The sequence below is a fragment of the Serratia ureilytica genome, assembly GCF_017309605.1.
In the GTDB taxonomy this organism is placed as follows: Bacteria; Pseudomonadota; Gammaproteobacteria; order Enterobacterales; family Enterobacteriaceae; genus Serratia; species Serratia ureilytica.
The window spans coordinates 2,626,711-2,682,922 of sequence record NZ_CP071320.1; the positions used below are offsets into that span (position 1 = coordinate 2,626,711).

Here is a 56,212-nt window from a genome sequence, read left to right on the forward strand (position 1 = left end):
CGGCTTGGGGCGATCGGCAACATCTTGATGTCATTCTGGTTGGAGCGCGTCTGGTAAAAGCCGTGCTGGCGAATTTGCAGCCGGTAGAGGTTGACGACCAGCGCGCCGAAACAGACCACCACCAGCGCCAGCGCCACGGCCGCCCGGCGGATAAACAGCATCTCTTCCGCGGAGTGGTCGCGAATTTTTTCTTTTAACAGGGCCATGCGGAGCCGATACCTTTTGCGTCACATTTCCCCGCAAAATCAGGGAACTGAAAAGCCGGCAAGCATAGCGTTATCGGGCGCGACGCCCCATGAAAAGGTTGCTAATGAAATGGCATAACTGTTTCAGCATATTGGAATGTTACCGGCGGCGATTTTTTCACCGCGCGCCCCATTGAGCCGCCGTTCCTCTCAATGCTACAATGTGATCCTTATCACACTATTACCGTTATTCTCCTCCGCATTTTCCTGTCGGCGCCCTGCCGGATGCGGCTTTTTGTTACATAGGATCGAGTTCGATGAGTACCATTGCCACCGGTTTAATCATGATGCGCTGGGAGTTGCTGAGCGCCGTGATGATGTTCTTCGCCAGCCAGTTAAACGTCGTTTGCCGTAAAACCAGCCGCAATGGCATGGCGTTCATGTTCAGCAGCCTGGGCCTGTTTACCGCCTGCTGGTTCGTGATGGGCCTGATGGGCATTCACTTCACCCTCGAAGCCTTCACCCAATTCTGGTCATCGGCCTGGGATCGCTACGTGGACGTGGTCAGCACCATGCCGGTCGATTGGCCGATGCCGTAATCTCGCCGCAGGGGGCAACTCAGGCCGCCCCTGCAATCAGTCCGCTTCCGCAGACGGCGCCGCCGCCAGCCGCGCCATCAGCGCCCCCGCTTCGAGCAACAGCGCCTGCTCCCGCTCGGACAGACAGCTTTCCATCGCCGCCAGCAACCACGCCTCACGTCGGACGCGGCTTTGCTGCAGCAAACCCAGCCCGGCGGACGTCAGCCGCACCCGCACCCGGCGTTTGTCTTCGGCATCCGGCGTGCGCACCAGCAGCCCCTCGGCTTCCAGCTCGCGCAACGCGGCCGCCAGGTTTGAGGAGCGCATACGCTCCGACTCCGCCAGCAACGACGGCGTCGCCTCGCCGCCATGGCGATCGATAGCCCCCAACAGCATCAGCTGGGCCCAGGATTTTTCGTCGCTGCGCGACTCGCGCCGCATGCGGCGCACCAGCGACATTAACTGCGTGCGCAGCAGCGTCACGTCTTCAGGATGATCTTTTTTCATTGGCATCAATAGATAACGATAGATTCAATCGTACTTTCACACCGGGGGCAGGAACGGTCAACCGAAATTGGCGCGAGAGAAACCCCAGGCCGCTATTTGCGCGCGCCGGGACTGGCCAGCAACGCGCCATCCATCAGGAAAGCGAACAGCAAACCGATACCGCCGCCGAGCAGCACATTAAACGCCCTTTCCGCCGCGATTTCCGGCGCTTTTCCGGCGATAATCAATGCACAGGCGATGCAGGCGCAACGCACGCCAAAGCCTAAGGCATAACGATGAAAAGAGACCAATGTCAGCATCGTGGCCACGGTAAGCAGTTCGTAGCCCATATCGCTATGCGGTATGAGATACCCCAGCAAAATGCCGGCGGGAACCCCCATCAACGCACCTGACGCCCGCTGACGAAGCTTATTGCGCGTGGTCGCCATATCGCCGGTGATCACGCTGACGGCCGACCAGATCACCCATTGACCATAATCGAGCTGCCGCCATTCGACGAGCGCGGCAGACAGCCCGACGGCAAAAATCACGGCCAACAACGCTTCACCGCAGGCGACCCGGGCGCCAAATCCTTCGCTGCGGTGCAGTTTAAGGTAATGACGCCATGCATTTTCAAACGGCAGATAAGCCCGTTGCCGGTGCTCTATCAGCGCGAGCGCCAACACCGGCAAAGCGGCCACCCAGAGATAGGGAAACAGTGCCCAGGCGCGTTGGATCATTGGCGCGTGCGTGCCGCCTTCTGCAATCTCGCACGCCAGATAAAGGGCCGGGATAAAGATAAAATTACCCAAGGATCGCAATTTGCCGCCGCAGGCGGATATCCCCACCGCCGCCGCCGCCGCAAAAACGCATGCCAAAATGAAGGTCGCCGGCGCCCGCATGGCGTACAGCAACGTCATGAAAACCGACAGCAGCGCAGCCGCATGCAGCATGACGCCGAGCGGCGCCAACTCAACCCTTTCGAACACGATAAACAGCGATATGGTAACCACCGAAGCCTTCAGCCAGTCGACGTTTCCGGTCGCCAGAGTCAGCGCCAGCAGCGGCGCCAACATCCACGCGCCCCGCAGCAGCAGCCGCAGGTTGATTTCGGCACGCAGCTGCATCAACGTTCGCCCAGCTGTTCCAGCGTGACGATATCGGCGATCGTCGCGAGCGTTTCCATGGAGATCCGGTGTTCTTGCGCGGTGGCTGCGGCGCAGGCCTCTTCCAGCACCCACACCTGATAATCACGATCGTGCGCGTCACGCGCCGTCGCCTGTACCGCCCAGGTGCTGCTGACCCCGCAAATTACCAGCCGCTCGATGCGGCGGGCGCGCAGTATCGCGTCCAGATTGGTGCCATAAAAAGCGCTGACGCGCGGTTTTACGATCGTTAATTCGCCCAGCTCTGACGCCAAATCGGGATGAAAAGCCGTCCCGGGTTGATCCAATGCGATAGCGCCAAATTGATGTGCCTGGCCGAACATCCGGGATTGTTTGGGCTGATCGATATAACCGGCGGCGAACCCGACTTTGACCAAAATACGCAGCCAATCCTTGCGCCGCGCGAGCGCTAATGCGCTGTTTGCCCGCACGATGACGTCGCGCTCAATGACCTGCTGCGCAGAACGCGCGATTTTTCCCTCAGGATGGGTGATATCAACGATGTAATCCAAAGCGATCAATGCGGTATTCATAGAGAGCTTCTCCTTGCCGCCGACACGACGATATGGGTAGAAGATGGGGCCGCCGAGCGGCCAGGAGGAGTAGCTTAAAATAAATACCTATGATAATATAGCTATTAATTTATAGCAAAATGTAACGACACGGCTGGCTTTACGTCTGCTCACGCAATTCTTCCGCGCCAGCCCATTCGCAGTGTTATTATTAACGTGCTTAATATCCCCTCCAAATTCAACGTGGTACGACAAATCAATGGAAGCGTGGAAAGTCAATCTGATCTCGGTCTGGCTCGGGTGTTTCTTCACCGGGCTGGCGATGAGCCAAATCCTCCCTTTTCTGCCGCTGTACGTCGAACAACTTGGCGTCAGCGATCATCAATCCCTCAGCCTGTGGTCCGGGCTGGTATTCAGCGGCACCTTTTTGGTCTCGGCGGTGGTGTCGCCGCTGTGGGGCAGCCTGGCCGACCGCAAAGGCCGTAAGCTGATGCTGCTGCGCGCTTCGCTGGGCATGGCGATCGTCATCGCGCTGCAGGGGCTGGCCACTAACGTGTGGCAGCTGTTCGCGCTGCGCGCCCTGATGGGGCTGACGTCCGGCTATATTCCCAACGCCATGGCGCTGGTCGCCTCGCAGGCGCCGCGCGATAAAAGCGGCTGGGCGCTGGGCACGCTCTCGACCGGGCAGATCTCCGGCGTGATCGCCGGGCCGCTGCTGGGCGGGTTGATGGCCGACCATCTGGGGCTGCGGGTGGTGTTTTTCGTCACTTCCGGGCTGATGTTCGTCAGCTTCCTGGTGACGCTGTTCCTGATTAAAGAGCGGCGCATCACGGTGAAAAAAGCGGATCAGCTGAGCGGCAAGGCGGTATTCCGGTCGCTGCCCTATCCGGCGCTGATCGTCACCCTGTTCGTTTGCACCCTGATGATCCAGCTGGCCAACTCCTCCATCAGCCCGATCCTGACGCTGTTCATTCGCGAACTGTCGGGCAACGTCAGCAATATCGCCTTCGTCAGCGGCATGATCGCCGCCGTGCCCGGCATCGCGGCGCTGATCTCCGCGCCGCGCCTCGGGCGGCTCGGCGATCGCATCGGCACCGCGCGCATTCTGATCGCCGCGCTGCTGTTCACCACCGGCCTGTTCGCCGTGATGGCCTGGGTGAATACGCCGCTGCAGCTGGGCATTCTGCGCTTTCTGCTGGGCTTCGCCGATGGCGCGCTGATGCCGGCGGTGCAGGCGCTGCTGCTGAAGTATTCCTCCGATCAGGTGACCGGGCGCATCTTCGGCTATAACCAGTCATTTATGTATCTGGGCAACGTGGTCGGCCCGCTGCTGGGTTCGGGCATTTCGGCGATGATGGGGTTCCGTTGGGTGTTCGCCGTGACGGCGGTATTGGTGCTGTTCAATGCGCTGCAGCTGCGCCATCAGTTCAAAAAAGTGCAGCCTAAACGCGCGGGATAGCGGGGAATGCGAGGGAAGCGCCTCAAGCAGTGGCGGGACAATGACGCCCATCAACCGTGCCGCCACTGCCAAAGGCGGCCGTAGCCTACTCGACGCGATGAACGTTTGGTATTTATGTAAGTAAATAAAGTGTTGCAGGCGCGTAGAGGGCCGCCGCAGCGGCCCTTTTGCATCAGAACATGGTGTTGTCGTTGGCCGATTTTTCCGGCACATCCTGATTGACGTCCCAATGCTCGGTGATTTTCCCCTGATCGTTCACCCGATAAATATCCACGCTGGCAGTGCCGCGATCCTGCGGGTTATTTTGATATTTGACGTGAACGTAGACCAGATCGCCGTTGACCGCGCTGCGGTATATTTTAGCGCTGTACTGCGGGTTGTCTTTGAAGGTCTGGCTGAAGAAATCGAGGAACGGCTTGATGCCGTCGCCGACGAACGGGTTATGCTGCTTGTAGTTTTCCACAATCAGCTTCCGCGCCACGCCGATGTCATGGCGGTTGAAGAAGCCCGCGTACAGATCTTCCACCACCTTCAGCTTTTGCTGAGCATGATGATAACCGCCCTTGCCGGCCGATTTGTAAGACGCCGCCTGATCCGTTGACAGCGCCGGGTAACTCGCCAGCAGGCCGCCGACGATCGCACAGGTGATCAATGCCTTTTTCATAACTGCTCCTTAGTTTCCTGAGTGACCTACAATTTTCAGCTGCCCTTTCAGATGGGTGAAGCTGCCGTCCTTGGCGGCGATGTTGGTGTACACCTCGCCGCGCTCGAAGTCCTCGATATGCGTCACGTTGTCGCCGGACTGCGGCTCATGCCAGTAGACCATGTAGACCTTCGGCCGAATTTCCACCGCGGTGTACTGCACGGTATCGGTGATGCCCTGCGACGCCTCGCCGATGCCGGTGAAGGTCATGGTCTTGTCATCGGTAAAATCCAGCTTGAAGGCGAAATCGCCAAAGGTCACCTGCACCACTTTACCAACCGCAATAAACTGCCCGTGTTTTTCCGTCATCGTCGCCGCCTTACTGTTTGTCAGGGAGGTTTGCGCCGCCGTAGCGGCAGGCAATGCCAGGGGGAAAGTCAGGGCTATCGCCAGCGCGATACCCGTTCGCTTCACTGTTTTCATCGTTCCTTCTCCTTTCCGTGGTTGAAAACGAGAATCATTATTATTTCTTAACGGTTAGCGGAAATATAAGAATAATCTCTATTCCCATCAGGCACCTGACGACGCCAAAAGAGGGTAAAAAATCGCCGTGAAATGGCGTGGCAATAGCGCGTTCTGACCCTTGGTTTTTACGCAATGAACGGGATTACTGTTTTCAGGATGAGGGATAGCTCGGGGATTCGGTAGGTCTATAGCGCAGATAGCTTTAAGCTAATGCGAATTTGTTCTTAAGCCGCCCGCCGCAGGGAAACGGTGGCGGGCGGCGCGGCGTTTAACGCAGCCAGGGCGTATAGGTGACGCCAACCAGCAATCCTTCCGGGCTGAGCAACCGGGTAACGCTTTGCCCCCACGGCTCTTCACGGTTGGCGACCAGCAGCCGATAACCGCGATCGATTAGCCCTTGGGTGGCTATCGCCATGTCGGCCACGTCAAATTCGATCCACGCCTGCGGCGCCGCGAGATCCGCCGGCCAGCGCTCGTCGCCAAAACAGGACTGCGCCGCCTGCGCCAGCGGCCACAGGGCGAAGTGTTTCACCCCGTCCAGCGCGCCCTGCTCGGCCAGCAGATAGCTCTCGTTGCCCGGCATCGGCTTGAGCGGCAACCCCAGCGCCTCGACATAAAACGCCTTGCTCGCGTCGCTCTCACGCGTGATGGGCCCGAATCCGGCGACAAACAACACGCCCAGGCCCGCAAATTGTTGATCCATGCTTGCACTCCCTTCCGGTTAGCGCCCCTGCCGCACCTGCAGCGGAGCAAATCCATAGGCCGCCTTGAAGCGGTTGCTGAAATGGCTGGCGGAGCTGAAGCCGCACGCCAGCGCGATCTCGGTGATCGGCTGTTGGCTATGCCGCAACAGCTGTTCCGCCCGTTGCAGCCGCGCGCGCATCACGAACTGGTGCGGCGCCAGGCCGGTGGCGTGCTTGAACATGCGGGCGAAGTGGTACTCGCTCAATCCGGCCTGCGCCGCCAGATCGGCCAGCAGCAGCGGCCGATCGAGATGGCTTGCGATATATTCCCGCACCCGCCTGGCTACCGCGGGGGCCAGGCCGCCGCGCGCCTGCGGCAGCGTCCACTGCAGCTGGCTGTAGCGTTGGATCAGGTGCGACATCAGCAGGTTCGACGCGCTGCTGAGCGCCAGCAGATTGGCGCTGTCACGCCAGTCGCAGTTAAGCAAAAACTGGCGATACAGCAGCGTAATTTGCGGATCTTCGCCAAAGCTACGCGGCTCTACGTTGATCGCCGCCGGGCTGCGATCCCAGGTTTGCTCCGCCAGCCGGCGCAAATGCCCGTCGGTGCAATACAGATGCACGAACGACAGATCGCTGCGCACATCCCAGGTAGATGCATACTGGCGCGGCATGATGCAGAACCGATCCGGCCCGCCGCCGTTGCGCCAGCCGCCCGGCACCTGCTGGTAGCACTCATAGCCGTCGGCGACGTACAGGCTCAGGGTATGGTGGTCGGCGCTCTCCTGCGTGACGCGATCGTTGCAGTTGGACCAGGCCGCCAGCTCCACGCCGGTGCCCAGCAGCACGCGGCCGTGCAACCGCGCTTTATGCTCACGCAGTGTTTCAAACGCCTGATAGTTGGACATCGCCGGCCCCGTTGTTCGACATGCCGACAGTGTAAAGAGTGGCGCCTCGGCATGCCAGCGGCCGCCCCGCGCTTTTGGCAAAAAAAGCGCAAGAATATGCAACTGGGCGCAAGGCGCTGCAAGCGCGGCCGCACGCCAAAGCGGATACTGCGCCATCGGCTTTTTCGGAGTGAATAGAATGAATGCGCTGTTGTACCTCGCCGTGGTGCTGATTTGGGGCACTACCTGGATTGCGATCACCCTGCAACAGGAAGGCCCGGTGGCTATTCCCGTCTCGATCGCTTACCGCTTCGCCATTTCCGCCGCGGTGATGTTTGCCGTGCTGTTGCTAACGCGCCGCCTGCGCCGCATCGCCCCCCGCGATCATCTGTTCTGCGTGCTACAGGGCTGCTGCGTGTTCGGCTTCAACTTCTTCTGCTTTTACCACGCGGCGGCTTATATCAGCAGCGGGCTGGAATCGGTGATCTTCTCGATGGCGGTGCTGTTCAATGCCCTCAACAGCCTGCTGTTTTTCCGCCAGCGCCCCAGCCCCAACCTGCTGCCGGCGGCGCTGCTGGGGTTGACCGGCATCGTGGCGCTGTTCTGGCAAGACCTGGCCGCCACCCGCCTGGCGCCGGAGCTGCTCAAAGGCATCGGTCTGAGCGCGCTCGGCACCTACGGCTTCTCGCTGGGCAATATGATCAGCGCGCGTCATCAGCGCCGCGGGCTGGATATCTTTTCCACCAACACCTACGCCATGACCTACGGCGCGATGCTGATGGCGCTGATCGCCTTGGCGCAGGGCACATCGTTCCAGATCGAATTCAGCAGCCGCTATATCGGCTCCCTGCTGTACCTGGCTGTCTTCGGATCGGTGATCGCCTTCGCCGCCTACTTCAGCCTGCTCGGCCGCATCGGCGCCGGCGCGGCGGCTTACAGCACCCTGCTGTTCCCGCTGGTGGCGCTGACCATCTCGACGATCTACGAAGGCTACCAGTGGCACTTCAACGCCGTGCTGGGGCTGTGCCTGATTCTGCTGGGCAACCTGGTGATGTTCGCCAAGCCGGGGCTGAGGTGGCGACGGGCAGGTATGCCAAAACAAAATTCAACCCTTTGAAGCCATTGGCGAATATCGTTATCATCAGGTTTTGTTGATAACGGATGATGGCCAATGCTCAGAAGCGATGATGTGACACCCCGCGCCTACAAACAGGTGGACGTTTTCACCGCCACGCCGCTGCTCGGCAATCCTGTGGCGGTGGTGCTGGAAGCCGAAGGGCTGAACGACGCGCAGATGCTGGCATTGGCCCGTTGGACCAACCTTTCGGAAACCACCTTTGTGCTTAAACCGACGCACCCGGCGGCGGATTATAAGGTGCGCATCTTCACTACCGAAAAGGAGCTGCCCTTCGCCGGCCACCCGACGCTGGGCACCGCACACGCCCTGCTGGAAGCCGGATTGGCGCCTAAACGCCCCGGAACGGTGATGCAGGAATGCGGCGTCGGCCTGGTGGCGATCAATATCCTGCCGGAAGGCGCATTGGCGTTCGCCGCGCCCGAAGTCAGTTTTCGCGCGATGGCGGTTGAGGAAACAGAACGGCTGATGGCCGCTTTACAGCCGGCGGTGATTGAAGCCGATACCCTGCCGGTTATTGTCGACATGGGCATCCGCTGGCTGATGATGCGCCTGCCGGATGCGCAATCTTGCCTGGCGGTGATGCCGGATCAGGCCATGATCGAACGGTTGCAAACCGCCTGTGATGTGGATGGCGTAGTGATTTATGGCGCCTGTTCTGCGGCCGAACCGGCAGATTACGAAATGCGCGCATTTATGGTGGAATGCGGCGCCTTGATCGAAGATCCGGTAACGGGCAGCGCCAACGCCTGCCTGGCGCGCTTGCTGAAGGCCAACCGCTTCCCCGACGGCGACCGAACCGCGCAGGGCTACCTGGTGCGCCAGGGCACCCAACTGAAGCGAGATGGCCGCGTGAGCGTGCGCTTTATTGACGGCGAGCCCTGGATCGGCGGGCAGTGCTGCACCCTGATTAACGGCACATTGGGTATTTAGTATGCCTCCTACCGTTTCGAACTTTTTCTGCGGCACAAAATGCCGCCATTATTCATACAATATTTTAAAACTACCTGTAACATCGAAAACATGATCATAGGTACTTAACGCAACCCTTGCTTTTCCTGAACTGTATTCCTCCAGCAGGTCAAAGCTTGACTCTGAATACTTCTCATAAGGATAGTCATCGACTTTATAGATAGACATCCTTTCTATATCACTAAAAAAGAACTCTATTTTCACATCAGCCTCATTCAAAACCTCTAACTCGCATGCTGATGACGAAAGCAACGCTTTAATTTTAAATGTGAAAGGAGAAAGACTCACTTCATGTTCAGAGATAATCAAGGCATCTCGCCCTTGAATGAACCCATACTTAGTCTTTATTGCTTGCACCTTCATCTTTAGCTCACTCTCTACTTAAATGATAACTAAGAAAGACATTGCGCTGTATATTCCAGACAAGCTAGTCGTCATATCGGTTAATTTCAATACCGCACTTTTCAGAAGCATTTTATCCCCTGGGAGTTGGTCTCTTCTGCTACTCAATCCCAGCGGATCCACCCACATCCGCGGGTTCGTAGTAGCTGAACTGTAGTGCAGACCGCTTTCGTCGTCCTGATATTGCCCGGCGTAGCACAGCGGCTTCTGGTATTGCGCGCCCTGCCGCTTCGCCGCGTTGGTTACTTCCAGCGGCGCGCTATTCAGATCGGTTTGATACCAGTAAATATCCGCCGAGCGGCTGTCACCCGCCTGCTCCAACGCCGCCAGCGGGCTCGCCGCATCGTTATTCAAAAGTCCATCAGTGCATAAAGCCGAGCATTTAAAATTAGTATGTCAAAATCAGATCAATAATCTTTATAACTAAGTTCTAAGCAACGATACAAACTCTTTAAATGCTTCTATTACAGTTTCCTCGTCTGATAATTCTCTTCGTTCATTAATTATATAGTTCCCGGTTTCAACATCAATGATCTCCAACATACAAGATGCATCATCCCACACCGTAAAACGCGCAATCTTCGTATCGTCATCTATATCAACAACCAGACTATCTGTAAAATCATTAGCATTGTACTTAACTTCATAATGGCTATTGGATAAGATACAATCACTTATTTTTTTGAGCATGTTGAAGTTCCCGTTGTGCTGTTGTGCTTTGCACAACCTTACCTGTGGAAACCTTTTTTTCATATTCTGCCGGTCCCATCCAGCGACCAACAGTAACCTCAGTCAACCCATACGGGTCCATCCACATCAGCGGGTTCGGCGCATACTGATACAGGTTCAACCCGCCGCGCAGCCCTATCGGATCCTGCGTGGTGAAACGCCCCACCTCGGGTTCGTAGTAACGGAACAGGTTGTAGTGCAGGCCGCTTTCGTCGTCCTGATATTGCCCGGCGTAGCGCAGCGGTTGCTGATATTTCGCGCCCTGCCGCTTCGCCGTGCCGGCTATCGTCTGGCCCTGCAACTTGCCAGCTTAGCTCATCATTTCATAGAAATAAACTTTCATCTATGCCACTCACTTTCGTTTAAAGCCTCACCAACTTTTTTCATTTTTTATAGATATGTTATTGTTAGTTATATCAAAAAAGATATAGAAACCCAGCGTAGATTGAAAATAAACACATTTGCCAGCCTCTATAACGTTAACAAAAGGATTAGATGTTGTTGAGTACATGGACCATTTTAATCTATTAGTTCCATCTGTACGTGCAATAAACCCTTCATTGCCCATTTCACCCTCACCACAAAACAAGAAATCACCGTCAGGAAGTTGCACTTTGTTATTCACTTGAATCTCTGACCACACCTCGTCATACTGTTCAATCAATGCATTCAAGGTTGTCTCATTACCTAATAAGACTTTATACTCTTTATTAAAGGTGCCTTTGAATTTATAATTCATCTCGAATTCAATATCTATTTCCCTTACAACACCTACATCATTAATGATTACATCTAATCCGACTAGTTGATTGTTTTCCCACTTAATCTGCATTTCTTTAGCTATCATTTGCAACTCCCCATTTTTTTGTTCTTGCTAACAATTGTTGGCTTCTTAGGTGTTCCAGTTGCTGGTAACTGGACCCTAGGAACATCAGAATTCTTAGGTTTAGAGTTCAGTTTTTTATTGAGATTACTCCCATACGTACCTCCAGTTGCTGGTGGTGGTAACGGATCAGATAAATTGACCCTCTTAATTGGTACAGATTCTACATTAGCCATTTGCGCTGCATATAACCTGCGGTTGTCTAGAGAGACTAATTGCCCATCTACTTCGGCAACATTTAATGGTCCACTTCGATTCCAATCCCAATTATTATTAGACATATCAGTATATATCCAGTTACGTTATCAGATATATATGCTTGAGAATAATTTAACGACGAAGGATTAACCCATTCAATACTCAACCCCAGCGGATCCACCCACATCAGCGGGTTCGGCGCATACTGATAAAGGTTCAGCCCGCCTTCCAACCCTATCGGATCCTGCGTGGTGAAACGCCCCACCTCGGGTTCGTAGTAGCGGAACAGGTTGTAGTGCAGGCCGCTTTCGTCGTCCTGATATTGTCCGGCGTAGCGCAGCGGCTGCTGATATTGCGCACCCTGCCGCTTCGCCGCGCCGGCCACCGTCTGGCCCTGCAGCTTGCCGAAGGTGTCGTATTGCCCGGACCAGCACAGGTTGCCCGCCGCGTCGGTCACTTCCAGCGGCGCGCTGTTCAGATCGGTGTGATACCAGTAAATATCCGCCGAGCGGCTGTCGCCCGCCTGCTCCAGCGCCGCCAGCGGGCTCCACGGGCTGGCCGGATCGTAGATCCAGCTGCGGCGGCTGCCGTCGTCGCGCTGCTCCTGCAGCAACCGGTAGCCCTGCCACAGGAAACGGGTCGTCTGTTCGGTTTTGCCCTTGTAGCGCACCGCCTTGCGGCTGCGGCGGCCCAGCGCGTCGTAATGGTACTGCGCCTCGAACTCGCCCTGCGGGCCGCGGCCGTGCGCCTGCACCAGCCGGTTGTCGGCGTCGTAGCGGTAGTGCTGTTCGTAAAGGCCGTTGCGCCGGCTGATCAGGTTGCCCCAGGCGTCATAACGGTAAAACAGTTTTTGCCAGTGCGTCAGACGGTTGTCGGCGATCGGCGCCAGCGGCAGGTGCGCGTCGATGTCGTTCTGCGGGCTGCGCTCGCCCAGTAGGTTATCCGCCAGATCGTACACCAGCCGCGCGCCCGGTTTGCCCTGATTGGGTTCGCGGTGTTGCAGCAGGCGGCCTTTGATGCAACTAATAATCTAATGCTTTTACTCTTCCTTTTTTATTTTTAAAGAACCGAATATCTCCTTTTCAAGCATCTACCTTACATCTCATATTCAATGTTTCTCAAATTTGTTGTGAAACTCTAACAATCTTTATCACCATTGACTATCTTATTAATTTCAGGTCGCCACACCTCCCCCCATTTTTTCTCCAAATTCACAGAATAGTTTTCAATTGAATAATAGTCATCTTTATCATTGTGGGATGTGAAACACTGATCAACACCATTAACAACCCATGACAGCAAATTTAAAACATCCTCATCTCGATTGTTTACCTTAACAAACAACTCTGATTTTTCTATTAAATCAATTAATAGTCGCTCATCAAAAAAAGCATCCTCAAATAGAGAGTAACAAAATGTACCTTCAATCAAATCATCTTTGTTTTTTAAAATATCACATTTTAAATTATCATTCACTTTAACACCCCGGACCTTTTCTTTTTGCAGCTTTAATTGACTTTTTCTCATTGTAAGAACCATCCAAATTAAACACTCCTTTGGATTTATCCAACGATGAGAAGGTTTCATAGTGATCTTTATGGAGATTATCCAAATAGAAGTAATCACCTTTTTTAAAGGTCACATCCCCAACTTTAACTTTACTAGTTATCTTATAAATCTCAGCACCTTGGAACTTTTTCCCGGTTGTCGTAGCAGCATCGCCTACGATCTCAAGGAAGCTCAGCCCAAATGGATCTATCCAAGTTAAAGGATTTGGCCCATAAGCATATAAATTCAGCCCACCTTCCAACCCTATCGGATCCTGCGTGGTGAAACGCCCCACCTCGGGTTCGTAGTAGCGGAACAGGTTGTAGTGCAGGCCGCTTTCGTCATCCTGGTATTGCCCGGCGTAGCGCAGCGGCTGCTGATATTGCGCGCCCTGCCGCTTCGCCGCGCCGGCCACCGTCTGGCCCTGCAGCTTGCCGAAGGTGTCGTATTGCCCGGACCAGCACAGGTTGCCCGCCGCGTCGGTCACTTCCAGCGGCGCGCTGTTCAGATCGGTGTGATACCAGTAAATATCCGCCGAGCGGCTGTCGCCCGCCTGCTCCAGCGCCGCCAGCGGGCTCCACGGGCTGGCCGGATCGTAGCTCCAGCTGCGGCGGCTGCCGTCGTCGCGCTGCTCCTGCAGCAACCGGTAGCCCTGCCACAGGAAACGGATCGTCTGTTCGGTTTTGCCCTTGTAGCGCACCGCCTTGCGGCTGCGGCGGCCCAGCGCGTCGTAATGATACTGCGCCTCGAATTCGCCCTGCGGGCCGCGACCGTGCGCCTGCACCAGCCGGTTGTCGGCGTCGTAGCGGTAGTGCTGTTCATACAGGCCGTTGCGCCGGCTGATCAGGTTGCCCCAGGCGTCGTAACGGTAAAACAGTTTTTGCCAGTGCGTCAGGCGGTTGTCGGCGATCGGCGCCAGCGGCAGGTGCGCGTCGATGTCGTTCTGCGGGCTGCGCTCACCCAGTAGGTTATCCGCCAGATCGTACACCAGCCGCGCGCCCGGTTTGCCCTGATTGGGTTCGCGGTGTTGCAGCAGGCGGCCCTCGGCATCGTAACCGTAGTGCACTTCGCCGCGCAGCGCGTCGCTCACCCCGGCCAGCTCGCCGCGGCCGGTGTAGCGATAAGCGCGCCACAGCACGCCGTCTTCCGGCCGGGTCAGTTTGTCGTGGCCGAAGGCGCTGCTCTGCCAACTGCGGCGGCCTATGGCGTCGTAACGCCGCTGCTGCTGCAGCGCGCCCTGGCTGCGGCCGGTTTCCCGGTGCAGGCGATCGCGGGTGAACTCGCTCACCACCTGCTGGTTGAATTTGATGGCGCTGGCGTGGCCGGAACCGTAATACAGCCACTGCAGGCGATCGCCCTGCGGCAGCGTCAGCGCCTGCAGGTTGGCCAGCGCATCCCATTGGTATTGCAGTTCGCCATTCACACCCTGCTCGCCGAGCAGCCGCCCGGCGGCGTCATAGCGCATCTGCACGCTGTCCGGCTCGATGCCCAGCGCCGCGCCGCTCGCCGTCGGCAGGCGGTTCAGCTCGCGCAGCCGCCCCATGGCGTCGAAACGGTAATGCCATTCCGCGCTGGCGTTGCCGCGCCAGACCAGCTGCCCGGCCTCGTCGAAGCGGAAGCGCTGTTCGCGCTGCGTCAGCTCGCCCGCGCTGCCCGGCAAGCCGACCTCACGGTGCTCCTCCAGCAGCCCGGCCGCGCCGTAGCGATAATAGTGGCGGGTGTCGTCCGGGCGCTCTTCGGCCAGCACGCGGCCCACCGCATCGTAGCTGAAGCGGTAGTCGCCGCCGTTGCCGTTCTCCAGCCGCGTCAGCCAGCCCTGCGTGCTGTAGTGATAGCGCCGGGTGCGGTTGATGCGATCGGTGATGCTGACCGGCAACCCCAGGGCGTTGTACTGCCAGCGGGTCAGGCTGCCCAGCGCGTCCTGATGTTCGGCCAGCTGGCCGTGCGCGTTCCAGTTAAAACGCTCTTCGCCGCCGTCCGGGTGGATCAGGGTGTGCAGGCGCCCGCCGTTATCCCACCGGTAGCGCGTCTGGTGGCCTTCGGCATCGGTCTGTGCCGTCAGTTGCCCCAGCGCATCGTAGGTATAAGCCGTGACGCTGCCGGAACAGTCGGTGTAGCGCGTCAGCTGGCCGCGGGCGTCCCACTCCAGCTTCACTTCCCCGCCCAGCGCGTCGATCACACTAGCCGGCAGGCTCTCTTCGTCATCCGGATAGCGGTAGAGCGTGGTATTGCCCAGCGCATCGACATAACGCGTCGGGCGCCCCAGCGTGTCCCAGTGCTGCGCCTCGCTGCTGCCGTCCGGGTACGCGACGGCGAACAGCCGGCCGCTGTTGCGCGAATATTGATAGCGCGTCACGCGGCCGAGCGGGTCGGTCTCCGACAACAGGCGGCCGTAAGGGTCCCATTCGCTCTGGCGCTGCGCGCCGCCGGGCAGCAGCACGCTGCACAGCTCGCCGCGTTGGTAGATAAAACCGTAGCGGCGCTGGTCGAAATCGGTGTACTGCGCCACGTTGTCGTCGTCATCCAGCCGCCACTCCGCGCGCTTGCCGTCGCCGCGCACCGCGCTGCGGCGCCCGCCGGCGAAGTCATAGCCGAACTCAAGGGATTCTCCGGCGCTGTTGCGATAGGCCGTCACGCGCGGCACGCCGTCGATCTCTTGCCATTGGTATTCGTTCAGCAGCCCGGCGGCGTCCTGGTGGCTGATCATCAGGCCGTCGCGCCAGCCAAAGCGGCGCGTTACCTCACCGGCGCGGTTGCTCACCGTCGTCAGTTGGCCCTGCTCATCGTAACCGTAGCGCGCCAGCGTCCGTTCGCCTTCGGCGGTTTGCAGCGCCACTTCGCGCAGGCGGCCCTGCGCATAGCGGCACATCAGGCGCTGCCCGGCGCTGTCCACCAGTTCGCTCAGCAGCCCCTCGTCGTCGTAAAACAGCGAGGTGGCGTTGCCGATGGCGTCGGTGATCATGCTGAGCCGGCTCGGCTGCTCGCCCGCCAGCGGCGGGTAGTGGAAAATCTGTTCGCCGACGTCAAACAGCTGCCAGCTGCCGTCGTCGTTGTGCATCAGCCAGCATTTTTCGGCTTCGCAATAGGTTTTGTGGCCGCGCGGCACCCTGGGGAAAGCGACGAAGTCGCCGGAAGGCGCGCGCCACACCAGGCCGTCCTGATACGGCTGCAGGCTGCTCTCCCAGAACAGGTTCCAGCCGCGGCCCAGCACGCCGTCGCCGGGGTTACCGCTGCGCCAATAGCGCTGCCAGGCGACCGGCAGGCGCGATGGCAGCACGAAATCGAGATCGTCTTCGCCGTCGAGGAATTTCTGGCCGCTGACGATATCCACCGGCCGGGCGATAATGCCGACGGCGGCGGTCGCGGTCATCAGGGTGCCGGCTCGGCAGGCGATGCGCGCCAGTTTGTTGATGCCGGGCAGTTTGCCCAGCAGTTTGCCGAGCGCCCCCAGCTTGCCGGCGGCGCCGCCCACGCCGCCCACCAGGCCGGCGAACAGCAGCGTCAGATCGGAGACCTTATACAGCCAATCCGGCACTTCGGGCTTGATCGGCAAGGTGGTGACGGTGCCGCCGCCGATAAACACGTTGGGCGAACCTTCCATCACCTGCGCGTCGCAGTTGGTTTTGTCCCCCACGCGCGAGGCGGGCTGGCCGTTGATGCTGACCTTGTCGGAGCCCTGCGCCATCTGCATGCTCGGGCCGTCGTCGCTGCAGGCCACCTGGCTGTTGGTGGCGAGCGCGGCGGGTTTGCCGTTGATGAAGACGTTGGGGGAACCGGTGACGATAGTGCCTTTGGGGGTCAGGCTACCGGCACCGGCGTCGGCAATGCCGTCGCGCGCCGCGGTGGCCGCCTCCCCGGTGAGATACCCCACCGCCAGGCTGGCGCCGATGAGCAGCACGCCGACGCCGATACAGGAAGCCGCCAGGCCGGCGACGAACAGCGCACCCGCCGCCACCGCGCCTGCGGCGGCGATCAGGCCGCCGACAATCGTGCCGGCAATCATGCCGGCCAGGGCATGGGAATGCCCGATAATATCGCCGACGCGAGCCGCTTCGGTCATCGTAAGTTCCTTTTACGCAAAGAGTTCATCGTTAGGCCGCCCGGTAGCTGCTCAGCACCTGCAACAGCAGCGCGTCGTCTTGCGGCGTCAGCTTGCGCGCCATCGCCAGGGTGAACACCAGCACCCGGCCTTCCGCCAGCGCGAACACCGCCTGGTTTTGCCAGATGCGTTTGCCGTCGCGCAGGTAGCTGGCGCGCACCCATTCACCGGCGGCCAGCCCGTCACCCAGCGTCGCCGGCTCGCGGCTTTTGAACGCCCAGCCTTTCAGCCCCTGCGCCAGCGCATCAAGCTGGCGAGTGACGTAGCTTTCCAGATTCTCCGCCGGCTGCAGCGCATCGCGGGAAATATTGACTGAGGGGGAAACATCATCGCCGGCCAACAGCACGTTGACGGTGCGATCGGCATAGCCTTCCGGCAAAGCGACGCTGCCTTCGCTGAAAGCGCAGCGGGATAAAGCGGACATGCGAGGATCCTTTTGCATAAATAATGCTTAAGCATCGCATAACTTAGCCTTGAAATAAAACCATCAGATACTGCGAATGTTGCACGGCGTGACCCCGTTCACTGTGAAAAAGACCGTTGTCGGAATCTTGCCGGGAATCAAACCTTAATATTACAGAATTATCTGAAACCACTGGCGCGCCAGCGCGCCGATTGTGGCTATACTCGGCTATCGCCCTTTTCAGGAGATCAGGATGCTGAGATTAACCCGCCGCGCGCTGTTGTGCGCCACGTTGGCCGCGTTCACCGCCGGCGCTACCGAAACGCCGAAATTCGGCCCGGAGCTGCAGGGCTTTCACTACCCCTACCCGTTGCAACAATTCAGCTTCACCTCGCAGGGGCAGTCGTTAAAAATGGGCTATATGGACGTGCCGCCGGAAGGCGCCGCCAACGGCCGCACCGCGCTGCTGCTGCACGGTAAAAACTTCTGCGCCGCCACCTGGCAGGACACCATCAAGGCGCTGAGCAAGGCCGGTTACCGCGTCATCGCGCCCGATCAAATCGGCTTTTGCTCCTCCACCAAGCCGGCGCATTACCAGTACAGCTTCCAACAGCTGGCGCAAAATACCCACGGCCTGCTGCAGAATCTGAACATCAGCAAGGCCATCGTCATCGGCCACTCCACCGGCGGCATGCTGGCCACGCGCTATAGCCTGATGTATCCGCAGGCGGTGGAACGGCTGGTGATGGTCAACCCGATCGGTCTTGAGGACTGGAAGGCGAAAGGCGTACCGTGGCGCAGCGTCGATCGGTGGTTCGAGCGCGAGCTGAACACCACCGCCGAGGGCATCCGCAACTATGAGCAGCGCACCTACTACGGCGGCCGCTGGAAGCCGGAGTACGATCGCTGGGTGGATATGCTGGCCGGGCTGAACAACGGGCCGGGCCACCGCCTGGTGGCGTGGAACTCGGCGCTGATCTACGACATGATCTTCACCCAGCCGGTGTATTACGAGTTCAAGGATCTGCAAACGCCCACCACGCTGATGATCGGCACCGCCGACACCACCGCCATCGGCAGCGATATCGCCCCGCCGGCAGTCAAGGCCAAGATCGGGCACTACGCGGTGCTGGGCAAGCAGGCGGCGAAACTGATCCCGCACGCCACGCTGATCGAATTCGCCGGGCTGGGCCATGCGCCGCAAATGGAGGAGCCGGCGCGCTTCCATCAGGCGTTGCTCAAGGCGCTGCAACCCTGAGCGGCCGGTTGGCGCAGCCGGCGCGCGGCGGCTAAACTTTCAGCTGGCACTCAATTGCAGGAGACAGCCATGCGACAGATTATTGCCAGCGCGTTCGTCAGCCTCGACGGCGTGATGCAGGCGCCCGGCGGGCAGGACGAAGACCGCAGCGGCGGCTTTCGCTTCGGCGGTTGGACCGCCCCCTACTGGGATGACGCCGTCGCGGAAACGATGGGCGAACTTTTCTCTGCGCCTTTCGATCTGCTGCTCGGGCGGCGCACCTACGATATCTTCGCCGGCTACTGGCCGCATATCACCGACGAGGCCGACCCGTTTTCCGCCGACATCGCCCGCGTGTTCAATCAGGCGGCCAAGTACGTCGCCACCCACCACGGCGAGACGCTGACGTGGGAGAACAGCCAGTGGCTGGGGCAAGACATCCTCGCCCGGCTGCGCGAGCTGAAGCGCACCCAGGGGCCGGTGCTGCTGGTGCAGGGCAGCAGCACGCTGATGCAACAGCTGCTGGCCAACGATCTGGTGGATGAACTGCGCTTGCTCACCTACCCGGTGCTGCTCGGCGGCGGCAAGCGGCTGTTCGATGACAACGCGGCGCCGGCGGCCTTCACGCTGACCCACTCGGTGGTCTCGCCCGGCGGCGTCATTGTGGCTCACTACCGCCGCGCCGGCGCGGTGAAAACCGGCTCTTTCGTGGCGGAAAGCGCCGCGGCGGCCCAGTCGTAAAAAAAGGGCCGGTCGGCCCTTTTCTCTTCCCCTTCCTCACCTCAGGCAAACAAAATATCGCTCTGCTCCACCTGCCCGACCACGTGGATCTTGAAGTCGGCGGCATAGCTGTTGCTCTGGGTGTTCATCAACAGATCGGTGGTGCCGTTGAAGGCGTCGAAGTTGAGCTGGATCTCGCCTTTCTGGCCGCTGAAGGCGCTGCCGCTGTCGATAAAGCGCAGCTCGCTCAGGCTATTGTTGAAGCGCAGGCCGGAGAGATCGATCTTGTCGATGCCGTGCTCAAAGTCTTCAATCACGTCGAACGCCGCCACCGTCGACTCTTTGGCGTTGAGATAGACGAAATAGTCGGTGAAGTTGTTGGCGTCTTTGCCGCCCCACAGATGGTCCGCCCCCCGCCCGCCGTACAGGATGTCGGAACCGGCGTTGCCCGCCAGCAGGTTGTCCTGATCGTTGCCGATGAGCAGATCGCGCCCGCTGCCGCCGATGGCGTTCTCGATGATCGCCCCGCGCGCGATGGCGACGTTCTGCGTGCCGCCGCCGACGCTGGAGAACGCGCCGTCGTTCAGGTTGATCATCTGCTGCTGGCTGTAGCCGGAGAAGTCCAGCGTGTCGTTGCCGCCGGCGTCCCACACCGCGAAGTTGACCGGTTTGCCGTTGTCCGCCGTGGCGGTCAGGAAATCACGGCCGGTGTTGGAGTTGAAGCCGTACACCGTGTCGCCGGTGCGGGTGTTCATGTTGGCGCCGTACAGCTTCTGGATCGCGGCGATGTCATCCACCATCGGCCCATAGCCATACACCCCTTTGGTGTCGGCGCCGGTGTAACCGGCGTTGAAATAGCTCATGATCGAGTATTGCAGCGAATCCTGATAATAAGCCGCGTCATTCTGATAACTCGGGTTGCCCAGCGACGCGTCATAAGATCCCGGGTGCGCCAGCCCCAGGGCATGCCCCAGCTCGTGGGTGAAGGTCTGGCTGCTGAAGTCGCCGCTAACCGGCGCCTTATGGGTGGCGAAATTTTTGTTGAACCACACCGTGCCCGCAAAGGCGTTATCGCTGCCCGATTTGGAACTCGGCGGGTAATAGGCGTAAGCGTTGATGGCATTCGGGCCGCTGCCGGCTGCGGTGCTGCCGTCGGCGCGCTGCGTGAAGTAGGCGAAGGTGATATCCGCGCGGTGGTTGATATCGGTGGACGCCGCCTCGGTGAAGGTTACGTTCGCCACGTCGGCCCACGCCTGCATCGATTTCAGCGCCTGAGCCTGCGCCGCCTGGGTCAACGGCTGCAGCCCCTTGTCGCCGTCACCGGTCTGGCCGATGCGGTTCAGCGCGCTTTGCGTCAGGAAGGAATAGGTCAGCGCGACCGGCTGGTGATACACCTGGTCGCCGTTGTGCGTCAGGCCCGGCCGCGTCAACTGATCGGCGGCGCGATCGAAGCTGAAGTTATCACGGATTTTACCCAAATTATTAATCGCCGCCCCGCCGCGCTGGTTACTGTACAGGTTAGCGTTGTCCAGCGTGAACAGCGCGCCGTAGCCCAATCCGTCATAGGGGCTGCCGGGCTGGTGATAGTAAAACTGATAGTTATGATCGTTGGGGGATGTGGCGGCCAGGCTGGTGAACTCATCATCATCTTGCAAAATGTCGTTGTGGCGACTGCTCATTGCATTCTCCTTTTACACACTAGGAATCCACTCGATTTGTAAGACTATTCATCAGTCGTTCTTATCTAAGCCGAGGCTTAGGATTGACCAGTATAGTGACTCACTCCGGCGGCGCGAGCCCGCCCAGCCTGGCTTCACCGCGCCGGGCGTTAAGAAGGAGATAACCATAACAATTTGTATTCTCACTATATTAATGAGAAAAATAAGCGCAATAACAGGTTAATCACTCGTCTTTTCGCGCCTTTTAGCGACGGTTAGATCAGAATAATCGAGGATTAAAAAACCTAATCCTTGCCTCATCATCCCGCCGGGAACGTGCTAAGGTGTGAACGGACAGCCGAAAGGAGTGACCCGATGCCAACCCATTTCCTTATGCGCGCCTTGCGTCGCGCCAGCCTGACAGGAGTCGTTATGAGCGTATTGTGCAGCAGTGCCCTGGGCAGTTCACTGCCGTTGCTGGAACCCGCCGCGCTGAAGGGCGACTGGCAGCTCGCCGCCATCGGCGACGGTAAAGCCGTCTGCGAGGTGCAGCTGAGCGACGAAACGATAGCCAACACCAACGCTTTCCGCTTCAGCGCCTCCGCCGAGTGCCTGCAGCCGCTGGCGCTGCACGCGCTGCCAGTCGCCTGGCGGCCGACGCCGGACGGCATGACGCTGACCGACGCTGAAGGGAGCATGGTGGCGTTTCTGGCCCTGACCGCGCCGAAGCGCTATGAGCTGATCGACCGCAACGGCCCTTCACGCTTTGTGCTGATCCCGCGCTAATCCTTCAGGCAAACAGCAGGCCGAGCAGCGCGCCGCCCGCCAGCACCCACAGCGGATGGAGGCGCTTGCTCATGCTCAATCCCGTCGCCAGCGCCACGATCGCCGCCAGCCGCCAATGGGGCGCGGAAGCCTCGGCGATCAAAAGGCCGCTGGCCACCACCAGCCCCACGGTCAGCGGCACCAGCCCGGCCTGCACGATGCGGCGCCACGGACGATCCTTAAAGCGCCGCCAGGCGCCCATCACCAATAGCGTAACGATGGAAGACGGCCCGAACTTGGCGATCGAAGAAACCAGCAGCCCCGCCCAGCCGGCCACGTGCCAACCGACCAGCGGCACGATCATCATGTTCGGCCCCGGCGCGGCCTGCGCCATGGCGAACAGCGCGCTGAACTCCTGGGCGCTCATCCACTGATGCACCTCTACCACCTGCCGCTGCATCTCCGGCAGAATGGTCATGCCGCCGCCGAACGCCAATAAAGAGAGCTCGGTGAAGATCAGCGCCAGCGCAATCAACACCCCGCTCATGACGGCCACCGCCACATCAGCAGAATGCTCAGCGGCGCCAGCACCAGCATGGTCGGCAGCAGCGGCAGGCGCAGCCAGGCGATGGCGATCAGCGCCAGCGCGACGATCGCCAGCGCCGGCCATTTGCCGCGCAGCGGCAGCAGCATCTTGATCCCGGTCGAGAGCAGCAGCCCGGCGGCCGCGGCGGCCAGCCCAGCGAACACATGCTGCACATGGGGATCGTTTTGGAAGCGGGCGTACACCACGCCCAGCCCCACCACGATCGCCGTCGGCGCGCTGATGAGGCCCAGCAAGGCGCACAGCGCGCCGCGCAGCCCGCGAAATTCCATCCCCACCGCTACCGACAGGTTGATCACATTGCCGCCGGGCAAAAACTGGCACAGGCCGAGCAGCTCGGTGAACTGTTCCGCGTTCAGCCAGCGCCGGCGTTCCACCAACATGCTGCGCGCCATCGGCAGCACGCCGCCGAAGCCAATCAGCCCCAGCCACAGAAAGCCCAAAAACAGCGCCGCGTTGCCCGGCGCTGCCACCGGGTGCGGTTTTAACGTATTGATATCTGACATGACATTGCAGTTCCACATCGCTTGTTTTGATGTCTGGTATCATGCGCGCCGCCGTGCCATGATGTCTAATGCATTCCGGAACAACGAAAGATACCTTTGAGGTATGGCAATGATTGAACTGCGTCGCCTGCGGGCGTTCGTCACCGTGGTGGAAGAAGGCAACATCACCCGCGCCGCCGAGCGGCTGTTTATCCAGCAGCCGCCGCTGACCCGCCTGTTGCAGGGGTTGGAAGACGAATTGGGCGTGAAGTTGTTACAGCGATTGCCGCGCGGCGTGCGCGTCACCGAAGCGGGCGACGTGCTGTTCGAAGAAGCCCGCGCCCTGCTGGCGCGCGCCGAACGCCTGCGTGAAGCGGTGCAGCGCGCCGCCCGCGGCGAGCAGGGCCACATCGCCATCGGTTTCACCAGTTCCGCCGCGCTGCACCCGTTCGTGCCCAACCTGCTGCGCCGCTACCGCGACATCCTGCCGGGCATCACCACTCAACTGGAAGAAGCCGGCAGCGGCGAACTGATGGAGGCGTTGCTGGAACAGCGCCTCGACGCCGCCTTCGTGCGCTCGCCGGCCAACGGCATTCCCGGCCTGAGCGTCGAGCCAGTGCTCAGCGAGCCGATGATCGTCGCCCTGCCGCTGGGCCATCGGCTGGCGCAAGAAACGCAGCAACCGCTGCCGTTGGCCGAACTGGCCCACGAGGCGTTTATTCTCTATCGCCGCCCGGCCGGCCAGGGGCTGTACGACGCTATCCTGGCCGCCTGCCACCGCGCCGGCTTCAGCCCGCGCATCGTGCAGGAAGCGCCGCGCCTGCCGGCCACCCTCAGCCTGGTCGGCGCCGGATTAGGGGTGTCAATCGTGCCCGGTTCCATGCGGCGGCTGGGCGGCGACGGCATCGTCTACCGCACTCTCGCCGCAGAAGCGCAGCTCAGCGCCCCGCTTTACCTGGCGCTGCGCCGCAGCCCGGCCTCGCCGATCGTCGAGCGCTTTCGTCAGCTGGTGCTGGAAACCGTGGGGGCGCCGGACGCTGACGTCACAACAACAGCCCGAACGGCCAATAAAAAATGACGTTCGTTTATTATTTATTTAAACCGGCCAGCGACTAAAATTAATTCCAATTAATGACTATTCAACTTCCGAGTAATTAATCAAACCCGCTCTCACTTAGTAACAAACGCAAACAAATAAGCGCCTACCCAATAAATTCCAGCCGCTAGGATTTAAGGGTCACAGCCTGTTCCCGCCGATGACAAAAAATCATTTCAATGGCGATCGTGCCTTCCCTGTCGCCTGCCTCTGCAGGCGCACGGTTTTATATTGGAGAAAATGCTATGCTATCGCGTCGTGATATATTGAAAGTCTCCGCCGTCAGCGCGGCCGCCGCCGGCATGATCGGCGGCATCGCCAAAAATGCCGCTGCCGACGACCATCGCAATATCGTGCCCCCCAGCAGCTATCAGCCGCCTGCCGATGCGCAGCATCTCTATAAATACAAATTTACCGACAGCAAAAAGCGCAGCCTGCCCAACGGCTGGGCGCGCGAAGCCACCGTCGAGCAATTCCCGATCTCCGAAGGCGTGGCGGGCGTCGACATGACGCTGGAGCCGGGCGGCGTGCGCGAACTGCACTGGCACGCCATCGCCGCCGAATGGGCGTTTATGCTCGAAGGCCATGCGCGCATCACCATCCTCGATCCCGAGGGAAAATGTGAGGTGGCGGACTTCGGCCCCGGCGACGTCTGGTATTTCCCGAAAGGCTATGGCCATTCCATTCAGGCGCTGGCGGACGGCGCGCATTTTATTCTGGCGTTTGATAACGGCCACTTCTCCGAATTCGGCACCTTCAGCATTACCGATTGGGTGGCGCATATGCCGAAAGAAGTATTGGAAAAAAGCGTCGACATGCCGGCGGCGGTATTTTCCAAGGCCAAACAGGGCGAGGCTTATATTGTCGGCGGCGCCGTTCCGCCCACATTGCCATTGCCGAAAAGCGACGGCGGATTAAATAACGCCCCGCTGACCCACCGCTATGAATTAATGAAGCAAAAGCCGTTCTTTGAAAATGACGCCGGCAGCGTCCATTTGGTGTCGTCGAAAGAATTTCCCATTTCCACCACCATGACCGGCATCATCGAGATCGTGAAACCCGGCGCAATCCGGGAATTGCACTGGCACCCCAATGCCAACGAATGGCAATACTATATTGCCGGCAAAGGCCGCATGACGGTGTTCAGTTCGCACGGCCACGCGCAGACGGAAGAGTACGCCCCTTCGGACGTCGGTTACGTGCCGCAGGGCTTCGGCCATTACATCGAGAACATCGGCGATGAGGATTTGAAGGTACTGATCGTGATGGACAACGGCATTTATCAGGATATTTCGTTGTCCGACTGGCTGGCGAAAACCCCGGCCTACCTGCTGGCGGACAACTTCAATAATCAGGTTGAGGACTGGCAGGATAGACCGAAAGACAAACGGGTGATGTCGCGCCGCAGCCGCTGACGCCGCGGCGAGGGAGAATCTCCCTCGCCGCTTTCTTTACTGCTTGCGCTGCTCCGCCACCTGTTTGGCGGTGACCTTGCCCTGCTTGTCGCCGAAATGGCCAACCACAAAGTTGGCGACCGCCGCCACTTCCTCGTCGGAATACGCGCTGCCGAACGCCGGCATCATCTCATGCCGCTCGCCGACGCTGATGCTCGTCCCCTTCAGGATGGCCTGCACCACGCTGCGCCCCTGCGGATCGTTCACCGCCGTGCTGCCGACCAGCGACGCGTACTCGCTCTGGCGGCCCGGCCCGTTCCACTGGTGGCAGCCGCTGCAGTCGTTGGCGAACACCCGGCGCCCGAGCGAGCTGTCTTGCCCGCCCGGCAGGATCGGCGTGGAAGCCCCCGCACCCTTCGGCTGCAGGTTCACCGCCGCGGCGTTGTCGCCGGCGATCGGCTCGATATCGCGCAGGTATTTCACCAGCGCCAGATTATCTTCCGGCGTCAGGAACTGCAGGCTGTTTTCCACCGCTTCCGCCATCGGGCCGGCGGCGCTGCTGCGCCCCGGCGCATGACCGGTGGCCAGATATTGCGACAGCTGCTGGTCGCTCCAGCCGCCGATGCCGGTCTGTTTGTCCGGCGTGATGTTGGCGGCGAACCAGCCCTGCACCACTTCACCGCTCAGGTGCTTGCTCTGGTTAAGGCCGAACCCCAGATTGCGCGGCGTATGGCACTCGCCGCAGTGGCCGAGCGCCGTCGCCAGATAGGCGCCGCGATTCCACTGTTCATCCTTGTTGAGATCCGGCGCGAAGCGCTGCTCCTGGAAGAACGCCAGGTTCCAGAATTTCATGCCCCAACGCTGATTGAACGGGAACGACAGATCGTTTTGCGGGTTGGCCTGTTTCACCGGCGGCAGGCTGAACAGATAATCCTTGATCGCCAGCACGTCGTCGCGGCTCAGCCCGGTGTACGAGGTGTACGGCATCGCCGGGTACAGGTTGCCCTGCGGGCCGATGCCCTCACGCACCGCGCGCACGAACTGATCGTCGCTCCAGTTGCCGATGCCGGTTTCCTTGTCGGCGGTGATGTTGGTGCCGTAAATGGTGCCGAACGGCAGTTTAAAGGCGAAGCCGCCCGCATAAGGCGCGCCGCCCGGCGCGGTATGGCACGCCACACAGTCGGCGGCGCGCGCCAGGTACTCGCCGCGCGCCAGTTTATCGGTCATGCCGGCCGGCGCCCCGGCGATCGGCGCCGCAGGCTCCGCGCCGGCAGGCCGCAGCAGGGTATACAGCGCGTATCCTCCCGCCAACACCACCACGGCGATAATCAGCCATAACAGCCCTTTCAAGGCGTTGCTCATCACGTCTCTCCCTAACCCAACGCCTTGGCGGCCTGGTGGATGGCGGCGCGAATGCGCACATAGGTGGCGCAGCGGCAGACGTTGCCGCCCATCGCCGCGTCAATGTCCGCATCGCTCGGGTTTTTGCTCTGGGCCAGCAGCGCGCTGGCGCTCATGATCTGGCCGGACTGGCAGTAACCGCACTGCACCACGTCCAGGTTGAGCCAGGCTTCCTGCACCGCCTTGCCTTCCGGCGTGGCGCCGACGGCTTCGATGGTGGTGATTTTCTTGCCGGCGGCGGCGGAGACCGGCGTCATGCACGAACGCACCGGCACGCCGTCCAGATGCACGGTGCAAGCGCCGCACATGGCGATGCCGCAGCCGAACTTGGTGCCGGTCAGGCCGGCTTCGTCACGCAAAAACCACAGCAGCGGCATGTGCGGATCGCCCTCGAAGGTCAGCGGCTGCTCGTTTACGGTTAAATTAATCATCAGGTTCTCTCCTTGTCAGACGCCGGATTCGCAGTGGGATTATGCAGCGGCAGGCTCAGCGAGGCGCGCGGCCGCCCGAGCAGCGCCAGCGCGTTGCCGACCGCCGGAGCGATGGTCGGCACCCCCAGTTCGCCCACGCCGGTCGGTTTCTCGGTCGAAGGCACGATGATCACCTCAACCTCCGGCATCTCATTGATGCGCAGCGGGCGGAAATTATTGAAGTTGGACTGTTCGACCACGCCGTCTTTCAGCGTGATATTGCCGTACAGCGCCAGGTTCAGGCCGTAGCCGATACCGCCTTCGATCTGCGCGCGGATCACGTCGGGGTTCACCGCCACGCCGCAGTCCACCGCGCACCACACCTTGTGCACTTTCGGGATGCCGCCTTCGCCGATCGATACCTCGGCTACCTGCGCCACATAGGTATCGAACGCCTTGGCGACGCCCACGCCGCGCGCGCGTCCGTCCACCACCTTGGCGCCCTGCCAATCAGCGGCTTTGGCCACCGCCCGCAGTACGCCCGCCGCGCGCGGCGCGTCGCCCATCAGCGCCAGCCGCCCTTCCACCGGATCCTGGCCGGTTTCCTGCAACAGCTGATCGATAAAGCTCTCCACCGCGTGGCCGGTGTGGGTGCTGGCGACCGACCGCAGCGAGGTGGTCGGCACCTTGCCGGGCACGATATGTGCATCGCAGCGGAAAGCTTCGAAGGTATAAGGCACCTCGCTGGCGCCCTCGACCATCATCTGATCGAGGCCGTTGACCACCAGCGCATCCATCGCGCTGTGGCGCGTCCAGGAGTGGCCGACTACGGTATCGGTCCAGCCCACCACCTTGCCGCCGCGAATGGCGCCGCGCAGGCGATGCAGGATCATTGGGCGATACCAGCCGTTGCGGATGTCGTCCTCGCGCGTCCACACCACTTTCACGCCGTGGCCGGGGCCGATGCCCTTGGCCGCCGCCGCCATGTCGGCCGCCAGATCCGGCCCCAGCGTCGGGTTGCCTAAATCGATGCGACGGCCGAAGCTGCCGCCCGCCAGAATGGTTTCAATCTGTACCTTGTCCGGCGGCAACTCGAACAGATCGCACAGCTGCTTATGGTCGAGCGTCTGAATTTGGCAGCCGTAGCGCGCCTTGACGCTCTCGCCGTCCCAGAACAGATAGCCGTCCAGCGGCTCCATCGGCGCGTGCGCGACGTAGGGGAAGGTGTATTCGGCCTCGATCACCTTGTCGGCCTTGTCGAACACCTCGTCCGGCTTGCCGAGACTCTTCGCCACCACGCCGGTTTTCTGCGCCACCTGGCGGAACTCGGCGTAGATTTCCTCGGTGTTGCGCCGTTCGGCCTGCGCGTCGTCCCAGGTGACCCTCAGCCGATCCCGCCCCTGGATCGCCGCCCAGGTATTGTTGGCGTAAACCGCTACGCCGGTGGCGATTTGCTTCACCGCCACCACGCCCGGCACCGCCAACGCGCGTTCGGCGTCAAACGTCGCCACCTTGCCGCCGAAGCGCGGCGGTTTCTTGATGGTGACAGTCAACATGCCCGGCTCGTGGATATCCTGCGAGAATTGCGCGCTGCCGTTGGTCTTCGCCAATGAATCGACGCGGTGCAGGCCGCGCGTTTTGCCGATCAGGGTAAAATTGGTCGGATCCTTCAGCGTCAGGCTGGCGGGATCGGGCGGCGGCAGCGTAGCGGCCAGCTCGGCGAACTCGCCGAAGCCCGCTTCGCGCCCGCTGGCGGCATGACGGATCTTGCCCGCCTGCACGGTGATTTCCTGCGCGGAGGTTTTCCAGCTCTGCGCGGCGGCCTGCACCAGCAGCGCGCGCGCCATGGCGCCCATACGCCGCATCTGTTCATAGGCGTTGGCCACCGAGCTGGAACCGCCGGTGCCCTGGAATCCGAACGCCAGGTTCTTGTAGACGGCGGTGTCCACCGGCGCGGCCACGACCCGCACCTGCGCCCAGTCGGCGTCGAGTTCTTCGGCGACCAGCGTCGCCATGCCGGTATAGACCCCCTGGCCTACTTCGGTGTGTTTACTGATGACGGTGACGATGCCGTCGGCGCCGATCTGGACGAAGGCGTTGGCGTCAAACGCCGTCGCGCCGGCGGCGGCCGGGGCGTTCGAGCGCGCCAGCGCACCGGTGGACGGCAGATAGGCGCCGATCACCAACGCCCCGGCGCCGACGATAAACCGCCGCCGCGAAAGCGGAACTTGGGATATGCTCATTGCTCATGACTCCAAAAAAACCGAAGGCGTCACTGCCCTCGGCGAAACAGCGCTAATTATGGGAATGGCTTGCCGCGCCGGTCAGGTGACATAGCACAACAGAGCAATAATTAGCGTAGCCTATTATCCAGTAGGCTTAATGTTGAAGAGGGATTTTCTATTGGAGAATCGTGCGGTGCGGGCGGGAACCCGCACCGGGGGTCAGCTCTGCGTCGTCGCCAGATAGGAGAAGACGCTGAGCAGGCGGATTGGCGCCGCCATGTTGTCGCTGTCGAAGGCCACGGTGAGCGCATCCTGGCGCTCCACGCCGGGCACCAGGCTGAACAGATCCGCCAGCACCGGTTTGGCCGCCATCAGCGTCAGCCGGTAAGGCGGCATGAAGCGGCGCTCCACCGGCAGTCTGGCGCCCTGGCGCACCTGTTGCATCGCGCGCTCGCGGATCTCGGCGCGTGCCCGCTGTGGGCTGAGCGATTCGGCGGCGGTTTGCGAGAGGGCGCGTTTCACGCAAACATAGCCGGATTGCGGATAACGTTCAGCGATCCAGCGTTGCAGCTCGTCGTCACCGCTCACCAGCCACAGCGGCACGTTTAACTCCGCCGCCGCCGCCGCATACAGATCGCTTTCGCCTACCGCCTCGCCGTTCAGGCTGACGCGATAAAAGGCCCGGCCGTTGATGGTATGCGCCAGCACGCCGCGCTCGCCGGCGGCGCTGTGATAACCGATAAACATCAGGCCGTCGTAACGTTGATGCTGCAGCCCTTCCACCATCGACAGCCCGCGCGGTTTGCCCTGCACCAGGCGCGCCCGCACATCGATGCGTTCGGCGCGCAGATTCTGCATCATCGCGTGGCTGTCGGCCACCGTCACCTCGGTGGCGCCGCCGGCAAAAGCGCCGTCGATGGCGGCGTTGACCTCCTGCTCCATCAGCTCGCGCGCCGCCGCATAGTCGGCGTGGGCCGGGTTGCACTGCTCCGGCCGCATCACGCCGGCGATCCCCTCGATATCCGCAGAGATAAAGACTTTCACATCAGGCTCCTGTATTTAATTTGCCGCCAGCCGATCGAGCAGCGGGCCCAGCGCCACGCGCGCATGCTGCTCGAAGCCGCTGACGCCTTCGGCGCTGAGCAACGCATCCAGCACCGCGTATTCGGTGGCGTCCGCCGCCGCCGCGAACAGCGGCTCCAGCCGTTCGTCCGGCAGCGTCGCCCCCAGTAACCGAGTGGAGAACGCCAGCGCGATGTCGCCGGAGCCGTGCCCCCAATGGCTGCCCACCCGCCCCAGGCCCGCGCCCGCGCGGCGGGCGATGCGGTTCAGCTGGCGGCTGTCCAGCGCCCGATCGCAGGCGATGATGATGATGACCGAACCGGCGTCCACCTGCGGCGGCGGATCCGCCAACAGCTTGCCCAGCGCCTGGCCGACGCGCACGCCGCTCAGCGTCAGCGAGTCGAGAGTGCCGAAGTTGGCCAACACCAGCACGCCGAGCGTGGTGCCGAGCCCCGGGCAATAGCGCGAGGCGGTGCCGATGCCCCCTTTCAAGCCGAAACTGCTCATGCCGCGCCCGGCGCCGACGCTACCGCGCGCAAAGCGGGTGGAATGGTTATCCAGCGCGCTGAAGACGTGTTCCTCACGCACCGCCATCGCCTGAATATCGTTGAGGTAGCCGTCGTTGCACTCCAGCACCAGCGGGTTGATGGTGGCGCTGCCGCGGCCGATCTGCGGGTAGCGCCGGCAGCTGCGCCGCACCATGGCGTTGAACAGCGTGCCGACCGCGAAGGTGTTGCTCAGCAGGATCGGCGTTTGCAGCACCCCCAGTTCGTTCAGCTGCACCAGCCCCAGCGGCTTGGCGAAGCCGTTGAGCACCGCGCTGCCGCACGGCAGCGGCTGGTTGAACAGATCGCCCGGCGGCACGATGGCAGTGACGCCGGTCTGACATTCGCCGTCGGCCAGCGTGTGATGCCCGACGCTGACGCCCGGCACGTCGCACAGGGTGTCGGTCGGGCCGGCCGGATAACGCGCGCCCGGCAGGCGGCGGTGGCGCCGCCAATAGCTCAGCAGATTATCGAGGCTTTGTTGTTCAAATGCCTGGCTGTCTGTCATGGTTCCCTCATCCGCCGTTAGCCCATCAGAAAACCAGAATATCGCGCAATGCGCCGCGCCGTAAATTGAAAGCGTAAGCGAGCAGTAAAAATAGCCTTGCCCCATCGCCACTTATTGGGTTTTTAGGGAGAAAAGCAATGTAAGTGGCTTGTGGCGCAGGTGATATCCCCCCCTTATCCAATATGGATAACCCGATCTGCCGACGCAATGGTCGTTTCACGGTGGGCAATGATCAGCTTAGTGATATTGAGTCTCTTAATTGCCTGATTCACGGCAGCTTCGCTCTCCTTATCCAGCGCACTGGTGGCCTCATCCAGGAACAAAATAGCCGGTTTCTTGTAGATTGCCCGGGCTATGAATAGCCGTTGTTTTTGCCCGCCGGACAACCCTTCCCCCAACTCGCCGATCGGGGTTTCATACCCCATCGGCATGCGCATGATCACCTCATGCAGATAGCTGGCACGGGCACAGGCTTCCATCCAGGCATCATCCATCTTGTCCGCGAACCCGCAAATATTTTCGCGGATTGAGCCGGAGAACAGTTTGTCGTCCTGCATCACGCAGGCAATCATTTTGTGGTAGTTGTTGATGCCGAGCTGCCGGATATCGACGCCGTTCACCTCAACCCGCCCTGCAGCCGGGGTAAACAGTCCGCACAACACCTTCATCAGCGTGGTTTTTCCGGCGCCGGACGGGCCCACGATGGCCACGCTTTCGCCCGGCGCAACGCTGATGTCCAGGCCATCAAAGATAGCCGGTGACTGGCTGTCGTAACGATAGCTCAGGGCATGGGTCGTCAATCCCAAAGGTTGCAGGCCCGCCGTGTAAGGCTGATCGGGTTTACGCTCCTCCCGCGGATGCAGGGCGATATCGGCAATGCGCTCGTTATGCAGGCTCATCATGCGCAGCTGCAGCAAAAATTCCGTCAGCGACCCGATGCGGTCGGAGAACTGCCCCCGAAAGGCGCCGAACGCCACGAACATACCGAGGGTCATCTGGTTATCGATCACCAGGCTGGTTCCCAACCACAGAATGACGATCTGGTCACACGCCGCTATAAAGGTGTTGATCCCGCCAAACAGCATGTCCATTCGGGTGACGCGGATCCCCGTGTTGATGGTGTCGATTTCAAGGTTTAGCCAGTGAGCGATGCGGCGTTCTGCCATGCCCTGCATCTTGACGGTAGCGATACCGTACAGCGTTTCCATAAAATACGAGCCGGCCCGAGCCTCTCTCACCAGCGCCTCCTCAGACAGCTGACGGTAATAGCCGTAGGTCAGCAGTCGCATCAACACATAAAGCGCAGTGAAAGTGAGCACTACCCAGGTCAGCCAGCCGCCATACAGCGCCATCATCACCAGCACACCGATCACCATGATGCCGTCCATGATGGCGCCGACGATGCTGGTGGTGAAAGTGCTGCGCAGCGTATCCAGTGAACCGAAGCGTGACTGAATGTCCCCCAGCTTACGACGTTCAAAGTAACCGAGCGGCAGGCGCAGCAGATGGGTGAACAACCCGGACTGCCACTGAACGTTGATAAGCGTCGCCATGACCAATCCTGACCATGCCCGCACCATGCCGATGGCGGCCCGCAACAAGATAAACAGCATCAATCCGGCGCAGATGAGCGACAGTAACCCGCGATCTCCGGCAGGAATAGCATGATCCATCACCAGCTGCGTGCCGATGGGCATCACCAGGTTGATGGTTTCGAATACCAGAGACAGGCAAAAAATTTTGCCGAGCGCCCCCTTGAGGCCATGCACGCTGCCGATCAGCGTGCGAAGATGAATGCGATGGCGGACGCTGTCGGCGGTGAATTCGCTGCCAGGCCAGGCCTCAAGCGCTACGCCGGTGAAACTGTGCGACAGTTCCGTCAGGCTGACGGCCCGGCGCCCGCGCGCCGGATCATGCAGCACTGCGCGGTGGCCTTTGACGCTGACCAGCACCACAAAATGGTTGAATTCCCAGTGCAAAATGCAGGGCAGTTTTAGCGCGCCGAGTTCGTCCAGATCCAGAGACAGGGGACGGGTACTCAACCCCAATTGCTCGGCGATACCGGTCAGTCCAACCAGCGTTGCACCGCGGGTTGACAGGTTGAACTGCCGGCGCAGCGCGATCATGTCGATATTTTTGCCGTAATAACCGCAGATCATCGCCAGACAGGCCAGCCCGCATTCCGACGACTCGGTCTGGTGCACCATCGAAACCCGGTGGCGCAACCGCAGATCCAGTTGGCTGACCCGTTGTTTGAATGAGGTCCTACTCATTGACTGGCCCCGTCGCGCTGTGTTTCATGTCGTAGAACGGCGACAGCATCCATTGATAAATCTTCCTTTTTTCCAGAAACAGGGTGCTTTGCGCTTTCATGCCGTTTTCCAGGCTCAGACGTTTACCGTCATAGGCAATGGCCTGTTTCTCCGGCATGACGATCACCTTGTAGTACGGCACGGCGGCGGTCAGCGCCGCTTTGGGCGCTCCCTGATAGGTCAGCATTTCCTGCGGCGAGGCCGGGGCTTTGGAGATGACGGCCACCGTACCGGCAAACTGGCCAAATTTCTCCGCCGGAAAAGCGTCATAGCGCACATTGACCTTATCGCCGGCGACGATGTAGGGGATAGCGTCGTTGGGCACCCACAGTACCAGGGCATAGCGATCGATGTTTTGCGGGATAATCTGCAGCAGACTGTCGCCGACGTTGACCATTTGGCCAACCGTGACGCTCAGCGAATCGATACGGCCGCCGGCCAGCGCGCGAACGATAATATCGCCAGTGGCATCTATGTTTTGCCGCTCCTTTTGCAGCTCGTAGCGCTGCAGCTCCATCTGGTAAATCTGGTTGTCGAATTCGGCAGCCTGGATATGGATCTGGCTTTCCAGCGCGGTGATCTGCAGCGCATTCTGTTCGTTCTGGCCGGACAGGCCCAGCAGGTTGTTCTGCTGCTGGTAATACAGCGCCACCTGGTTGGTGAGCTGATCCTTATTGATCAGCCCTTTGGTCTGATAGTGCCGGTAGTTCTCCATGTTTTCCTTCATGATGCGAATCCCTTCCTGGGCGCGTTTGAGGATATCGGTGGAACGGGTGAATGCGGCGGTGTATTGCGCCTTCTGTTGTTCCAGCATGATAAGCGTGGCCTGCTTGCTGCTTTCCAGTCGGTTGATGATTTGCGCAATGCGTGCCAGCTGGCCATCGATATCCCGGCGCTGGTTGTCGCTGATCACACCGCTACGGGTACTCTTGCTGACGTCGATCTGGTAAATGGGGGCACCAGCGGCAATCACCTGCCCTTCGGTGACGAATTGCTTGACCACTATCCCCTGGACGGCGGAATAAACGTTGGCGGCGCGCGGATAAGTGCTGATCTCGCCGGTCACGTTGACCCGCCGGGTATAGGTACCGGCGATCGCGAAGGTGAGAAAGGCGATGAAGAAAAACAGGCAGAGCCCTGTCGTGCCCCAAACGGGAATACCGGGTAGCAGAAGCGCCCTGCCACGCCATTTCATTTTCTGATTCTCGATCGCTTCCTGGCGAAACATGAGCAGCGTCCCTTAGTGATAGCTAACATTCAAATTCACAGACTACTGTATTGACAATAAAATAAGCAGAAGGTCAGTTAATTTTGGTGAGAGGATATGAAACTATTAAAATAAACACCTTTAAATCTTCTGGGTGATCCTGGCGCCAATAAATTTTTATGAACGTATGTTTCACCCAATGACAGCAACATATCCAGAGAAAAATCAGAGAGTTCCAGTTCGACAAGCCTTTTTGTTTTTTAAATCCTACAGCATCTACTTCTAACTCATTTTCATCGTGGCAAAATAGACGATCGTCATAACAATAACAAAAATAGAACAGAACAATAAATCACCTGAAAAATTTCTCAATGAATCCAAATAATCATTGCTGTTCTTATTTAATTTTTTAATGGCATCGCTTTCGTTCTCAGCTTCTACTTCGATATGATGCTTTCTGAACCCCTTCTGCTTCATGCCTTTAATTATTTCTCGCGTAACCACTTCCTTTCTTAGCACTTTTGACTCATCACTCTTTATAAAAACAACATATCTATTCATCATATACCCCATCTCCGTTATCAGACGATCTTTTGCCGCTCCCATCTCGATCCTGCCATCCACCTGACACCGCATCGAATTGGCTACTTAAAATTTCCTTCATAAATACTCTCCTATGGGTTTACTGGTTTTACAGTCATTAAAAACAGCTGCAGTGGCAAATGTAAAACACACTAATAACAATCCATAACCACCCTGTATTCCATGAAAAAAACCAATAAGAAAAGTGTGTTCTAAACATTGCAACTCATCATATTAAAATAAACCCCAGAATAATATATCGAACCTAATTACACGCGCATGCTATCGATTCAATTAATTGAATCGCCAAATAATCTCAACGCCCAAGATTAATAACCCAATAAAGAAGAGGCGGCGGAACAGCTGCGGGCGACAATGACGGCGCACCCTCTCCCCCAGCCACATGCCGCCCAACGCCGGCAACAGCGCCAACAGCGAACCGCCGAGCAGCGTGGCGGGCAGCGCCTGATGCCAGGCTAAACCGGCGGCCAGCGCCAGCGTCGAGACGGTGAACGACAGCCCCAGCGCCTGCACCAGATCGTCGCGCGCCAGGCCCAACGCATTCAGGTAAGGCACCGCCGGAATGACGAACACTCCGGTGGCGCCGGTCAGCGCACCGGTCACCAGGCCGCACAGCGGCCCCAACCAGGGTTCCGCCGCAGCGGAAACGCGCCAGTCGAAACGGGTAAAACCCAGCAGCGCATAACCGATCAGACACACGCCCAGCGCCAGCGGCGCCAGGCGGCCGTCGCCGGCAGTGAGCGCCCCCGCGCTCAACACCGTGCCAAGCGTGACACACAGCATCATCGGCCAGAGCCGGCGGCACAGCGCCCACAGCCGCGCCCCGCACAGCAACTGCCACAGGTTGGTGATCAGCGAAGGCAGCAACAACAACGCGGCGGCCTGACCCGGCGGCATCATCAGGCTGAGCAGCCCCATCGACACGGTCGGCAGCCCCAGACCGATCGCTCCTTTGACCGTGCCGGCCAGTGTAAAAATGCCCGTCAGGGCGATAATCTCGAGTAGCGTCAGCGACATGCGTCTATCCTTATGGCGAATCAACGGCTCGATTGTGGCCGGCGGTATGGCGCGGCACAATGCGGCAATGGCAGAGCCTGCCTGCGGCAAAGACAGAGGGAAAACGCATGCATTTTGACTTTATCGATCTGCGGCTGTTGGCGGCGGTGCTCGAGACCGGCAGCATCACCGCCGGCGCCGAGCGCGTTGGGCTGTCGCTGGCCGCCGCCAGCGCCCGCATGCGCGGGCTAGAGCAACAGGCCGGCGTAGCGCTGCTGACGCGCAATCCGCGCGGCGTCCAGGCGACGCCCGCCGGTGAGCGCCTGTTGCATCACGCGCGAGTGCTCTTACAGCAGCGTGAGCGGTTGCGCGGCGACCTGGCCGAGTTCGCGCCGGGCCAGCGCAGCCGACTGCGCATCGTCGCCAATACCGTCGCCGCCGACGCTTTTCTGCCGGAGCTGTTGGCGGATTTTCTGGTGCTGCACCCGCATACCGATATTGTACTGGAGGAGCTGCCCAGCCCGGCCATCGCGCAGGCGATCGCTGAACAGGCAGCGGATATCGGCATCGCGGCGGATCACGCCGATCTGCGTGGGCTGGCAAGCTACCCTTTTCGCCAGGATCGTCTGGTGCTGGCGTTGCCGCCGGGGCATGCGCTCAGCGGCCGCCGCACGCTCAGCTTTGCGGACGCCCTGCCTTTTGATTTCATCGGCCTGCCGGAAGAGAGTGCGCTGCAACAGCATCTGGAACAGCTGGCGATACGCAGCGGCGGCCCGATGCGGCTGCGGGCGCGCGCGGCTCATTTCGACGCCATCTGCCGCATGGTGCTGCGCGGTGCCGGGCTGGCGGTGGTGCCGGAAGAGAGCGCCCAACGCCATCCGCAAATTCGGCACAGCGCACTGACGTTGACAGACGAGTGGGCGACCCGGCGCCTGTCGATCGCGGTGCGTGACCTGGCGCAGCTGCCGCTGCCGGCGCAGCGGCTGGTGGCATTCCTGCGCCAAGCCTGAGGCGGCTCAGTGCGTGCCCGGCTCTGCGCGCAGCCGCGCCACCTGAGCCTCCACGTCGCGCCAGGCCGGTTTGTCGCCGGCATAGCGATGGCGCAGATAATTCACCAGCGCCGTCACCTGCCGATCGGAAAAGCTGTCCTTAAAGCCCGGCATAAAGCCCAATTCGGCGGTGGCCGGTTTGGGGATCCCTTGCAGGATCACCTTGATCAGGTTATCGGGGCGATCGCTGAAGATATTGGTGTTATTGGCCAGATCCGGGCTGACGCCGAACAACTGCGGCCCGCCGGCGGCGGCGCTGTGACAGGCCTGGCAAGCGCCCTGAAACAACCGCTCGCCCGCCAGTTGACCCGCAGGCAACGCGCGGGCCGCCAACTGCGCCTGCGGTTCCACATTCAGCGTCGCCTTGGCGCTCAGCGACATCACATAGTTGGCCATCGCCCGCAGATCGCTCTGCGGCAACGTCGCCAGTTCGCTGACCACCGGCCTCATCGGCCCGGCCGCCACGCCGTGCTCGGCGGAATGCCCGCTGCGGAAGTACTGAAACAGCTGTTCCTCGGTCCAGGGTTTGTCCGCGTTGGCCAATTGATTCAGCGCCGGCGCTTCCCACCCGTCCACCATCCCCCCCGCCAGGAAAGCCGCGCCGCCCTTTTCCGCCCCCAGCAGATTGCGCGGCGAATGGCAGGCGGCGCAGTGGCCGAGCCCGTTGACCAGATAGGCGCCGCGATTCCACTGCGCGCTTTGTTGCGGATCGGGTTGAAATTCCCCCTGGCGCAGGAACAGCGCGTTCCAGCCCGCCATCAGCGGCCGCAGGTTAAACGGGAAGCGCATCTGATTGGCCGGGTTGCTCTGGCGCACCGCCGGTTGCGACATCAGATAAGCGTACAGCGCCTGCATGTCGCCGTCGGTCATTTTGCTGAAGGCGGTGTAAGGAAATGCCGGATAGAGGTGGCGACCGTCGCGGGCGATGCCTTGGCGCATCGCCCGATCGAATGCGGTAAATGACCAGTTGCCGATGCCGGTTGCCACGTCCGGAGTAATGTTGGTGCTGTAGAGCGTACCGAACGGCGTCGCCATCGCCAGCCCGCCGGCGTTGGTCGCCCCTTCCGACGCGGTATGGCAAACCGCGCAGTCTCCGGCGGTGGCCAACTGACGGCCGCGCTCCAGCGTGGCGGCCGACCAGGTGCCGGCGCCGGGCGTCGCCACCGGCGAGATCTCCGCCCGCCACGGCAAGGCGCTGCCGGCGATGCCCAGCACGGCACCGAACAGCCCCGCCGCGCCGCCGAACCACCATTTGCCGCGCTTCTTTTTCTTGGGCGGCGCGGCCTGCCGCTCGGCGTCCGGCCCGTTCAGCGCCTCACGCAGCTTGTCCGAGGTGATCGGCAGCTCGCGAAAACGAATGCCGGTGGCGTCGAACACCGCGTTGGCGATGGCCGCCGCGCTGGGCACCGACGCCGACTCCCCAGCGCCCAGCGGCGGTTCGTAAGGGCGAGGCATCATCACCACGTCCACCTCCGGCACCTCCGGGAAGGTCAAGATCGGGTAAGCCCCCCACTCTTTGGCGGAGACCGTCGATTCCTCAAAGGTCACGCGCTCTTTCAACACCCGACTGGTCGATTGCAATACGTTGCCGTGAATTTGGTGGCGCACGCCGTCCGGGTTAACCATCATGCCCGCGTCGTGGCCGACCACGATGCGCGTCACCGCCACTTCGCCGCTGGCTTTGTCGATCGCCACGTCGGCCACCCAGGCGGCCCAGGCCGCGCCAAAGCCGGGAAACTTGCTGTGGATGTAACGGGCATAAGCAAAGCCGCGCCCGCGCAGCACGCCGTCTTCCGCCGGGGTCTGCATCGGTTCGGTGTGCGGCGTCCAGCCGGCGCGTTCTGCGGTGCTGCGCATCAGTTCACTGGCGCGTTCGTCATGGATATAGCGCAGCCGATATTCCAGCGGATCGACGCCGGCGGCGTGGGCCAGCTCATCGATATAAGATTCGTGGGCGAAGGTGTTCGGCAAGGCGGAAACGCCACGCATCCAGGAGGCGCGCACGATCGGCGCCATGTCCTCGATGCTGACGCGCAGCGCCGGATACTCATAAGGTGGCACCGAGGTGCGGTCGCCCATTTCATAGGCCACCGGCAGCGGTTCGACCCGGCCGGTCAGCAGCAGCGCCAGCGTCGGCGCGCCGTTGGAAGGATAATAGGTGCGAAAATCGTAGGCGACCGGGTGCCCGGCGGCGTCCAGCCCGCCGTCCACCTCCATCAGCTGCGCCGTGCCCTTCGGTTCCCACACATGTTCTTGTTCGCGGGTCAGCTGCACCCGCACCGGCCTGCCCACCGCGCGCGACAGCAACGCCGCGTCGGCGCAGACGTCATCGGCGCAATTGCGGCCATAGCAACCGGCCGCCTCCATGCGAACGATCTCGATCTGCGCTTCCGGGTACTCCAGCAGCCAGGCCAGATCGGCGCGCAGCAGGTGCGGGTTCTGGCTGCCTGACCAGACCTGCAGGCGCTCCGGCCGGTAGTCCGCCAGCGCGCAGGAAGGGCCGATCGAGGCATGCAGCTGATACGGCCAAAGGTAGCTGCGGGTGAAACGCCTGTCGGCCGCCGCCAGCGCCGCGTCCACATCGCCGGTATCGTGCACCACCCGGGTCGAGTGCGGATTGTCGCGCAGCGCCTGCGCCACGTCGGTCATCTGCGGCAAATTGCGGCGCCAGTCTTTCCAACTGACCTGCAGCGCCTGCGCCGCCTTGATCGCCTGCTCTTCGCGCTCGGCGACAATGCCGATGAAATCGCCGATCACCACCAGTTTGACGATGCCGGGAATATGCGCGATCGAGGTTTCGTCCACCGCCAGCAGGCTGGTGCCGACAAATTCGCCGCTGTCGTACCCGGCATAGGGCGGCCGCACCACCCGGCCATGCAGCATGTTCGGCAGGCGCATATCGTGTACGTAGGTGGTTTCGCCGGTCGCCTTGGCCGGAATATCGACGCGCGCGGCGCTGGTGCCCACCAGGCGATATTCCGCCTGCGGTTTCAGCGGCGCGTCGCCGGAAATCGACAGCTCGACATGACCGCCGGCCACCAGCTCGGCGTAGCTGAGCGCCTGCCCCTGCGGGCTGCGGATCACGCCCTCCTCCAGCGTCAGCTGTTCCACCGGCGCATCGAAGCGCTGCGCCGCCTGGCGCAACAGCCAACGGCGCGCTTCGGCGGCGGCGTTGCGCAGCGGCACGGCGGAGATCTGCAGCGTGGCGCTGGCGATGGTGGCGCCCTGATTCGGCGCGCGTTCGGTATCGCCCAACACCATTTGCACCTGATCCATGCGCAGGTACAGCTCTTCGGCGACGATCTGCCCGAGCGCGGTGCGCACGCCGGTGCCAAGATCGACATGGCCGTTAAAGGCATAGATTTCGCCGCTGCCGCACAGGGCGATAAACAGCCCCTGCTCTTTGGGCTTCAGTACCGGCGTTTGCCCTTTGGGCACCGGCCCCGAAGGCGGTTGCACGCTGTCGACGATCAGCAGCACGCCGTCGCGCTGCAGCAAGTCGGCCTGGCTCGGCGATGGGACACGGGAATCAGTCATGGGCGTGGGCCTCCTCATCGCGGCAGAGAATGATGGCGCGCTGAACCGCACGCAGGATTTCGAGATGGGTGCCGCAGCGGCACAGGTTGCCGGACAGCGCCTGACGGATCTCCGCCTCGCTCGGGGCGGGATTGCGATCCAACAGGGCTTTGGTGGTCATGATCATGCCATTGAGGCAGTAGCCGCATTGCGCCGCCTGCTCTTCGATAAAGGCACGCTGCACTGGGTGCAGGCGCTGGCGATCGCCAAGGCCTTCCAGGGTCACAATCGCCCGTCCGGACACGCCGAGCGCCGGGATCACGCAGGAGCGCGCCGCCACGCCGTCGATCAACACGGTACACGCACCGCATTCGCCCAGACCGCAGCCGTATTTCGGGCCGTTGAGCGCCAGATCGTTGCGCAGTACCAGCAAGAGCGGCGTATCCGCCATCACCTGCGCATGAAGCTGTTCGCCGTTCACCGACAGCATCAGCGGATGCTCCGTCAGCGTGGTTTTAGCGCCGTCCCTGGGCGATTGCACTTCAGATATCGCCATTGTTCGCGTCTCCGCCTGCACGTGATGATCTTATGGGCTGGCCTCTCGCCGCCGACCACCAGGCAACCGACGTTGCGCGGGCGAATCAGCCGGTGGCAGGTTCTTCCAGCATTTTATTCAGCAGGAATATCAGCGCTATCCGTTCGGCCGGGTTCAGCGTACCGAACGTCAGTTCTGTGATTTTCGCCGCCTGCGGCACCGTTTCCGCCAGCAGCGCGCCGCCGGCGTCGGTGAGGCCGACCACCACCTTGCGCCGATCGATCGGATCCGGCGTTACCGTGATCAGATCGCGCGCCTTCAGCCGTTCGACGATGCCGCGGATGGTGGCCTGATCCACCGCCGTCACCTGCACCAGCTCGGTCAGCGAGCTCGGCCCCATATCGCGCACCGCGCACAGGGTGATGAACTGCACCGCCGTCAGCTGCGAATCGCCGACGTTTTGCTGGAAAATCGCCACGTGGCGCTGATAAACCTTGCGCAGCAGGTGCCCGACTTGCTCGGTAAAATGATAATTTTCGGGTTGGCCGCTCACGGCTGACGGGTATTCGGGGGGCGTCATTGCGTTACTCTCACCATCTATGGAATCCACGAGAATAGTACAAACCCCCGCCGTTGGCAGCAACGATTACGCCCGGCGCACGCGCGACGCCTCCGGCGCCACCACTTCACCGTCCGCCACCACCGTTTGCCCGTCGAGGCGAATGTCGCAGCGGCGCAGCGCGATATCCATATGGCAAGGCGTTTTGCGCGTGCCGCCCACTTCGGTGTTCGGCCCGGTGGAGAACAGGAAGTTGCCGTAGAACGCGCGCGCGTCCATGCACATACCGTCGTTCTTGTCGTGCAGGCCCATCGCCGTCCACTGGGCGCGCGGCTGCAGGCCCCAGCCGATGTGCGAGATGCCGTACACCTCCGGATCGTCGAAGTATTTCATATATTCGCGCAGGTATTCCGCCTCGAAGCCGCCGTGAATGCGGGTGACGAACCCTTTTTCGATCTCCAGCGTGATGCGTTCGCGCGCATAGCTTTTGAACGGCAGCAAAATATCGCCGACCTCCAGCACCAGCACCCCTTCCGCCTGCTCCTCATTTGGCCAGGTGAACAGGAAACCGCTCGGCCAGTGATCCCAGCGCCCCGGTTCATCGGCATAGCCGTACTCGGTCACCGTCGGGTATTGCCCCAGCGGCGCGCGGAAATCGCTGCCGGCGGCGGAGGTTACCTGCATCAGCTTCGCCTGCTCCAGCACGGCGGCGGCGGCCAGCACCCGCGCCTTGTCCTCCGCGTTGGGCAACATGCGCGCCAGCACCTCCGGCGGCTCCACCGCCAGCAGGATGCGGGTGCCGGTTTTCAGGATCTGTTCCTGCTCCGGCGAATGCAGCAGCATCATGGTATCGACGATCAGGTCGGCGGCCTCCAGCGCACGCTGCGCCGCCAGATTGCCGGTCAGCGCGGTATCGCCGCAATAGGCGGTCATGTCGTTGCCCATCGCTCGCGGATGGTTGAACGCCGGCAGTTCGACGGCATACACCTTGGCGCCCAGCCGCAGCGCCGCGTCGGTCGCGGCGCGCACCGTGCGCGCATCGGAATAATGGCTTTTCAAAATCGCCACGCTCTGCGAAGCATCGACCTTCGACAGCGTAAGCACCTGCTCGAACAGCTGTACCAACTGGGTTTCATTGACCGCCATGGCCTGTCTCCTGTCTCGTCAAGGGTGACCGACGCCCGCAAGGCGGCGGTTATTTTTCAAACAATTTAAAGTGAACACACTCGTTTTATCTAAGTCAAAAAAGCAAAGGAAAGCAAGCTGCGAATATCCACCATAAGAAAGTCCTATTTCATCCCGCGTCAATCCTGTGATTAACATGAGTTTAACAGTAATACGCCGTCAATTAGCGTGAGCAAGATCTGATTTAACACTTTTGCAACTTTGCGTTATCTAGCGTGTGCACTATAAATCGATCGTCCAGCCATGCGTTGGACCTACGCTGAAAAAAGCCAACAGACAGGGGAAACATGATGAGCAAACAACCACGCATCGCCGTCGTCGGCGCCGGGCTGGGGGGCGCCGCTGCCGCCGGGCTGCTGCAAAAAGCCGGCTTTACCGTCGATCTGTATGAACAGAGCCCGGCGTTCTCACGCCTCGGCGCGGGCATTCACATGGGGCCGAACGTACTGAAGATTTTCCGCCGCCTCGGTATTGAGCAGCGGTTGGAGCAGATGGCGTCTCATCCCGATTTCTGGTTCAGCCGCGACGCCGAAAGCGGCGACTACCTGTCGCGCATCGAACTGGGCGCCTTCGCCCGCCGGGAGTACGGCGCCGCCTATGTGACGGTACACCGCGGCGATTTGCAGGCGTTGCAGCTCTCCGCGCTGCAGCCCGGCACCCTGCACTTCGGCAAATGCCTGAGCAAAATTGAAGATCGCGGTGACGAGGTGGTGCTGAACTTCGTCGACGGCACCTCGGCCCACGCCGACATCGTGATCGGCGCCGACGGCATCAATTCGCGCATTCGTGAGCACCTGCTGGGCGCTGAAGCGCCGACCTACAGCGGCTGGGTGGCCCACCGCGCGCTGATCCGCGGCGAGAAGCTGGCGAAATACAATCTGACGTTCGAAGACTGCGTAAAGTGGTGGTCGGCGGATCGCCATCTGATGGTCTACTACACCACCCAACGGCGCGACGAGTATTACTACGTCAGCGGCGTCCCGCACCCGGCCTGGGATTTCCAGGGCAGCTTCATCGACAGCAGCCGCGAAGAGATGTTCGAGACCTTCGCCGGCTACCACCCGATCGTGCAGGCGCTGATCGAATCCAGCGAGCAGGTCACCAAATGGCCATTGCTGAATCGCAAACCGCTGCCGCTGTGGAGCGAAGGCCGCCTGGTGCTGCTCGGCGATGCCTGCCATCCGATGAAACCGCACATGGCGCAGGGCGCGGCGATGGCGATCGAAGACGCCGCCATGCTGACCCGCTGTCTGCAGGAAACCGGCCTCGGCGACTACCGCACCGCCTTCCAGCTGTATGAAGCCAACCGCAAGGAGCGCGCATCAAGGGTGCAGGCGGTGTCCAACGCCAACACCTTCCTGCGCACCCAGGAAGATCCGGCCTGGGTCTACGGCTATGACCTGTACGCGCAAGCGCTGAAATCGGAGAACGCCGCATGAGCACCTTCCTCTACGGCGCCCACGTTCACGCCAACGACATTCGCCAACATTACCTGCGCTACGGCGGCCACGGCCCGGCGCTGATCCTGGTCCCCGGCATCACCAGCCCGGCGATCACCTGGGGCTTCGTCGCCGAGCGACTGGGGGAAAAATACGACGTCTACGTGCTCGACGTGCGCGGCCGCGGTTTGTCGTCCAGCGGCCCGGAGTTGGCTTATGACGCAGAGACCTGCGCACAGGACGTCAACGCCTTCGCCGCCGCGCTGAACCTGGGCAGTTACGCCCTGCTCGGCCATTCGATGGGCGCCCGCTTCGCCCTGCGCGCCGCCGCTTTGCAGCCCGACGGCGTGCGACGGCTGGTGCTGGTCGATCCGCCGGTTTCCGGCCCCGGCCGCCGCGCCTATCCCGGCCAATGGCCGTGGTACGCCGACTCCATCCGGCAGTCGCTGCCGGGCATGAGCGCCGAGCAGATGCGCGCCTTTTGCCCAACCTGGAGCGAAGAACAGCGTCAGCTGCGCGCCGAGTGGCTGCACACCTGCTACGAGCCGGCGATCCAACGCGCCTACGACGATTTTCATCAGGTGGACAGCCACCGCGACTACCCGCAGCTGACCATGCCGACGCTGCTGATGGCCGCGGGCAAAGGCGGCGTCATTCAGCCCGAAGACCGGGCGGAGATCCGCGCGCTGCAGCCGGAGATCGCCATCGTCGAGGTCGAGAACGCCGGACACATGATCCCGTGGGACGATTTCGACGGCTTCTTCCGCGCCCTGGGCGATTTTCTGGATTAACTGAGGAACACCGACATGAGCAACCACTACCGCATCGGCCAGATCGTGCCCAGCTCCAACACCACGATGGAAACCGAGATCCCGGCAATGCTGGGCGCGCGCCAACTGATACGCCCGGAGCGTTTCACCTTTCACTCCAGCCGCATGCGCATGAAACACGTCAATAAAGAAGAATTGGCGGCGATGGACGCCGAGTCCGATCGCTGCGCGCTGGAGCTGTCCGACGCGCGGGTCGACGTGCTCGGCTACGCCTGCCTGGTGGCCATCATGGCGATGGGGCTGGGTTACCACCGCGAATCGCAGGCCCGGCTGGCGCAGGTGACGAAAGACAATCAGGCCGCCGCGCCGGTCATCAGCAGCGCCGGCGCGCTGGTCAACGGCCTGAAGGTGATCGGCGCCAAACGCATCGCGCTGGTGGCGCCCTACATGAAACCGCTGACCCAGCTGGTGGTGGACTACATCCAGCACGAAGGCATCGAGGTCAAAGTATGGCGCGCGCTGGAGATCCCGGACAACCTCGACGTCGGCCGGCACGATCCGGCCAGGCTGCCGGGGATCGTCGCCGAGATGGACTTACGCGAGGTCGATGCTATCGTGCTGTCCGCCTGCGTGCAGATGCCTTCGCTGCCGGCCGTCCCGACGGTGGAGGCCCAAACCGGCAAACCGGTGATCACCGCCGCCATCGCCACCACTTACGCGATGCTGACCGCGCTGGAGCTGGAACCGATCGTTCCCGGCGCCGGCGCCCTGCTGTCCGGCGCTTATTGAGGAGGCAGAATGAACGACACCCTCAGCGACAACTATCGCGGCGTCTGGGGCCAGCGCATCGGCTTCGGCCGGCGCCCGGCGCTGCTGGCGATCGACTTTATGCAGGCCTACACCACCGAAGGCGCGCCGCTGTTCGCGCCGGGCGTGGTGAGCGCGGTCGAGGAAAGCCGCGAGCTGCTGGCCTGCGCGCGCCGAACGGGAATTCCGGTGATCCACACCCATATCCGCTATCATGCAGGCCATTTTGCCGATGGCGGCTTGTGGGTGAAGAAAGCGCCGGTGATGAAAGACATGGTGGCGGGCAACCCGCTGGCGGCGTTCTGCCCGCCGGTGGCGCCGCTGGCCGATGAGGTGGTGCTGAGCAAGCAATACGCCAGCGCCTTCTTCGGCACCGCGCTGGCGCCGCTGCTGGTGGCGCAAGGGATCGACACGCTGCTGATGATCGGCTGCTCCACCAGCGGCTGCATCCGCGCCAGCGCGGTGGATGCGGTGCAGCACGGCTTTCGCGCCATGGTGGTGCGCGAGTGCGTCGGCGATCGTCACCCCGGCCCGCACGAAGCCAACCTGTTCGACATCGACAGCAAATACGGCGATGTGGTGCACAAACGGGAGGCGCTCGACTACCTGAACCGGTTATGAGTCAACGATTCACCTGCAACGACAATAACGAAGGCGCAAACAGCGCCTCACGCGACCGCCCGAAACAGGGCGGCGCCCATGCAACGCAAACACAACAGGCGCCTCCTGCGGAGGCCAACACGCACCACCTGGAGACAACATCATGGCCATTGTCGACACCCCGCTGGCGGGGAAAGCGGACGCAGAATCGCTGCTGCTGTACCGCAAAATCACCTGGAAACTGATCCCGTTTCTTTGCCTGTGCTACCTGGCGGCCTACCTCGATCGCATCAACGTCGGGCTGGCCAAGCTGCAGATGGCCGACGCGCTGCAGCTGAGCGAAGCGGCCTTTGGTCTGGGCGCCGGGCTGTTCTTCGTCGGCTATATTCTGTTCGAGGTGCCGAGCAACCTGATCCTGCAGCGCGTCGGCGCCAAGATGTGGATCGCCCGCATCATGATCACCTGGGGGCTGCTGTCCACCGCCACCATGTTCGTCACCACGCCGACCCAGTTCTACGTCATTCGCTTTTTGCTCGGCGTGGCGGAGGCCGGTTTCCTGCCCGGCGTGCTCTTTTACCTGACGCTGTGGTTCCCGACCTATCGCCGCGGCCGCATCATCGCGCTGTTCATGATCGGCCTGCCGCTCTCCAGCGTGATCGGCGGGCCGCTCTCCGGCTGGATCATGGGCCATTTCGACATGCGCCACGGGCTGCACGGCTGGCAGTGGTTGTTTTTGCTGGAGGGCATTCCCAGCGTGCTGTTGGGCGTGCTGACCTTCTGGCTGTTGCCTAACACTTATCAGCAGGCCAAGTGGCTGACGCCCGAGGAAAAACAGCGCATCGCCGACGATTTGGCGCGTGACGACGCCGAGGCCGATCACGGCAAGCACAGCTTCCGCGACGGCTTCTTCAACCTGAAAGTGTGGATGCTCGGCGGCATCGACTTCGCTATTCTGCTCAGCGCCTACGCCATGGGCTTTTGGATGCCGACCTTCATCAAAACCGCCGGCGTCACCGACATCACCACCATCGGCTACCTGACGGCGATCCCCAGCGTCGCCGCCCTGCTCGGCATGCTGCTGATCGGCAGCAGTTCGGACCGGCTGCGCGAACGGCGCTGGCATATCATCGTGCCGTTTATCATCGGCGCGCTGGCGATGGCCGGCAGCACCTTCTTCACCCACAATGCGTTGGCCACGGTGCTGCTGTTTTCCATCGCCCAGGCGGCGATCATCGGCGCGGTGCCGGTGTTCTTCAGCCTGCCGGCCACCTTCCTGCGCGGCACGGCGGCGGCGACCGGCTTCGCGCTGGCCTGTTCGCTGGCCAACATCGCCGGGCTGGTTAGCAATTCGCTGATGGGGTTGGCGCTGGATCTGACCGGCAAGAGCGGCGGCGCGCTCTGGGCCTTCGCCGGCTGCCTGCTGCTCAGCTCGCTGCTGGTGGTGGCCCTGCCGGCCAAGGTGGTGAACCGCTGAGCGTCGGCCACGCCAAAAAGACGAAGGGCGCATAATGCGCCCTTCTTTTTGCTTACCGGGAATGGACGAACTTACTCGTCCTTCAGCCCGCGGTTGATCAGCATCGGCTCGATGCTCGGCTCTTTGCCGCGCCAGTCGATGTACAGCTTCTCCAGATCCTGACTGTTGCCGCGCGACAGGATCATGTCGCGGAAGCGCTGGCCGTTTTCGGCGGTCAGGCCACCGTGTTCGGTGAACCACTGGAAGGCGTCGTCCGCCAGCATTTCCGTCCACAGATAGGCATAGTAGCCCGCGGCGTAGCCGTTACCCCAGATGTGCTGGAAGTAGCTGGAACGGTAACGCGGCGGCACGTAGCTGAGATCCACCTTGTCTTTTTGCAGCGACTCGGCCTCGAACTTGTCCACATCCTGCTGCGGCTGATCGGCGGTCAGCATGTGCCAGTGCATATCCAGCAGCGCGGCGGACAGCAGCTCGGTCATGCTGTAGCCCTTGTTGAACTTGTCGGCCTTCTTGATCTTGTCGACCAGTTCCTGCGGCATCGCCTCGCCGGTCTGGTAGTGCTTGGCGAAGTGGCTGAACACTTTCGGATCGCTGACCCAGTGCTCGTTGAACTGCGACGGGAACTCGACGAAGTCGCGCGCGGTGTTGGTACCCGACAGGCTCGGGTATTCCTGATCGGCGAACATGCCGTGCAGCGCGTGGCCGAACTCGTGGAACATGGTGATTACGTCGTCATACGACAGCAGCGCCGGCTGCCCCGGCGCCGGTTTGGTGAAGTTGGCGACGTTGTAGATCACCGGCTTGGTGCCATTGAGCTTCGACTGATCGACGAAGTTGCTCATCCAGGCGCCGCCGCCCTTGTTGTCGCGCTTGAAGTAGTCGGTATAGAACAGCGCCAGCGATTTGCCGTCCTTGTCGAACACTTCATACACCTTAACGTCCGGCTGGTAGACCGGAATGTCCTTGCGCTCTTTGAAGCTGATGCCGTACAGCAGGTTGGCGGCGTAGAACACGCCGTTGTTCAGCACGTTGTTCAGCTCGAAGTAAGGTTTGATCTGCGACTCGTCCAGATCGTACTTGGCCTTGCGCACCTGTTCGGCGTAGAACTGCCAGTCCCAGGCCTGCACCTTGAAATCGCCTTTCTGCTGGTCGATCACCGCCTGAATGTCTTTGGCTTCACGTTCGGCGCGCGCGGTGGCCGCCGGCACGATGTTGCGCATAAAGCTCAGCGCGGCATCCGGCGTCTTGGCCATCTGGTTTTGCAGTTTCCAGGCGGCGTAGTTCGGGTAACCCAACAGCTTGGCCTGCTCGGCGCGCACCTTGGCCAGTCGGGAAATGGTCTGGCGGGTATCGTTGCCGTCGCCCTTCTCCGCACGCGTCCAGGAGGCGTCGAACAGCGCTTTGCGGGTATCGCGATCTTTCAGGCTCTGCAGCAGCGGCTGCTGGGTGGTGTTCTGCAGCACCAACAGCCACTGTTTCTCCAGCTTGCGCTCGGCGGCCGCCTGCGCTGCCGCGGCCAGCTCACCTTCGGACAGACCGTCCAGCTTCGCCTGGTCGGTTATCGCCAGCGCGCCGTTTTTGCTCGCCGCCAGCAGTTTGTTGGTGAACTGGGTGCTCAGCGTCGCCGCTTCCTGGTTCAGCGCCTTCAGCTTGGCCTTGTCGGCGTCCGACAGGTTGGCGCCCGCCAGCTCGAAGTTCTTATAGGTGACTTCCACCAGCCGACGTGACTCCGGATCCAGCTTTAGCGCATCGCGATCTTGATAGATGGCCTTGATGCGCGCGAACAGCTTGCCGTTGAGCATGATGTCGTCGTTCAGCGCCGCCAGCTTCGGCGAGGTTTCTTCATCCAGCTTCTGCAGCGCATCGCTGGTATTGGCCGAGGTCATGGCGCCGAACACGTTCATCACCCGCGTCAGCAACGAACCGGCCTGCTCCAGCGCCACGAAGGTATTTTTAAAGTTAGGCTTGGCCGGGTTGTTGGCGATCTTCTCCACCTCTTCCCGCTTTTGCTTGATGCCCGCGTCGATCGCCGGCGCGTAGTCGCTTTCCTTGATCAGGTTGAACGGCGGCGCCTGGAACGGCAGACGGCTTTGATAGAAGAACGGATTTTGGGTCTTTTGCTTGTCGTGCTGATTGGCTTCACCGGTCACGGTAGCCTCCTTCGCCTGGCCGCTGGGCAGCGCGCTATGGTCGGCGTGAGGTTGGGTTTCTGCTGCCTGTGCCTGCGAGCCCAGCGCCATGCCGATCGCCAGCACCAATGTGGATAAACGCATCAAATCGAAACTCCTCCATGTTCACGGAATAAGGTCTCGGGGAATGGCTCCCTCTGAGTCACCTCCTAGCTTAGGCGCAGTTGGCAGTTTGAGCAAAAACAAGTGATTAGAAGTGAGCCGCCTCGCCGATCTGCTGTATCAGAAAGGTCAGCAGCGCGCGCGTTTTGGCCGGAAGATAGCGGCGGCCGGGATAAACGGCATACAGCTGCAGCGGCGCCGGCGGCAAGGCCAGCGGTATCTCAACCAAACGTCCGTCGGCCAGAAACGGCCGGCAGCCGAGCTCGGAGAGTATGGCGAACCCCACGCCGGCCAAGGCCGCCTTCAGCGCCATCTCCCCGCTATTGACGCGATAGCGCGCATTGACCGGGACGGTAACGAACTTGCCGTCCGGGCGGACGAATTGCCACGGCATGCCCTTCAGCGCATCCACCGTACTGATACAGGGCAATTGCGTGAATTGCTCAATCTCCGACGTCAGCGGCCACTGCGCCACCAGCGCCGGCGCAGCCACCACAATGCAGGGAAAGGTCGCCAGCGGCTGCGCGACATAGTCGCTGTCGTCCAACAGGCCCCGGCTGACCATGACCGCCAGATCGACATCGTCAAGCAGCGACGCCATGCCCGCCAGATTGGTGACGCAGCTGATTTCGATCTGCGGATGCTGCAGGGCGAAGGCCGCCAACGGATCGCCCAACAGATATGGCCCCACTTCATTCGGCACGCACAGGCGCAGCGGCCCGCGCAGCTGTTGCTGCCGTTCGCTGAGCGTTTGCGCGGTGTGATCGAGCGACGCCAGCAACGGCTGAGCCCGCTCATGCAACAGTTGGCCGTTCGGCGTCAGCCGCATTGAGCGGGTGCTGCGCTCGATTAAGCGCTGGTCGAGCTGGCGCTCCAGCTGCGAGATAGCGCGGCTGACGTTGGAGGTCGGCATCGCCAGCGCCCGAGCGGCCCCGACGAAGCTGCCTTGCTCCACCACCGCCACGAAAATGCGTAACAGGTTTAAATCCAATTTGGCGCGCATGATTATCCCACATTTGATAACAAACCATGCCATTTCTACCACCTAATCCCGCGCAACGCCACGCGCTACACTGCCGGCCTGACTCTGCAACCGAAGGATGCTTATGACACCCACGAGAAAGCTGACGGCGATAGCGCTGGTCATCGCCTTTATTCAATTCACCAATGCCCTGGAATACATGGTGTTCAACCCGATATTTCTCTATATGGCCGCCGACTTTTCCGTGCCCGTCAGTTACGCCGGTTATGTCAGCGCGGCCTATACGTTGGCAGCGGTGATTTCCGGCATCGGCGCGTTCTATTGGATCGGCGGCGTTGAAAAGCGGCGTTTTCTGCTGCTCAATGTCGCGCTGCTGGGGGTGACGACCTTACTGATCGCCGCAACCCAGCAGTTTTATTTGCTGTTGGCGCTGCGGCTGCTGGCCGGTCTGCTGGGCGGCACCACGATGGGCGTGGGGATCGGCTTGCTGCTCAACGCCGCGCCGGCCGCGCTGCACGGCCGAATGTTGGCGACGGTGATCGCGTCTTTTTCGCTGGTGAGCAGCGTCGGCATGCCGGGCATGCTGTACCTGTGCGAGGTGGCAAGCTGGCGCGCCGCGCTGGTGACTATCGGCGGGCTGTGTCTGCTGGCGGCGGTGTTGGTGGCGCTGTTCGTTCCCAGGGATGCGCCGCAGCCACAGGCTGCCGCGCCCGCCGCGCTCGATCGCCGGCTGTTGCTGTTCGCCTCCGCCGCCGGTCTGACGCAGTTCAGCCCGATGCTGCTGATCCCGGTGCTGGCGCCGCTGCTCACCCAGCGGTTACAGGTGGCAGACGCGCATTTGTCCTGGCTGTTTCTCATCGGCGGCGTGGCCGGCTATCTGGCGACCGTGCTGGCGGGCCGCTGGTTGCAACGCGTTGGCGCCGTGACGCTGACGGTGAGCGCCACGCTGTTGCTGCTGGGCAGCCTGTGGCTGGCGGCGCGCGGTGGCGATCGCGCTGAACTGTTTATGGTGACGTTTCTCGCGGCGGCCTACGCGCGGCTGGTCGCGATCTCTTCCCTGAGCATGCGCTGGCCGGACAATCGGCAACGCGCCGCCTTCGGCACGCTGCAAACCGCCCTGATACACCTGAGCGCCACGGTGGCCTTCTTGCTCTCTTCCGCGCTGCTGAGCGGCGGCCTCACCCCGCGCAGTTTGCAACGCCTGCTGTGGCTGTGCGCACTGAGCGCCGTCGCCGTCGCGCCGCTCAGCGTTTGGCTGCAGGCGCGGCTGCGTCAGCGCGACGCCTCATAAACCACCTTACCGTCCACATAGGTGCGATAAATGTTGCGATCGTCCCCCAGGGTCATCAGCACAAAACCTTGCTCCATCAGCGTGGCGCTGTTGGCGTGACGCAGCTGCTGCAGCGGCGTGACCGCCGGATCGAGCACCACGAAATCCGCCTCTTTGCCGACGTTGAAGTTGCCGATTTTGTCGTCCAGCGCCAGCGCGCGGGCGCCGCCCAGGGTGGCATGATAGAACGCTTCTACGGCGGAGAGCCGGTAATGCTGCAGCTGGCCGACCTTGTACGCCTCGCCTAACGTGCGCAGCATATTGAAGGTGGTGCCGGCCCCCACGTCGGTGCCGATGCCGAGCTTCACCCGCTTGCGCCAGGCCTGCTGCAGGTCAAACAGCCCACTGCCGAGAAACAGGTTGGAGGTGGGACAAAAGGCGATCGCCGAGCGGGTATCGCACAAGCAGTCCCACTCCTGCTCCTCCAGATGCAGGCAATGGGCGAATACGCTTTTATCGCCGGTCATGCCGTAGCGGTGGTAAACATCCAGATAGCTGCGGTGTTGCGGGAACAGCGCTTTTACCCAGGCCACTTCCTGCGGGTTCTCGCTCAGGTGCGTCTGCAGCCAAACGTCGGGATATTCTTCACGTAGCCGCTGCACCTGCGCCAGCAGCGCCGGCGTACTGGTGGGCGCAAAGCGCGGCGTAATGGCGTAACCGAGGCGGCCTTTGCCGTGCCAGCGTTCGATCAGTTCGCGCGTCTGGCGATAACTCTGCTCCGGCGTTTCCAGCAGCGCCTCCGGCGCATGGCGATCCATCATGACCTTGCCGGCGATCAGGCGCATGTTCAGCGCTGCCGCCTGGCTGAACAGCGCATCGACCGACTGTGGATGCACGGTGCCGAACACCAGCGCGGTGGTGGTGCCGTTACTCAGCAACTGCTGCAGAAAGAAAGCCGACATCGCGTCGGTGTGCTGCTCACAGTCGTAACGGCTTTCGGTCGGGAAGGTGTAATTGTTTAACCAGTCCAGCAGTTGATCGCCATAGGCGCCAATCATTTCGGTTTGCGGATAATGGATATGGGTATCGATAAAACCCGGCACGATCAGCTTGTCGCGATACTCCGTGACCGCGAAGCCCGGCGGCAGCAGCGCCTCGCCCTGCCGCCAGCTGCCGAACCAGACGATGACGCCGTCGTTCAGCAGCAGCAAACCGTCGGGAACATGCCGCAGGCGTTCTTCGAGCTGTTGCGGCGCCTCCACACAGGCTGCGATATCAAAAAAATTGCCACGAATAGCCGTGGTGAATTGCAGTGCCATTATTTTCTTCCTTGTGACGACCGGCCAAGCCCATCCGCATAATAAATTGCGATGATGATACAAGGCCCTTTTTACCCAAACGCAAAGACCGGATTAAGCATAGCAAGCCGTGTGCCAACAGGCGGCGATAAAATACATTTTTAAATAAAAACAATTGATTGGTAATTAACCTAAAAGCATAGACCGGCGAAAGAGAATAAGACCCACGCTCAGTCTTCGACGGCAGATAAATAGCAACCGTTTGCTTGCCGAAATAACACCGCGCCGCTGCACCTTTAATGGGCAAACGACGCTCTTTACGGCCGTTCGCTTTATTTCAACGCCGCGTCCGGGGGCGGAACCCCAGCCTGGAGGCAACGGCCAAACTTGAAACGATAACTATTCTCAATTATCATCCGCGCATCTTTTTGACCAGCAATGCGAAAACCATGTCCGCCACCGCCTCTGCCCCGCACGCCGCGCTGTCGCGCCTTTACGCCACCCACCACGCCTGGTTGCAGGGATGGTTGCGTCGGCGGCTGGGCTGCGCTTTCGACGCGGACGATGTGGCGCAGGACACCTTTATGCGCCTGCTGAAAAGCGACGCCGCGGCGACCCTGCGCGAGCCGAAAGATTTTCTGGTCACCGTCGCCAAGCGGGTGATGGTCGATCTGTTCCGCCGCAGAACGCTGGAGCGCGCCTATCTTGAGATGCTGGCGCTGATCCCGGAAGGCTACGCCCCGTCGCCGGAGCAGCGCCAGAGCCTGCTGGAAAGCCTGCAGCAGATCGACGCCATGCTCGACGGCCTGGGGCCGAAGGTAAAACAGGCCTTTCTGTTGTCGCAGCTCGAAGGCCTGGGCTATGCGGACATCGCCGCGCGCCTCGGCGTGTCGGTCAGTTCGGTTAAAAAATACATGGCCAAAGCCACCGAGCATTGCCTGCTGTTCAGCCTCGAAAACGACGTTTATTCATGAGCAACGCCATCACCCCCGAGCAGCGCCAGGCGCTGAAAATGGCCGCACACTGGTATGCCCTGCTGTGCGACGAGCACGTCACCGAACGCCAGCGCCAACAGTGGCAAGCCTGGCACCAGCAGCATGACGATCACCGCTGGGCCTGGCAGCGCGTCGAAGCGTTGCAGAGCCAGCTGCAGGGCGTGCCGGGCAAATTCAGCTATCGCGCGCTCGATCGCGCCGGCCGTCAATCGGCGATCGATCGCCGCACCCTGCTGAAAAGCCTGCTGCTGTTGCTCGGCGTGGGCGGCGGCGGCTTCTTCTACCGGTCGCCGCTCGGCCAGGAGCTGCGCGCCGACTACCGCACCGCCACCGGCGAAATCAAACCCATTGTGTTAAGCGACGGTACCCAACTGGTGCTGAACACCGCCAGCGCGGTGGACGTGCATTACGACGATCGCCAACGACTGATCCGCTTGCACGCCGGGGAAATCAGCCTGGTTACCGGACGCGATGCCCGGCCGCTGTGGGTGCAGAGCCCGCAAGGGGCGATGCGCGCGCTCGGCACCCGTTTTTTGGTGCGCGAGAGCGGCGGCGAAACGCGCCTGACGGTGCTGGAGCATGCAGTCGAAGCGCAGCTGGCGCAAGACGCGCAACAAAAGCTCCGGGTGAACGCCGGCGAACAGATAAGCTTCAGCGCGGCGGCCTTCAGCGATAAGCAACCGGCTACGGCGGAAGACGGCTGGCTGCACGGGGTGCTGAG

General features: G+C 61.2%; 52 protein-coding genes and 3 pseudogenes (2 of these 55 running past the window's edge). 18 read left to right on the forward strand and 37 right to left on the reverse strand.

Annotated features, from left to right (window positions below):
* Positions 1-206, reverse strand: partial view of a penicillin-binding protein 2 gene (gene mrdA / locus J0X03_RS12155; protein WP_033643022.1) — the 5' end (the start) only. 1,720 nt of this gene lie to the left of the window's left edge; only the first 206 of its 1,926 coding nucleotides appear in the window; its start codon is at positions 204-206; its stop codon lies beyond the left edge, outside the window.
* 296 nt (positions 207-502) lie between these two features.
* On the opposite strand from mrdA, the gene J0X03_RS12160 reads away from it, so the two are divergent.
* Positions 503-784, forward strand: coding sequence for a YjcB family protein (locus J0X03_RS12160; RefSeq protein ID WP_033650442.1), 282 nt, complete (start codon positions 503-505; stop codon positions 782-784).
* A gap of 36 nt (positions 785-820) precedes the next feature.
* Here the strand turns inward: J0X03_RS12160 and J0X03_RS12165 are convergent, their stop codons facing one another.
* The 3 genes from J0X03_RS12165 to J0X03_RS12175 all read right to left on the reverse strand — a co-directional run bounded on the left by J0X03_RS12165 (position 821) and on the right by J0X03_RS12175 (position 2,948).
* Positions 821-1,270 carry a MarR family winged helix-turn-helix transcriptional regulator gene (locus J0X03_RS12165; RefSeq protein ID WP_116286869.1) on the reverse strand — a complete coding sequence of 150 codons (450 nt, stop codon included), beginning with the start codon at positions 1,268-1,270 and terminating at the stop codon, positions 821-823.
* Positions 1,271-1,362: 92 nt separating this feature from the next.
* Positions 1,363-2,376 carry an FUSC family protein gene (locus tag J0X03_RS12170; protein WP_230358679.1) on the reverse strand — a complete coding sequence of 338 codons (1,014 nt, stop codon included), beginning with the start codon at positions 2,374-2,376 and terminating at the stop codon, positions 1,363-1,365.
* Positions 2,376-2,948: a cysteine hydrolase family protein gene (locus J0X03_RS12175; RefSeq protein ID WP_046687016.1), complete on the reverse strand. Its 573-nt coding sequence runs from the start codon at positions 2,946-2,948 to the stop codon at positions 2,376-2,378. The genes J0X03_RS12170 and J0X03_RS12175 overlap by 1 nt, the downstream gene beginning before the upstream one ends.
* 238 nt (positions 2,949-3,186) lie before the next feature.
* Between J0X03_RS12175 and J0X03_RS12180 the strand changes: the two genes are divergently transcribed.
* Positions 3,187-4,386, forward strand: coding sequence for a multidrug efflux MFS transporter (locus J0X03_RS12180; RefSeq protein ID WP_033650443.1), 1,200 nt, complete (start codon positions 3,187-3,189; stop codon positions 4,384-4,386).
* Positions 4,387-4,558: 172 nt separating this feature from the next.
* On the opposite strand, the gene J0X03_RS12185 is transcribed toward J0X03_RS12180, so the two are convergent.
* From J0X03_RS12185 to J0X03_RS12200, 4 genes are all read right to left on the reverse strand, one after another.
* Entirely contained in the window at positions 4,559-5,050 is a 492-nt protein-coding gene (locus J0X03_RS12185) for a nuclear transport factor 2 family protein (RefSeq protein WP_033643018.1), read from the reverse strand.
* A gap of 9 nt (positions 5,051-5,059) precedes the next feature.
* Positions 5,060-5,512 (reverse strand): MoaF-related domain-containing protein, encoded by a 453-nt coding sequence (locus tag J0X03_RS12190; RefSeq protein WP_099783007.1) that lies wholly within the window; start codon positions 5,510-5,512, stop codon positions 5,060-5,062.
* 310 nt (positions 5,513-5,822) lie between these two features.
* Positions 5,823-6,257, reverse strand: coding sequence for a VOC family protein (locus tag J0X03_RS12195; RefSeq protein WP_047026144.1), 435 nt, complete (start codon positions 6,255-6,257; stop codon positions 5,823-5,825).
* 18 nt (positions 6,258-6,275) lie between these two features.
* Positions 6,276-7,145 carry a helix-turn-helix domain-containing protein gene (locus J0X03_RS12200; protein WP_033643016.1) on the reverse strand — a complete coding sequence of 290 codons (870 nt, stop codon included), beginning with the start codon at positions 7,143-7,145 and terminating at the stop codon, positions 6,276-6,278.
* 178 nt (positions 7,146-7,323) lie between these two features.
* On the opposite strand from J0X03_RS12200, the gene J0X03_RS12205 reads away from it, so the two are divergent.
* Positions 7,324-8,241 (forward strand): DMT family transporter, encoded by a 918-nt coding sequence (locus J0X03_RS12205; protein ID WP_103681779.1) that lies wholly within the window; start codon positions 7,324-7,326, stop codon positions 8,239-8,241.
* A gap of 54 nt (positions 8,242-8,295) precedes the next feature.
* Positions 8,296-9,192 (forward strand): PhzF family phenazine biosynthesis protein, encoded by an 897-nt coding sequence (locus J0X03_RS12210; RefSeq protein ID WP_089194727.1) that lies wholly within the window; start codon positions 8,296-8,298, stop codon positions 9,190-9,192.
* Positions 9,193-9,240: 48 nt separating this feature from the next.
* On the opposite strand, the gene J0X03_RS12215 is transcribed toward J0X03_RS12210, so the two are convergent.
* The 9 genes and pseudogenes from J0X03_RS12215 to J0X03_RS12255 all read right to left on the reverse strand — a co-directional run bounded on the left by J0X03_RS12215 (position 9,241) and on the right by J0X03_RS12255 (position 17,514).
* Complete coding sequence (locus J0X03_RS12215; RefSeq protein ID WP_089197024.1) at positions 9,241-9,594, reverse strand: hypothetical protein; 354 nt, start codon at positions 9,592-9,594, stop codon at positions 9,241-9,243.
* Positions 9,595-9,735: 141 nt separating this feature from the next.
* A pseudogene (locus tag J0X03_RS24340) lies at positions 9,736-9,969 on the reverse strand (RHS repeat-associated core domain-containing protein); the annotation flags it as partial.
* An 87-nt stretch (positions 9,970-10,056) separates the two neighbouring features.
* Positions 10,057-10,323 (reverse strand): immunity protein TriTu family protein, encoded by a 267-nt coding sequence (locus J0X03_RS12225; protein WP_071845145.1) that lies wholly within the window; start codon positions 10,321-10,323, stop codon positions 10,057-10,059.
* Between the two features lie 19 nt (positions 10,324-10,342).
* Positions 10,343-10,624, reverse strand: a pseudogene (locus J0X03_RS12230) (RHS repeat-associated core domain-containing protein); the annotation flags it as partial.
* 108 nt (positions 10,625-10,732) lie between these two features.
* Positions 10,733-11,209 carry a hypothetical protein gene (locus tag J0X03_RS12235; protein ID WP_160204277.1) on the reverse strand — a complete coding sequence of 159 codons (477 nt, stop codon included), beginning with the start codon at positions 11,207-11,209 and terminating at the stop codon, positions 10,733-10,735.
* A gap of 394 nt (positions 11,210-11,603) precedes the next feature.
* Positions 11,604-12,458 (reverse strand): annotated as a pseudogene (locus tag J0X03_RS12240) (RHS repeat domain-containing protein); the annotation flags it as partial.
* Positions 12,459-12,580: 122 nt separating this feature from the next.
* The gene (locus tag J0X03_RS12245; protein WP_071991644.1) at positions 12,581-12,970 is read right to left on the reverse strand and encodes a hypothetical protein; all 390 of its coding nucleotides are present in this window, start codon (positions 12,968-12,970) and stop codon (positions 12,581-12,583) included.
* On the reverse strand, positions 12,921-17,051 hold the full coding sequence (locus J0X03_RS12250) for an RHS repeat-associated core domain-containing protein (RefSeq protein WP_230358683.1): 4,131 nt from the start codon (positions 17,049-17,051) through the stop codon (positions 12,921-12,923). Before J0X03_RS12250 ends, J0X03_RS12245 begins: the two co-directional genes overlap by 50 nt.
* Positions 17,052-17,082: 31 nt before the next feature.
* Positions 17,083-17,514 (reverse strand): DcrB-related protein, encoded by a 432-nt coding sequence (locus J0X03_RS12255; RefSeq protein WP_089197021.1) that lies wholly within the window; start codon positions 17,512-17,514, stop codon positions 17,083-17,085.
* Positions 17,515-17,746: 232 nt separating this feature from the next.
* Between J0X03_RS12255 and J0X03_RS12260 the strand changes: the two genes are divergently transcribed.
* Both J0X03_RS12260 and J0X03_RS12265 read left to right on the forward strand, forming a co-directional pair.
* Positions 17,747-18,751, forward strand: coding sequence for an alpha/beta fold hydrolase (locus tag J0X03_RS12260; protein ID WP_160204276.1), 1,005 nt, complete (start codon positions 17,747-17,749; stop codon positions 18,749-18,751).
* Between the two features lie 69 nt (positions 18,752-18,820).
* A complete protein-coding gene (locus tag J0X03_RS12265) occupies positions 18,821-19,471 on the forward strand; it encodes a dihydrofolate reductase family protein (RefSeq protein ID WP_046687006.1) in 651 nt (216 codons plus the stop codon).
* A gap of 41 nt (positions 19,472-19,512) precedes the next feature.
* Here the strand turns inward: J0X03_RS12265 and J0X03_RS12270 are convergent, their stop codons facing one another.
* Positions 19,513-21,129 carry a serralysin family metalloprotease gene (locus J0X03_RS12270; protein ID WP_042784449.1) on the reverse strand — a complete coding sequence of 539 codons (1,617 nt, stop codon included), beginning with the start codon at positions 21,127-21,129 and terminating at the stop codon, positions 19,513-19,515.
* 411 nt (positions 21,130-21,540) lie between these two features.
* Here J0X03_RS12270 and J0X03_RS12275 point away from each other — a divergent pair, with 411 nt between their 5' ends.
* Complete coding sequence (locus J0X03_RS12275) at positions 21,541-21,894, forward strand: protease inhibitor Inh/omp19 family protein (protein WP_160204275.1); 354 nt, start codon at positions 21,541-21,543, stop codon at positions 21,892-21,894.
* Between the two features lie 4 nt (positions 21,895-21,898).
* Here J0X03_RS12275 and J0X03_RS12280 read toward each other — a convergent pair whose 3' ends face one another.
* Positions 21,899-22,420 (reverse strand): chromate transporter, encoded by a 522-nt coding sequence (locus J0X03_RS12280; RefSeq protein WP_116286994.1) that lies wholly within the window; start codon positions 22,418-22,420, stop codon positions 21,899-21,901.
* On the reverse strand, positions 22,417-22,983 hold the full coding sequence (locus J0X03_RS12285) for a chromate transporter (protein WP_089194721.1): 567 nt from the start codon (positions 22,981-22,983) through the stop codon (positions 22,417-22,419). The genes J0X03_RS12280 and J0X03_RS12285 overlap by 4 nt, the downstream gene beginning before the upstream one ends.
* A gap of 103 nt (positions 22,984-23,086) precedes the next feature.
* On the opposite strand from J0X03_RS12285, the gene J0X03_RS12290 reads away from it, so the two are divergent.
* Together J0X03_RS12290 and J0X03_RS12295 are read left to right on the forward strand one after the other, a co-directional pair.
* On the forward strand, positions 23,087-24,040 hold the full coding sequence (locus J0X03_RS12290) for a LysR family transcriptional regulator (protein WP_160204274.1): 954 nt from the start codon (positions 23,087-23,089) through the stop codon (positions 24,038-24,040).
* 263 nt (positions 24,041-24,303) lie between these two features.
* A complete protein-coding gene (locus J0X03_RS12295; RefSeq protein ID WP_042784444.1) occupies positions 24,304-25,473 on the forward strand; it encodes a cupin domain-containing protein in 1,170 nt (389 codons plus the stop codon).
* A gap of 36 nt (positions 25,474-25,509) precedes the next feature.
* Here J0X03_RS12295 and J0X03_RS12300 read toward each other — a convergent pair whose 3' ends face one another.
* From J0X03_RS12300 to J0X03_RS12340, 9 genes are all read right to left on the reverse strand, one after another.
* A complete protein-coding gene (locus tag J0X03_RS12300) occupies positions 25,510-26,814 on the reverse strand; it encodes a c-type cytochrome (RefSeq protein WP_103682006.1) in 1,305 nt (434 codons plus the stop codon).
* Between the two features lie 11 nt (positions 26,815-26,825).
* Positions 26,826-27,284 (reverse strand): (2Fe-2S)-binding protein, encoded by a 459-nt coding sequence (locus tag J0X03_RS12305; protein ID WP_160204273.1) that lies wholly within the window; start codon positions 27,282-27,284, stop codon positions 26,826-26,828.
* Positions 27,284-29,506, reverse strand: a complete 2,223-nt coding sequence (locus J0X03_RS12310) for a xanthine dehydrogenase family protein molybdopterin-binding subunit (RefSeq protein ID WP_160204272.1) — start codon at positions 29,504-29,506, stop codon at positions 27,284-27,286. The genes J0X03_RS12305 and J0X03_RS12310 overlap by 1 nt, the downstream gene beginning before the upstream one ends.
* A gap of 201 nt (positions 29,507-29,707) precedes the next feature.
* On the reverse strand, positions 29,708-30,532 hold the full coding sequence (locus J0X03_RS12315) for a M55 family metallopeptidase (RefSeq protein ID WP_160204271.1): 825 nt from the start codon (positions 30,530-30,532) through the stop codon (positions 29,708-29,710).
* A gap of 15 nt (positions 30,533-30,547) precedes the next feature.
* Positions 30,548-31,603, reverse strand: coding sequence for a P1 family peptidase (locus J0X03_RS12320; RefSeq protein ID WP_033650461.1), 1,056 nt, complete (start codon positions 31,601-31,603; stop codon positions 30,548-30,550).
* A 173-nt stretch (positions 31,604-31,776) separates the two neighbouring features.
* Positions 31,777-33,876 (reverse strand): peptidase domain-containing ABC transporter, encoded by a 2,100-nt coding sequence (locus J0X03_RS12325; protein WP_160204270.1) that lies wholly within the window; start codon positions 33,874-33,876, stop codon positions 31,777-31,779.
* Entirely contained in the window at positions 33,869-35,143 is a 1,275-nt protein-coding gene (locus J0X03_RS12330) for an HlyD family secretion protein (protein WP_033642998.1), read from the reverse strand. The genes J0X03_RS12325 and J0X03_RS12330 overlap by 8 nt, the downstream gene beginning before the upstream one ends.
* A 261-nt stretch (positions 35,144-35,404) precedes the next feature.
* Positions 35,405-35,728: a hypothetical protein gene (locus tag J0X03_RS12335; RefSeq protein ID WP_122004675.1), complete on the reverse strand. Its 324-nt coding sequence runs from the start codon at positions 35,726-35,728 to the stop codon at positions 35,405-35,407.
* 270 nt (positions 35,729-35,998) lie between these two features.
* Positions 35,999-36,742: a sulfite exporter TauE/SafE family protein gene (locus tag J0X03_RS12340; RefSeq protein WP_160204269.1), complete on the reverse strand. Its 744-nt coding sequence runs from the start codon at positions 36,740-36,742 to the stop codon at positions 35,999-36,001.
* A gap of 107 nt (positions 36,743-36,849) precedes the next feature.
* Here J0X03_RS12340 and J0X03_RS12345 point away from each other — a divergent pair, with 107 nt between their 5' ends.
* On the forward strand, positions 36,850-37,731 hold the full coding sequence (locus tag J0X03_RS12345; RefSeq protein WP_033642996.1) for a LysR family transcriptional regulator: 882 nt from the start codon (positions 36,850-36,852) through the stop codon (positions 37,729-37,731).
* Positions 37,732-37,737: 6 nt separating this feature from the next.
* Here the strand turns inward: J0X03_RS12345 and J0X03_RS12350 are convergent, their stop codons facing one another.
* The 4 genes from J0X03_RS12350 to J0X03_RS12365 form a co-directional block, all read right to left on the reverse strand.
* Complete coding sequence (locus J0X03_RS12350; protein ID WP_160204268.1) at positions 37,738-41,307, reverse strand: molybdopterin cofactor-binding domain-containing protein; 3,570 nt, start codon at positions 41,305-41,307, stop codon at positions 37,738-37,740.
* Positions 41,300-41,842: a (2Fe-2S)-binding protein gene (locus J0X03_RS12355; RefSeq protein ID WP_129993106.1), complete on the reverse strand. Its 543-nt coding sequence runs from the start codon at positions 41,840-41,842 to the stop codon at positions 41,300-41,302. The genes J0X03_RS12350 and J0X03_RS12355 overlap by 8 nt, the downstream gene beginning before the upstream one ends.
* Positions 41,843-41,927: 85 nt before the next feature.
* Positions 41,928-42,401, reverse strand: coding sequence for a MarR family winged helix-turn-helix transcriptional regulator (locus J0X03_RS12360; protein ID WP_028128198.1), 474 nt, complete (start codon positions 42,399-42,401; stop codon positions 41,928-41,930).
* Positions 42,402-42,467: 66 nt separating this feature from the next.
* Complete coding sequence (locus tag J0X03_RS12365) at positions 42,468-43,526, reverse strand: 2,5-dihydroxypyridine 5,6-dioxygenase (RefSeq protein ID WP_046686996.1); 1,059 nt, start codon at positions 43,524-43,526, stop codon at positions 42,468-42,470.
* Positions 43,527-43,852: 326 nt separating this feature from the next.
* Between J0X03_RS12365 and J0X03_RS12370 the strand changes: the two genes are divergently transcribed.
* The 5 genes from J0X03_RS12370 (at position 43,853) to J0X03_RS12390 (ending at position 48,655) form a co-directional block, all read left to right on the forward strand.
* The gene (locus J0X03_RS12370) at positions 43,853-45,004 is read left to right on the forward strand and encodes an FAD-dependent monooxygenase (protein WP_033645813.1); all 1,152 of its coding nucleotides are present in this window, start codon (positions 43,853-43,855) and stop codon (positions 45,002-45,004) included.
* Complete coding sequence (locus J0X03_RS12375) at positions 45,001-45,795, forward strand: alpha/beta fold hydrolase (protein WP_046686995.1); 795 nt, start codon at positions 45,001-45,003, stop codon at positions 45,793-45,795. The genes J0X03_RS12370 and J0X03_RS12375 overlap by 4 nt, the downstream gene beginning before the upstream one ends.
* Before the next feature lie 15 nt (positions 45,796-45,810).
* Positions 45,811-46,563, forward strand: a complete 753-nt coding sequence (locus J0X03_RS12380; RefSeq protein WP_016927838.1) for a maleate cis-trans isomerase family protein — start codon at positions 45,811-45,813, stop codon at positions 46,561-46,563.
* A gap of 9 nt (positions 46,564-46,572) precedes the next feature.
* Positions 46,573-47,202: an N-carbamoylsarcosine amidohydrolase gene (locus J0X03_RS12385; protein WP_033634448.1), complete on the forward strand. Its 630-nt coding sequence runs from the start codon at positions 46,573-46,575 to the stop codon at positions 47,200-47,202.
* Positions 47,203-47,344: 142 nt separating this feature from the next.
* The gene (locus J0X03_RS12390; RefSeq protein ID WP_016927840.1) at positions 47,345-48,655 is read left to right on the forward strand and encodes an MFS transporter; all 1,311 of its coding nucleotides are present in this window, start codon (positions 47,345-47,347) and stop codon (positions 48,653-48,655) included.
* Positions 48,656-48,726: 71 nt separating this feature from the next.
* Here the strand turns inward: J0X03_RS12390 and dcp are convergent, their stop codons facing one another.
* Both dcp and J0X03_RS12400 read right to left on the reverse strand, forming a co-directional pair.
* Positions 48,727-50,928, reverse strand: a complete 2,202-nt coding sequence (gene dcp, locus J0X03_RS12395; RefSeq protein WP_060660752.1) for a peptidyl-dipeptidase Dcp — start codon at positions 50,926-50,928, stop codon at positions 48,727-48,729.
* Positions 50,929-51,034: 106 nt separating this feature from the next.
* The gene (locus J0X03_RS12400) at positions 51,035-51,949 is read right to left on the reverse strand and encodes a LysR family transcriptional regulator (RefSeq protein WP_129993109.1); all 915 of its coding nucleotides are present in this window, start codon (positions 51,947-51,949) and stop codon (positions 51,035-51,037) included.
* A gap of 103 nt (positions 51,950-52,052) precedes the next feature.
* Here J0X03_RS12400 and J0X03_RS12405 point away from each other — a divergent pair, with 103 nt between their 5' ends.
* Entirely contained in the window at positions 52,053-53,219 is a 1,167-nt protein-coding gene (locus tag J0X03_RS12405) for an MFS transporter (protein WP_160204267.1), read from the forward strand.
* On the opposite strand, the gene guaD is transcribed toward J0X03_RS12405, so the two are convergent.
* A complete protein-coding gene (guaD, locus tag J0X03_RS12410; RefSeq protein ID WP_160204266.1) occupies positions 53,201-54,517 on the reverse strand; it encodes a guanine deaminase in 1,317 nt (438 codons plus the stop codon). The two genes, J0X03_RS12405 and guaD, sit on opposite strands and share 19 nt — an antisense overlap.
* Complete coding sequence (locus J0X03_RS12415; RefSeq protein ID WP_149542847.1) at positions 54,474-54,803, reverse strand: hypothetical protein; 330 nt, start codon at positions 54,801-54,803, stop codon at positions 54,474-54,476. The genes guaD and J0X03_RS12415 overlap by 44 nt, the downstream gene beginning before the upstream one ends.
* Before the next feature lie 142 nt (positions 54,804-54,945).
* On the opposite strand from J0X03_RS12415, the gene fecI reads away from it, so the two are divergent.
* Positions 54,946-55,470 carry a ferric citrate uptake sigma factor FecI gene (gene fecI / locus J0X03_RS12420; RefSeq protein WP_033650469.1) on the forward strand — a complete coding sequence of 175 codons (525 nt, stop codon included), beginning with the start codon at positions 54,946-54,948 and terminating at the stop codon, positions 55,468-55,470.
* Positions 55,467-56,212: the 5' portion of a ferric citrate uptake sigma factor regulator FecR gene (gene fecR, locus J0X03_RS12425; RefSeq protein WP_160204265.1), read on the forward strand. 211 nt of this gene lie beyond the right edge of the window; only the first 746 of its 957 coding nucleotides appear in the window; its start codon is at positions 55,467-55,469; its stop codon lies off the right edge, out of view. The genes fecI and fecR overlap by 4 nt, the downstream gene beginning before the upstream one ends.

Excerpts from the sequence above, each read along its gene's own strand:
- dcp (WP_060660752.1), bottom strand. The coding sequence starts at position 50,928 with ATGCGTTTATCCACATTGGTGCTGGCGATCGGCATGGCGCTGGGCTCG.
- J0X03_RS12270 (WP_042784449.1), bottom strand. The coding sequence starts at position 21,129 with ATGAGCAGTCGCCACAACGACATTTTGCAAGATGATGATGAGTTCACC.
- J0X03_RS12235 (WP_160204277.1), bottom strand. The coding sequence starts at position 11,209 with ATGATAGCTAAAGAAATGCAGATTAAGTGGGAAAACAATCAACTAGTC.
- J0X03_RS12350 (WP_160204268.1), bottom strand. The coding sequence starts at position 41,307 with ATGACTGATTCCCGTGTCCCATCGCCGAGCCAGGCCGACTTGCTGCAG.
- J0X03_RS12380 (WP_016927838.1), top strand. The coding sequence starts at position 45,811 with ATGAGCAACCACTACCGCATCGGCCAGATCGTGCCCAGCTCCAACACC.
- J0X03_RS12175 (WP_046687016.1), bottom strand. The coding sequence starts at position 2,948 with ATGAATACCGCATTGATCGCTTTGGATTACATCGTTGATATCACCCAT.
- J0X03_RS12290 (WP_160204274.1), top strand. The coding sequence starts at position 23,087 with ATGGCAATGATTGAACTGCGTCGCCTGCGGGCGTTCGTCACCGTGGTG.
- J0X03_RS12305 (WP_160204273.1), bottom strand. The coding sequence starts at position 27,284 with ATGATTAATTTAACCGTAAACGAGCAGCCGCTGACCTTCGAGGGCGAT.
- J0X03_RS12200 (WP_033643016.1), bottom strand. The coding sequence starts at position 7,145 with ATGTCCAACTATCAGGCGTTTGAAACACTGCGTGAGCATAAAGCGCGG.
- J0X03_RS12165 (WP_116286869.1), bottom strand. The coding sequence starts at position 1,270 with ATGAAAAAAGATCATCCTGAAGACGTGACGCTGCTGCGCACGCAGTTA.
- J0X03_RS12335 (WP_122004675.1), bottom strand. The coding sequence starts at position 35,728 with ATGGGAGCGGCAAAAGATCGTCTGATAACGGAGATGGGGTATATGATG.
- J0X03_RS12355 (WP_129993106.1), bottom strand. The coding sequence starts at position 41,842 with ATGGCGATATCTGAAGTGCAATCGCCCAGGGACGGCGCTAAAACCACG.
- J0X03_RS12225 (WP_071845145.1), bottom strand. The coding sequence starts at position 10,323 with ATGCTCAAAAAAATAAGTGATTGTATCTTATCCAATAGCCATTATGAA.
- J0X03_RS12265 (WP_046687006.1), top strand. The coding sequence starts at position 18,821 with ATGCGACAGATTATTGCCAGCGCGTTCGTCAGCCTCGACGGCGTGATG.
- J0X03_RS12210 (WP_089194727.1), top strand. The coding sequence starts at position 8,296 with ATGCTCAGAAGCGATGATGTGACACCCCGCGCCTACAAACAGGTGGAC.
- J0X03_RS12390 (WP_016927840.1), top strand. The coding sequence starts at position 47,345 with ATGGCCATTGTCGACACCCCGCTGGCGGGGAAAGCGGACGCAGAATCG.
- J0X03_RS12205 (WP_103681779.1), top strand. The coding sequence starts at position 7,324 with ATGAATGCGCTGTTGTACCTCGCCGTGGTGCTGATTTGGGGCACTACC.
- J0X03_RS12360 (WP_028128198.1), bottom strand. The coding sequence starts at position 42,401 with ATGACGCCCCCCGAATACCCGTCAGCCGTGAGCGGCCAACCCGAAAAT.
- J0X03_RS12370 (WP_033645813.1), top strand. The coding sequence starts at position 43,853 with ATGATGAGCAAACAACCACGCATCGCCGTCGTCGGCGCCGGGCTGGGG.
- J0X03_RS12255 (WP_089197021.1), bottom strand. The coding sequence starts at position 17,514 with ATGTCCGCTTTATCCCGCTGCGCTTTCAGCGAAGGCAGCGTCGCTTTG.
- guaD (WP_160204266.1), bottom strand. The coding sequence starts at position 54,517 with ATGGCACTGCAATTCACCACGGCTATTCGTGGCAATTTTTTTGATATC.
- J0X03_RS12245 (WP_071991644.1), bottom strand. The coding sequence starts at position 12,970 with ATGAGAAAAAGTCAATTAAAGCTGCAAAAAGAAAAGGTCCGGGGTGTT.
- J0X03_RS12320 (WP_033650461.1), bottom strand. The coding sequence starts at position 31,603 with ATGACAGACAGCCAGGCATTTGAACAACAAAGCCTCGATAATCTGCTG.
- J0X03_RS12365 (WP_046686996.1), bottom strand. The coding sequence starts at position 43,526 with ATGGCGGTCAATGAAACCCAGTTGGTACAGCTGTTCGAGCAGGTGCTT.
- J0X03_RS12195 (WP_047026144.1), bottom strand. The coding sequence starts at position 6,257 with ATGGATCAACAATTTGCGGGCCTGGGCGTGTTGTTTGTCGCCGGATTC.
- J0X03_RS12340 (WP_160204269.1), bottom strand. The coding sequence starts at position 36,742 with ATGTCGCTGACGCTACTCGAGATTATCGCCCTGACGGGCATTTTTACA.
- J0X03_RS12400 (WP_129993109.1), bottom strand. The coding sequence starts at position 51,949 with ATGCGCGCCAAATTGGATTTAAACCTGTTACGCATTTTCGTGGCGGTG.
- J0X03_RS12405 (WP_160204267.1), top strand. The coding sequence starts at position 52,053 with ATGACACCCACGAGAAAGCTGACGGCGATAGCGCTGGTCATCGCCTTT.
- J0X03_RS12170 (WP_230358679.1), bottom strand. The coding sequence starts at position 2,376 with ATGCAGCTGCGTGCCGAAATCAACCTGCGGCTGCTGCTGCGGGGCGCG.
- J0X03_RS12280 (WP_116286994.1), bottom strand. The coding sequence starts at position 22,420 with ATGAGCGGGGTGTTGATTGCGCTGGCGCTGATCTTCACCGAGCTCTCT.
- J0X03_RS12190 (WP_099783007.1), bottom strand. The coding sequence starts at position 5,512 with ATGAAAACAGTGAAGCGAACGGGTATCGCGCTGGCGATAGCCCTGACT.
- J0X03_RS12275 (WP_160204275.1), top strand. The coding sequence starts at position 21,541 with ATGAGCGTATTGTGCAGCAGTGCCCTGGGCAGTTCACTGCCGTTGCTG.
- J0X03_RS12375 (WP_046686995.1), top strand. The coding sequence starts at position 45,001 with ATGAGCACCTTCCTCTACGGCGCCCACGTTCACGCCAACGACATTCGC.
- J0X03_RS12180 (WP_033650443.1), top strand. The coding sequence starts at position 3,187 with ATGGAAGCGTGGAAAGTCAATCTGATCTCGGTCTGGCTCGGGTGTTTC.
- J0X03_RS12260 (WP_160204276.1), top strand. The coding sequence starts at position 17,747 with ATGCTGAGATTAACCCGCCGCGCGCTGTTGTGCGCCACGTTGGCCGCG.
- J0X03_RS12160 (WP_033650442.1), top strand. The coding sequence starts at position 503 with ATGAGTACCATTGCCACCGGTTTAATCATGATGCGCTGGGAGTTGCTG.
- J0X03_RS12325 (WP_160204270.1), bottom strand. The coding sequence starts at position 33,876 with ATGAGTAGGACCTCATTCAAACAACGGGTCAGCCAACTGGATCTGCGG.
- J0X03_RS12285 (WP_089194721.1), bottom strand. The coding sequence starts at position 22,983 with ATGTCAGATATCAATACGTTAAAACCGCACCCGGTGGCAGCGCCGGGC.
- J0X03_RS12345 (WP_033642996.1), top strand. The coding sequence starts at position 36,850 with ATGCATTTTGACTTTATCGATCTGCGGCTGTTGGCGGCGGTGCTCGAG.
- J0X03_RS12310 (WP_160204272.1), bottom strand. The coding sequence starts at position 29,506 with ATGAGCATATCCCAAGTTCCGCTTTCGCGGCGGCGGTTTATCGTCGGC.
- fecI (WP_033650469.1), top strand. The coding sequence starts at position 54,946 with ATGTCCGCCACCGCCTCTGCCCCGCACGCCGCGCTGTCGCGCCTTTAC.
- J0X03_RS12185 (WP_033643018.1), bottom strand. The coding sequence starts at position 5,050 with ATGAAAAAGGCATTGATCACCTGTGCGATCGTCGGCGGCCTGCTGGCG.
- J0X03_RS12300 (WP_103682006.1), bottom strand. The coding sequence starts at position 26,814 with ATGAGCAACGCCTTGAAAGGGCTGTTATGGCTGATTATCGCCGTGGTG.
- J0X03_RS12250 (WP_230358683.1), bottom strand. The coding sequence starts at position 17,051 with ATGACCGAAGCGGCTCGCGTCGGCGATATTATCGGGCATTCCCATGCC.
- J0X03_RS12295 (WP_042784444.1), top strand. The coding sequence starts at position 24,304 with ATGCTATCGCGTCGTGATATATTGAAAGTCTCCGCCGTCAGCGCGGCC.
- J0X03_RS12215 (WP_089197024.1), bottom strand. The coding sequence starts at position 9,594 with ATGAAGGTGCAAGCAATAAAGACTAAGTATGGGTTCATTCAAGGGCGA.
- J0X03_RS12385 (WP_033634448.1), top strand. The coding sequence starts at position 46,573 with ATGAACGACACCCTCAGCGACAACTATCGCGGCGTCTGGGGCCAGCGC.
- J0X03_RS12330 (WP_033642998.1), bottom strand. The coding sequence starts at position 35,143 with ATGTTTCGCCAGGAAGCGATCGAGAATCAGAAAATGAAATGGCGTGGC.